The sequence below is a fragment of the Thauera sedimentorum genome (assembly GCF_014489115.1).
In the GTDB taxonomy this organism is placed as follows: Bacteria; Pseudomonadota; Gammaproteobacteria; order Burkholderiales; family Rhodocyclaceae; genus Pseudothauera; species Pseudothauera sedimentorum.
In genome coordinates, this window is the sequence record NZ_JACTAH010000001.1 from 566566 (window position 1) to 623404 (window position 56839).

At 70.2% G+C, this 56839-nt stretch carries 48 protein-coding genes (2 of these 48 running past the window's edge); 20 read left to right on the top strand and 28 right to left on the bottom strand.

Going from position 1 to position 56839, the window contains the following annotated elements; genetic code table 11:
• Nucleotides 1–662 carry the 5' portion of a DegT/DnrJ/EryC1/StrS family aminotransferase gene (locus IAI53_RS02570; protein ID WP_187716587.1) on the bottom strand. Its footprint begins 469 nt before the window's first position, so 662 of the gene's 1131 nt are visible here — the first part of the coding sequence; its start codon is at nt 660–662; the stop codon falls past the left edge of the window.
• A 105-nt stretch (nt 663–767) separates the two neighbouring features.
• Here IAI53_RS02570 and IAI53_RS02575 point away from each other — a divergent pair, with 105 nt between their 5' ends.
• From IAI53_RS02575 to IAI53_RS02615, 9 genes are all read left to right on the top strand, one after another.
• Nucleotides 768–1370: a class I SAM-dependent methyltransferase gene (locus tag IAI53_RS02575; RefSeq protein WP_187716588.1), complete on the top strand. Its 603-nt coding sequence runs from the start codon at nt 768–770 to the stop codon at nt 1368–1370.
• Nucleotides 1367–5125, top strand: a complete 3759-nt coding sequence (locus IAI53_RS02580; protein WP_187716589.1) for a glycosyltransferase 61 family protein — start codon at nt 1367–1369, stop codon at nt 5123–5125. The genes IAI53_RS02575 and IAI53_RS02580 overlap by 4 nt, the downstream gene beginning before the upstream one ends.
• Before the next feature lie 21 nt (nt 5126–5146).
• Nucleotides 5147–5671, top strand: a complete 525-nt coding sequence (locus IAI53_RS02585) for an adenylyl-sulfate kinase (RefSeq protein ID WP_187716590.1) — start codon at nt 5147–5149, stop codon at nt 5669–5671.
• On the top strand, nt 5668–6234 hold the full coding sequence (locus IAI53_RS02590; RefSeq protein WP_187716591.1) for a hypothetical protein: 567 nt from the start codon (nt 5668–5670) through the stop codon (nt 6232–6234). The genes IAI53_RS02585 and IAI53_RS02590 overlap by 4 nt, the downstream gene beginning before the upstream one ends.
• On the top strand, nt 6231–6968 hold the full coding sequence (locus IAI53_RS02595) for a formyl transferase (protein WP_187716592.1): 738 nt from the start codon (nt 6231–6233) through the stop codon (nt 6966–6968). Before IAI53_RS02590 ends, IAI53_RS02595 begins: the two co-directional genes overlap by 4 nt.
• Nucleotides 6965–9346 (top strand): PEP/pyruvate-binding domain-containing protein, encoded by a 2382-nt coding sequence (locus IAI53_RS02600; protein ID WP_187716593.1) that lies wholly within the window; start codon nt 6965–6967, stop codon nt 9344–9346. Before IAI53_RS02595 ends, IAI53_RS02600 begins: the two co-directional genes overlap by 4 nt.
• A 98-nt stretch (nt 9347–9444) precedes the next feature.
• Nucleotides 9445–10011 carry a gamma-glutamyl-gamma-aminobutyrate hydrolase family protein gene (locus IAI53_RS02605; RefSeq protein ID WP_222948139.1) on the top strand — a complete coding sequence of 189 codons (567 nt, stop codon included), beginning with the start codon at nt 9445–9447 and terminating at the stop codon, nt 10009–10011.
• Nucleotides 10012–10018: 7 nt separating this feature from the next.
• Nucleotides 10019–10822: a phosphocholine cytidylyltransferase family protein gene (locus IAI53_RS02610; protein WP_222948140.1), complete on the top strand. Its 804-nt coding sequence runs from the start codon at nt 10019–10021 to the stop codon at nt 10820–10822.
• The gene (locus IAI53_RS02615) at nt 10819–11280 is read left to right on the top strand and encodes a sugar 3,4-ketoisomerase (RefSeq protein ID WP_222948141.1); all 462 of its coding nucleotides are present in this window, start codon (nt 10819–10821) and stop codon (nt 11278–11280) included. The genes IAI53_RS02610 and IAI53_RS02615 overlap by 4 nt, the downstream gene beginning before the upstream one ends.
• On the opposite strand, the gene IAI53_RS02620 is transcribed toward IAI53_RS02615, so the two are convergent.
• The 9 genes from IAI53_RS02620 to IAI53_RS02660 form a co-directional block, all read right to left on the bottom strand.
• On the bottom strand, nt 11277–13079 hold the full coding sequence (locus tag IAI53_RS02620; protein ID WP_187716595.1) for a GGDEF domain-containing protein: 1803 nt from the start codon (nt 13077–13079) through the stop codon (nt 11277–11279). The genes IAI53_RS02615 and IAI53_RS02620 overlap by 4 nt on opposite strands.
• 16 nt (nt 13080–13095) lie before the next feature.
• Nucleotides 13096–14574 (bottom strand): GGDEF domain-containing protein, encoded by a 1479-nt coding sequence (locus IAI53_RS02625; RefSeq protein WP_187716596.1) that lies wholly within the window; start codon nt 14572–14574, stop codon nt 13096–13098.
• Nucleotides 14575–14650: 76 nt separating this feature from the next.
• Nucleotides 14651–15298, bottom strand: a complete 648-nt coding sequence (locus IAI53_RS02630) for a response regulator (protein ID WP_187716597.1) — start codon at nt 15296–15298, stop codon at nt 14651–14653.
• On the bottom strand, nt 15298–16038 hold the full coding sequence (locus tag IAI53_RS02635; RefSeq protein ID WP_187716598.1) for a sensor histidine kinase: 741 nt from the start codon (nt 16036–16038) through the stop codon (nt 15298–15300). The genes IAI53_RS02630 and IAI53_RS02635 overlap by 1 nt, the downstream gene beginning before the upstream one ends.
• Nucleotides 16039–16116: 78 nt before the next feature.
• Complete coding sequence (locus tag IAI53_RS02640; RefSeq protein WP_187716599.1) at nt 16117–17706, bottom strand: methyl-accepting chemotaxis protein; 1590 nt, start codon at nt 17704–17706, stop codon at nt 16117–16119.
• A gap of 152 nt (nt 17707–17858) precedes the next feature.
• Complete coding sequence (locus IAI53_RS02645) at nt 17859–18329, bottom strand: hypothetical protein (protein ID WP_187716600.1); 471 nt, start codon at nt 18327–18329, stop codon at nt 17859–17861.
• Nucleotides 18330–18361: 32 nt separating this feature from the next.
• Nucleotides 18362–20002, bottom strand: a complete 1641-nt coding sequence (locus tag IAI53_RS02650; RefSeq protein WP_187716601.1) for an ATP-binding domain-containing protein — start codon at nt 20000–20002, stop codon at nt 18362–18364.
• 56 nt (nt 20003–20058) lie between these two features.
• Entirely contained in the window at nt 20059–20301 is a 243-nt protein-coding gene (gene infA, locus IAI53_RS02655; protein ID WP_187716602.1) for a translation initiation factor IF-1, read from the bottom strand.
• Nucleotides 20302–20715: 414 nt separating this feature from the next.
• Nucleotides 20716–21906, bottom strand: a complete 1191-nt coding sequence (locus IAI53_RS02660) for an MFS transporter (protein ID WP_187716603.1) — start codon at nt 21904–21906, stop codon at nt 20716–20718.
• A 111-nt stretch (nt 21907–22017) separates the two neighbouring features.
• Here IAI53_RS02660 and IAI53_RS02665 point away from each other — a divergent pair, with 111 nt between their 5' ends.
• The 3 genes from IAI53_RS02665 to IAI53_RS02675 all read left to right on the top strand — a co-directional run bounded on the left by IAI53_RS02665 (nt 22018) and on the right by IAI53_RS02675 (nt 23328).
• Complete coding sequence (locus IAI53_RS02665; RefSeq protein WP_349771880.1) at nt 22018–22590, top strand: redoxin domain-containing protein; 573 nt, start codon at nt 22018–22020, stop codon at nt 22588–22590.
• 61 nt (nt 22591–22651) lie between these two features.
• On the top strand, nt 22652–23086 hold the full coding sequence (locus IAI53_RS02670; protein WP_187716604.1) for a ProQ/FINO family protein: 435 nt from the start codon (nt 22652–22654) through the stop codon (nt 23084–23086).
• A gap of 29 nt (nt 23087–23115) precedes the next feature.
• The gene (locus IAI53_RS02675; RefSeq protein ID WP_187716605.1) at nt 23116–23328 is read left to right on the top strand and encodes a hypothetical protein; all 213 of its coding nucleotides are present in this window, start codon (nt 23116–23118) and stop codon (nt 23326–23328) included.
• A gap of 127 nt (nt 23329–23455) precedes the next feature.
• Here the strand turns inward: IAI53_RS02675 and IAI53_RS02680 are convergent, their stop codons facing one another.
• The 3 genes from IAI53_RS02680 to IAI53_RS02690 form a co-directional block, all read right to left on the bottom strand.
• Nucleotides 23456–26947 carry a bifunctional diguanylate cyclase/phosphodiesterase gene (locus IAI53_RS02680; protein WP_222948142.1) on the bottom strand — a complete coding sequence of 1164 codons (3492 nt, stop codon included), beginning with the start codon at nt 26945–26947 and terminating at the stop codon, nt 23456–23458.
• On the bottom strand, nt 26944–28197 hold the full coding sequence (locus IAI53_RS02685) for an urea ABC transporter substrate-binding protein (protein ID WP_187716606.1): 1254 nt from the start codon (nt 28195–28197) through the stop codon (nt 26944–26946). The genes IAI53_RS02680 and IAI53_RS02685 overlap by 4 nt, the downstream gene beginning before the upstream one ends.
• A 131-nt stretch (nt 28198–28328) precedes the next feature.
• Nucleotides 28329–29627 (bottom strand): D-amino acid dehydrogenase, encoded by a 1299-nt coding sequence (locus IAI53_RS02690; protein ID WP_187716607.1) that lies wholly within the window; start codon nt 29625–29627, stop codon nt 28329–28331.
• A 136-nt stretch (nt 29628–29763) separates the two neighbouring features.
• Here IAI53_RS02690 and IAI53_RS02695 point away from each other — a divergent pair, with 136 nt between their 5' ends.
• Nucleotides 29764–30231, top strand: coding sequence for an Lrp/AsnC ligand binding domain-containing protein (locus IAI53_RS02695; protein ID WP_187716608.1), 468 nt, complete (start codon nt 29764–29766; stop codon nt 30229–30231).
• A 161-nt stretch (nt 30232–30392) separates the two neighbouring features.
• Here the strand turns inward: IAI53_RS02695 and IAI53_RS02700 are convergent, their stop codons facing one another.
• The gene (locus tag IAI53_RS02700) at nt 30393–31376 is read right to left on the bottom strand and encodes a hypothetical protein (protein ID WP_187716609.1); all 984 of its coding nucleotides are present in this window, start codon (nt 31374–31376) and stop codon (nt 30393–30395) included.
• A gap of 86 nt (nt 31377–31462) precedes the next feature.
• Here IAI53_RS02700 and IAI53_RS02705 point away from each other — a divergent pair, with 86 nt between their 5' ends.
• Nucleotides 31463–31774 (top strand): DnaJ family domain-containing protein, encoded by a 312-nt coding sequence (locus IAI53_RS02705; RefSeq protein WP_187716610.1) that lies wholly within the window; start codon nt 31463–31465, stop codon nt 31772–31774.
• Between the two features lie 151 nt (nt 31775–31925).
• On the opposite strand, the gene IAI53_RS02710 is transcribed toward IAI53_RS02705, so the two are convergent.
• Nucleotides 31926–32909, bottom strand: coding sequence for an alpha/beta hydrolase (locus IAI53_RS02710; RefSeq protein ID WP_187716611.1), 984 nt, complete (start codon nt 32907–32909; stop codon nt 31926–31928).
• Nucleotides 32910–33029: 120 nt separating this feature from the next.
• Here IAI53_RS02710 and IAI53_RS02715 point away from each other — a divergent pair, with 120 nt between their 5' ends.
• Nucleotides 33030–34466: a DUF2868 domain-containing protein gene (locus IAI53_RS02715; protein ID WP_225433123.1), complete on the top strand. Its 1437-nt coding sequence runs from the start codon at nt 33030–33032 to the stop codon at nt 34464–34466.
• Nucleotides 34463–35836: a GTPase/DUF3482 domain-containing protein gene (locus tag IAI53_RS02720; protein WP_187716612.1), complete on the top strand. Its 1374-nt coding sequence runs from the start codon at nt 34463–34465 to the stop codon at nt 35834–35836. The genes IAI53_RS02715 and IAI53_RS02720 overlap by 4 nt, the downstream gene beginning before the upstream one ends.
• Nucleotides 35837–35991: 155 nt before the next feature.
• Here IAI53_RS02720 and IAI53_RS02725 read toward each other — a convergent pair whose 3' ends face one another.
• The 8 genes from IAI53_RS02725 to IAI53_RS02760 form a co-directional block, all read right to left on the bottom strand.
• Nucleotides 35992–36654: a dioxygenase family protein gene (locus tag IAI53_RS02725; protein ID WP_187716613.1), complete on the bottom strand. Its 663-nt coding sequence runs from the start codon at nt 36652–36654 to the stop codon at nt 35992–35994.
• 107 nt (nt 36655–36761) lie between these two features.
• Nucleotides 36762–37829: an HD domain-containing phosphohydrolase gene (locus IAI53_RS02730; protein WP_187716614.1), complete on the bottom strand. Its 1068-nt coding sequence runs from the start codon at nt 37827–37829 to the stop codon at nt 36762–36764.
• Between the two features lie 112 nt (nt 37830–37941).
• Nucleotides 37942–39153 carry a chromate efflux transporter gene (chrA, locus tag IAI53_RS02735; RefSeq protein ID WP_187716615.1) on the bottom strand — a complete coding sequence of 404 codons (1212 nt, stop codon included), beginning with the start codon at nt 39151–39153 and terminating at the stop codon, nt 37942–37944.
• A gap of 93 nt (nt 39154–39246) precedes the next feature.
• On the bottom strand, nt 39247–40326 hold the full coding sequence (gene hppD, locus IAI53_RS02740; protein ID WP_187716616.1) for a 4-hydroxyphenylpyruvate dioxygenase: 1080 nt from the start codon (nt 40324–40326) through the stop codon (nt 39247–39249).
• 264 nt (nt 40327–40590) lie between these two features.
• Nucleotides 40591–41028, bottom strand: coding sequence for a YqaA family protein (locus IAI53_RS02745; RefSeq protein ID WP_349771881.1), 438 nt, complete (start codon nt 41026–41028; stop codon nt 40591–40593).
• Nucleotides 41025–41969, bottom strand: a complete 945-nt coding sequence (locus IAI53_RS02750; protein WP_187716618.1) for an alpha/beta hydrolase family protein — start codon at nt 41967–41969, stop codon at nt 41025–41027. The genes IAI53_RS02745 and IAI53_RS02750 overlap by 4 nt, the downstream gene beginning before the upstream one ends.
• The gene (locus IAI53_RS02755) at nt 41966–42805 is read right to left on the bottom strand and encodes a DMT family transporter (protein ID WP_187716619.1); all 840 of its coding nucleotides are present in this window, start codon (nt 42803–42805) and stop codon (nt 41966–41968) included. Before IAI53_RS02755 ends, IAI53_RS02750 begins: the two co-directional genes overlap by 4 nt.
• A 93-nt stretch (nt 42806–42898) precedes the next feature.
• Complete coding sequence (locus IAI53_RS02760; protein WP_187716620.1) at nt 42899–43699, bottom strand: glucose 1-dehydrogenase; 801 nt, start codon at nt 43697–43699, stop codon at nt 42899–42901.
• Between the two features lie 192 nt (nt 43700–43891).
• Between IAI53_RS02760 and glk the strand changes: the two genes are divergently transcribed.
• Together glk and IAI53_RS02770 are read left to right on the top strand one after the other, a co-directional pair.
• Complete coding sequence (gene glk / locus IAI53_RS02765; RefSeq protein ID WP_187716621.1) at nt 43892–44860, top strand: glucokinase; 969 nt, start codon at nt 43892–43894, stop codon at nt 44858–44860.
• Complete coding sequence (locus IAI53_RS02770; protein ID WP_225433124.1) at nt 44857–46635, top strand: ABC transporter ATP-binding protein/permease; 1779 nt, start codon at nt 44857–44859, stop codon at nt 46633–46635. The genes glk and IAI53_RS02770 overlap by 4 nt, the downstream gene beginning before the upstream one ends.
• Here the strand turns inward: IAI53_RS02770 and IAI53_RS02775 are convergent.
• The 5 genes from IAI53_RS02775 to IAI53_RS02795 all read right to left on the bottom strand — a co-directional run bounded on the left by IAI53_RS02775 (nt 46621) and on the right by IAI53_RS02795 (nt 55305).
• Nucleotides 46621–47733: a glycoside hydrolase family 5 protein gene (locus tag IAI53_RS02775; RefSeq protein ID WP_187716622.1), complete on the bottom strand. Its 1113-nt coding sequence runs from the start codon at nt 47731–47733 to the stop codon at nt 46621–46623. The two genes, IAI53_RS02770 and IAI53_RS02775, sit on opposite strands and share 15 nt — an antisense overlap.
• A 146-nt stretch (nt 47734–47879) precedes the next feature.
• Nucleotides 47880–50393, bottom strand: coding sequence for an ABC transporter permease (locus IAI53_RS02780; RefSeq protein ID WP_187716623.1), 2514 nt, complete (start codon nt 50391–50393; stop codon nt 47880–47882).
• Nucleotides 50377–51075 carry an ABC transporter ATP-binding protein gene (locus IAI53_RS02785; protein ID WP_187716624.1) on the bottom strand — a complete coding sequence of 233 codons (699 nt, stop codon included), beginning with the start codon at nt 51073–51075 and terminating at the stop codon, nt 50377–50379. Before IAI53_RS02785 ends, IAI53_RS02780 begins: the two co-directional genes overlap by 17 nt.
• Nucleotides 51072–54212 (bottom strand): efflux RND transporter permease subunit, encoded by a 3141-nt coding sequence (locus IAI53_RS02790; protein WP_187716625.1) that lies wholly within the window; start codon nt 54210–54212, stop codon nt 51072–51074. Before IAI53_RS02790 ends, IAI53_RS02785 begins: the two co-directional genes overlap by 4 nt.
• 4 nt (nt 54213–54216) lie before the next feature.
• A complete protein-coding gene (locus tag IAI53_RS02795) occupies nt 54217–55305 on the bottom strand; it encodes an efflux RND transporter periplasmic adaptor subunit (RefSeq protein WP_187716626.1) in 1089 nt (362 codons plus the stop codon).
• 394 nt (nt 55306–55699) lie between these two features.
• Between IAI53_RS02795 and IAI53_RS02800 the strand changes: the two genes are divergently transcribed.
• Together IAI53_RS02800 and IAI53_RS02805 are read left to right on the top strand one after the other, a co-directional pair.
• Nucleotides 55700–56335 (top strand): nitroreductase family protein, encoded by a 636-nt coding sequence (locus IAI53_RS02800; RefSeq protein WP_222948143.1) that lies wholly within the window; start codon nt 55700–55702, stop codon nt 56333–56335.
• Between the two features lie 12 nt (nt 56336–56347).
• Nucleotides 56348–56839: the 5' portion of a DMT family transporter gene (locus tag IAI53_RS02805; RefSeq protein ID WP_222948144.1), read on the top strand. 483 nt of this gene lie beyond the right edge of the window; the window shows 492 of its 975 coding nt (coding positions 1–492); the start codon lies at nt 56348–56350; its stop codon lies off the right edge, out of view.

Sequence of the window (56839 nt, forward strand, 5' to 3'; positions counted from 1 at the left end):
TAGTTGCGCAGGCGGCGGACCTGTTCGGCCAGTGCCGGGTCGCAGGTCGCCACGCCGCCGGCGTCGCCCAGGGCGCCCAGGTTCTTGGTGGGAAAGAAGCTGTAGGCCGCCGCCAGCCCGAAGCGCCCGGGCTGCAGACCGTCGAGCGAAGCGCCATGCGCCTGCGCGGCATCCTCGAAGAGCAGCAACTCGTGCTGTGCACACCACGCCTGCAGAGCGGGCATCTCGCACAACTGGCCGTAGAGGTGCACCGCGATCGCCGCGCGGGTGTGCGGCGTGCGGCAGGCGTCGAACTCGGCCACCCCGGCCAGCGCGGTATGCGGGTCGCAGTCGGCGAACACCGGCACCAGTCCGCAGTCGCTGACCGCCAGCGCGGTGGCGATGAAGGTGTGTGCGGGCAGGATGACCTCGTCGCCGCGGGCGAGCCGGCCGCCATCGATCGCCGCGCGCAGCGTCAGCCGCAAGGCATCGAGGCCGTTGCCGACGCCGATCACGGCATCGACGCCGCACAGGCGCGCGAAGCGCGTCTCGAACGCGGCGAGGTTTTCGCCCAGCACGAACATGCCGCCGTCGATCACCCGGGTGGCCGCCTCCACCAGCGCATCCCGCTGGAATGACAGGACGCGCTTCAGGTCGAGAAAGGGAATCTGCGGATCGGCCATGGGCGGGTGTCGGATGAATGTTGGCCGATTGTATGGCAGCATTGCCGCAGAGGACAGGTGCGCGCAGCCCGGCGGCATCACCAGCAGGAACTGAGGTCACGGTCGATGAAAACCTTTTTGCATGTGGGTTGCGGTTACAAGCGCAAGAACGAGACGACGTCCGCATTCGATACGCCGGAGTGGCGCGAACTCCGGGTGGACCTGGACCCGGATACCCAGCCCGACGTGGTGGCCGACATCCGCGACATGCAGGGCGTGGCAACCGGGTCGATGGACGCGCTGTACTCCAGCCACAACATCGAGCACTTCTTCGCGCACGAGATCGAGCAGGTGCTCGGCGAGTTTCGCCGCGTACTGAAGCCGGACGGCTTCCTGGTGATCACCTGTCCCGACCTGCAGTCGATCTGCCAGCTGGTTGCCGAGGACAAGCTGCTCGACACCGCCTACGACTCCAATGCCGGCCCGATCACGCCGCTCGACGTGCTCTACGGGCATCGTGCGTCGCTTGCCCAGGGCAAGCACTTCATGGCCCACCGCTGCGGTTTCACGCTGAAGGTGCTGATGGGTACCCTGCAGGCTGCCGGCTTCGACGCGGTGGTCGGCAGCCGGCGCGGCGCGCCGTATTTTGACCTGTGGGTGCTGGCCTGCCCCGGCGGTATCGACGAGGCGAACCTGCGCCGGCTCGCGCTGGCCCACTTCCCGGCATGACGGCGACCGCATCTACGGGGGGCAGCGGGGCGACCGCCGAACGCTGGCTCGCCACGGGCCGGGCGATGCAGCAGGCGGGACGCGGAGCGGATGCCTGTGCGGCGCTGGTCGAGGCCATCGTCGCGGCGCCGGCCTCGGATGCGGCGCGCGAGGCGCTCGTGTTGCTGCGCGACGTGCCCGGCCGGGACCGTACCGCGCTCGACGCCGCGGTGCTCGAGGGCCTGCGTCGCGTCGACGACAAGGTGGCCTTTCTGGCCCGCTACGGCGACTACTTCCTGCTGGACCAGCGCTGCTACGAAGCGGAGGGCGCATATGAGCGTGCCCTGGCAATCCACGAGCAGTCCGCCGACGCCTGGCGCGGCCTGGGCGTCGCGCAGCGCCACCTCGGACGCCTGGACCAGGCCTTGCAGGCGGGTCTGAGGGCGGTCGAGATCGATCCCGGGTTCGTCGCCGGCTACGAGGACCTGGGCGACACCCTGCTGGCGCGTGGCGATCGCAAGGCCGCCGAGGACGCCTTCATCCGCGCGCTCTCCGTCGACCCCCGAGCGCCCGGTGCACGCCTCGGTGTGGGCTTGCTGCTCGAAGGGCAGGGCGCGTTTGCCGATGCCGAGGCCTGCGCCCGGACGGTGCTCTCACGACGCCCGCAGGACACGGACGCCCAGCTGCTGCTGGCGCGCGCCCTGCACGCCCAGCAACGCATCGATGAGGCGCGCGCCGCGTACCGTGAGGCGGCTGCCCTGGGCGGCGGCGCGCTGGCCGTGCTGCAGGGCCTGCTCGCCATGCCCGAAGGCGGCGGCGACGATGCCGGCGCGGCACTCGACCAGTTCCTTGCGGCGGATATCAGGGCGGAAAGCGAAGCCGCGCTGGTACGTGGTGGTTTGAGCCCGATACGCGCCGCACACCTGCGCGGCCTGCCCGCCAGCGTGCGGCGCAAGGCCGCCCAGGCCTATCTCAAGCTCTGTCCATGGCTGGCGTTTGCCGCATCCCATGCGGTCGGCCGGCGCAATGCGGCGGCGGACGGTGCTCCCATCCGTATCGTCCTCGTCGGGCGTTTTACCGAACCGCAGGCATCTTCCGCTGCGCTGACAAGGCTGCTCGACGGGCTGGTCGCGCTGGATGGCGTGCGCGTGACGCTGGTCAGCGTCGGCCTGTCGAACCAGGTCGGCGCCGTGGCCGAACTCGCCGGACGCTGCGAACAGGCCTTGTCGGTGCGTGACGATACGCTCGGCGGGGTACAACGCACGATCGCCGGTCTGGGAGCGGACATTCTCATCTACCCCGAGCTGGCTGCGGACGCCTTCCTGTATTTCCTCGCCTTCGCGCGCCTGGCCCGCCTGCAGTGCGTCCTCGGCGGGGTGGGGGGCGATGGTGGTCTGCCCAACGTGGACCTGCTGCTGCGCGGGCCGCAGTCGACGGACCTCGACGACGGGTCGCCGGTGGCCGCTGCGGGCGACGGTTTACCGGTGCTCGATTGGACCGGCCTGCCGCCACGGATGCTGCTCGACGAACTGAAGCGCCGGGCGCTGGCGGCCAGCCCCGCCCTGCCCGAGCAATACCTGCCGCTGTTGCCGCTCGCCACCGCTTGCGCCCGGCAGGGCGGTGAGTATCGCGAGCTGGCTCCGGCGCAGTATCTGCCCGTGCATGAACCCGAGATGATAGGCGCCGGGGAAGCGGCGCCTGCCTCCGGCATGGTCCGTCTGCCTCCGGTCGCGGCCGGCGTGCTGTCCGACGTGGTGGTTCAGGGGGGCGAGTCTGCCGTGCTGCTGCGCGAACCGCGCGGGATCGTGCATGTTCTCGGGGAGCATGCTTCGCCGCGCCGCGCGATGCTCGAGACCGGCTGGATGTTGTCCCGTGTCGGGGACGAGGTCCTGCTGTGCACCGGTCAACCGCTTTCCAGGGCTGAGCGGGCGATCGTGCTGCTCGGCGAGGGCTCCGCAAACTACTATCACTGGATGCTGGACAACCTGCCGCGGCTGCAGGCGATCCTGGACGATCCGAGGTTCGCCGAATGGCCGGTTCTGATCGAGAGGGGGCTGCATCGCAACCTGATCGATGCCCTGCGCAAGCTCGTTGGCAACCAGCGGACATTGCTCGAGATCGATGGCGGCAGCCAGGTGCAACTGGCGCAGGCCGTCGTGCTGTCGGGCGGGACGACGATTCCGCTTGATCCGCAGGATGGCGTCCGCTTCAAGCCCGAGGATGTGGCCGTATCGCCGCAGGCCGTCGCCTTCCTGCGCGAACGCCTGGGTTGTCCCGAGCGTCCGGCGGGCGGGGGACGCAGGTTATACCTTGCACGGGGGGGGCGATACCGGCGCCTGCTCAATGCCGACGAGGTCGAGCGCTTCTTCGTCAATTGCGGTTTCGAGGTCGTGCATCCGGAGGCCCTCGATCTGCCTGCGCAGATGGCGTTGTTTTCGGAAGCGGAGATCGTCGCCGGTCCTACCGGCGCAGCATTCGCCAACATTGCCTTCATGCCGCAGGGGTCGAAGGCTATCGTGCTGTACTACGACGTCGGATTGCATTACTACTTCTCCAATCTTGCGGAGGCATCCGGCGTCCGGTTGCTGTATGTGTTCGGCGAGCCCCAGGATGTGCAGCACGTCAAACCCCATCAGAGCGATTACGGTGTTCCGCTGGAACGGCTCGACACGGCAGTCCGTGCGTTCGGCTTGGGGCCGAGGCCCGGGTCACGGAAGGCGCCGGCGTCGGTTACCGAATTGCCTCCCCTGGGCTTCGTCATCCATCTTCCGGAGCTGATCAACCATTATGCCGAGGTCTGGAAGCATCTTCCGGGCGATTCCTTTGAGGTGGCCTTGGCCGGCGAGGATGCGGATCGGCGCCTGATCGCGCAGCAGGTCGTGCAAATGGGCTACGCGGTGCGTGATTCGGCCGAGATCCTGCGCAGCGGGCGGCGCTATCGCCATCTCGTCTCGAATCATCCGATCGATTTGAGCGCCCCGCCGCTGATCAAGCAACTCGGCGAGCGCAATGTCCGTTTCATGTACGGACTGGGTAAGTCGAACTGGAACTTTTCCGACTGGAACGCCCTGTACGACGCTGTGTTGTGCTTTGGCCCCTTTCAGGTTGCCGGCCTGGAGCGTTTCGAGAAGGTGCGCAAGCTGCAGATGGGTTACCCACGGTTCGATGGCTTCTTCCGGAGCGACTGGGACCTTGCCGGGCTGGCCGCGCAGTACCGGTGCGATCCGGCGCGCCCGACCGTCGTATGGCTGCCGACCTGGAAGGAACTGTCCTCGGTGCCACACTTCCTCTCCGCGGTGGCTGCACTACGCCCCCATTACAACGTCGTCGTCAAGCTGCACCCACTGCAGTCGCGTGACGAACCTGCGCTGGTCCGTCTTGTGGAGCAGGCGGGGTTGAACAGCGTGATCGCGGATTCACGCGATAACGTTCCGCTGTTCCGCTTGGCCGACTATGTGCTCTGCGACTACGGCGGTTCGGTGTTTGGCGCGCTGTATACCGGACGCAAGGTGGTGTTGCTCGACGTGCCGGGTGCCGAGAACGACGCATTGCTGGGTGCGGCTTCGCCGGAAGTGGAGTTGCGGCGGGTGCTGCCGCACCTCGGACCGGAAGAAGGCGGGCAGCTCGCCGGTCTGCTGGCCGATGAGGCCCTGTGGGCTGCGCAGGCCGGAGTCCGGCCTGCGTTGATCGACCTCTTCGTTGCCCCGTTCAAGGGCTTTGCCGGCAAGGTCGCGGCCCTCTATCTGCAGAACCTGGAGGCAATTCTCGATGACTGACACCGTCCTGGAGCAGGGTACATGGTCATCTGGTTGATCGGTCTGTCGGGCGCGGGCAAAACGACGGTGGGGCGGGAACTTGCAGCGATGTGGCGTACGCGGTCTCCGAACGTGGTTCTGGTGGATGGCGATGAGATGCGTCGTGTCTTCGGGCTCGACCGTGGCCCGCAGGACTACTCGCTGGCGGGACGGAGGGCCAACGCCGAGCGGATTACGGCAGTGTGCGAGTGGCTGGACAGGCAGGGCATGAACGTCGTGTGCTGCATACTCTCGCTGTTTCCGGACATGCGGGCAGGGAATCACGAGCGCTTCTCGCGTTATGGGGAGATCTACCTGCGGTCCGCCATCGACACCCTGCGCGCGCGTGACACCAAGGGCCTGTACCGCGCTGCGGAGGCGGGCACTGCCGCGGGGCCGGTGGCCGGGATCGACATCCCGTTTCCGGAGCCGACCGCCGCCGACCTGGTGATCGACACCGATGCGCCGGACGCGTCCCCGGTTTCGGCTGCCACGCGGATCATGAAGTGGATCGAGGCGGCCGCATGACGGGCTACAGCTACGCGGACGAAGACCGTCTCGAGACACGGAACACCTACTTCTACTCGCCGTATGGAGGCGAGGCCTTCCTGGAGGCCTGGGCCGCGCATCGCCGAAGTCTGCTGGCCGAAGCATCCTTGCCTGCCGATGTGCCTCAAGGGACACCAACCGGCGAGCCGGGTGACGCAGAAGTGCTCGGGTGGCTCGATGCCTGGCGTGCGGGACGGAAACCGCGCGGGGCGCTGCGGGCGAGGCTGGAGGCAAGGTTGCGCCACTTCGAGGTCAGCAAGCGCTTGTTCCCCGAGTACGATGTCGATGGCAGGCCCATGGAGCGAAGCGACTACCGCAAGGCGCAACGCTATGTGAACTTCGCGCTCATGCTGGAGGCCGGTTACGTCGTCGAAGGCGATCTGCGTCTGTTGAACGCGCTGCTAAAGTGCATGGACACCTTGTTCTCGATTGTTGACCTGTGTTCGCTGGATCGCTCCACACTTGCCTGGCTGGGCGAGCGTGAATTGCTTCATGTGGAGGCACTGGCCGGAAGAGTGGGGGCCGCGTGGAGGGCGGCGTGACGCGGCTCGGTGGCGTGGTGCTCCTCGCCGCACCGAATCTGCGTGCACGTGCCTATGCCGATGCGATGCTTCGTGCCGGCCTGGGGCCCGAGCGGGTGGTGCTGTTCGGTCCCGTCGAGGAGCCGGCAGCACCGACTTGGGACGCTGGTACATGGCCGCATGGTCTGCCCCGCCCGTTCCTCGACGAACCGGTCGAGCGAATCGCGAAGCGAGGAGGGTGGCCAGTCACGAAGTTGGCCGCCGCGTCGGTCAACGACCCGTGCGTTGCCCGGGCTCTGCACGAGGCCGAAGCGCGCTTCGTGATCTATGCGGGAATTGGCGGGCAGCTTGTCTCCGCTGAGACCTTGGGCGCCGCGCCATTCCTGCACATACACTCCGGCTGGCTGCCACGTTGGCGGGGCAGTACGACCCTGTACTACTCCCTGCTCGAAACGGGGCGATGCGCAAGCTCGGCGATACTGCTCGATCCGGGCATCGACACCGGCGCCCTGCTCGCGCGGCGGCACTATCCGCCGCCTGTCGGTGGCGAGATCGACCACTACTACGACGGTGCGATTCGGGCCGACCTGCTGCTTCGCGTGCTTCGCCACTATGCCCGCCACGGGAGCCTGCCTGCGCCACGCGCCCAGACCGGCAGGGCACGCACGTATTACGTGATTCATCCGGTTCTGAAACATGTTGCCCGTTTGATGACCGAGCGCCGTGATGCGCTCGCGGGGAGTCCGCGCCCATGAACCGTTTCTGTTTCGGCACCAAGGCCCAGACGCTAGAACGGCTGCGCCCGCTCTTGCAGACGGCCCGAATTCCGGCGGCAGTGTCGTTCTCCGTGACGCAGTGGGCGGACGAGCGTGAGCGCTGCATTGCACGCATTCGTGAGGCACTGGGCCCGGTGCGCCTTGCCGTCAGGAGCAGCGCGCTCGCCGAGGATGGAGGCACTAGCTCGTTCGCAGGTGCTTTCGAGAGCCGTCTCCTGGTTGACGGGTCGTGCGACGACGCCGTAGCTGCGGCCGTGGATTCAGTGGCCGCGTCGATGACGGGTCACCCGCTGGACGAAGTGCTGGTCCAGCCAATGGTCGAAGGCGTCAAGGTCAGCGGCGTGATCATGACCTACGACATATCGCATGGCGCACCGTACTACGTCCTCAACTACGACGATGAGAGCGGCCGCACGGACGGTGTGACCGGAGGAACGGGTCTGAGCAAGGCGCTGCTGGTCTACCGCAAGGCGGATCTTGCTCATCTGCAGTCGCCGCGGGTCGTGCGCTTCCTTGCGCTGGCGCGAGAACTCGAAGCGCTATGCGGATCGTCGGCGCTCGACATCGAGTTCGGCCTCGACGCGCAGGATCAACTGTTTCTCTTCCAGGTCAGACGCATTGCCACCGCCGGTGAATGGCACCCGGTCACGGAGCGCCGCGTTGCGCGGCAACTGGTGTTGATGGGTGACTATCTCAACAGCGCGGTGCGACCGGTGCCGGGCTTGCTGGGAGCACGCACGGCCCTGGCCATAATGCCGGACTGGAATCCGGCCGAGATACTGGGCATCACGCCGCGGCCTCTGGCCGTGTCGCTCTATCGCACCTTGATCACCCGCTCGGTATGGAGAGAAGCGCGCGCTGTCCTGGGGTATCGCCAACTGCCTCCGGTTGAGCTCATGCACGTGCTCAACAACCGGCCTTACATAGACGTGCGTGCCAGTTTCAACAGCTTTCTGCCTGCCGGGCTACCGGACGAGATCGGCGGTCGCCTGGTGGATGCGTGGCTCGATCGACTGGGCGAATTCCCGGAGTTGCACGACAAGGTGGAATTCGAGATCGCTCAGACTGCCTACGACTTCACGTTCGAGAGGGACTGGCAGTCGCGCTACGGTGACCGTTTGCCCGCTGCGGATCTCCCGCCCTTCGTCGAGTCGGCACGTGCGCTGACGCGGCGCATGCTCGACAGGTCGTCCACCGGCAGTCTTGAACTGGCCTGTCGCGCCGCGGAGGAACTCGACAGGGCCGCTCCGCTGCCGGATACGACGGGTGATGCACGAGCCTGTCTGCTTGCTAGTGCCATGGCTCTCGATGAGTGCCGGCGTCTCGGGACCTTCCCTTTCGCGGTTGCTGCGCGCCACGCCTTCGTCGCGGAGGCCTTGCTGCGCTCGGCCGTCCGTCGCGGAGCGCTTGATGCGGATCGGGTGGGGCTGTTCAAGCGCTCCGTGATCACCGTGACCGGCGAAATGCTGCAGCACTATCAGGCGGTTTGCGAAGGTCGGATGGCAATTGCGGATTTCTTTGCCCACTATGGCCATCTGCGACCCGGAACCTATGACATCACCTCGTTGCGCTATGACGAACGGGAGGATTTCTTTGCGGGCGGGGCATTGCCTCAGGACCCGGCTCGATGCGAGTTTGAGCCGACGGAAAAGGAAATTGCTGCGCTCGATGAACTGATGGCGGAGAGCGGGCTGTCGTCCGAGGGCGGCGAGCATCTGCTGGCATACGCCCGCAGAGCGATCGCTGCGCGCGAGGGCATCAAGTTCAGCTTCACCAAACGCCTGTCCGATGTTCTCTCCGCGCTCGTGCGCTGGGGAGAGATACAGGGGCTCAGCCGGGATGATCTGTCCTTTCTGCGCTGGGACGACATCGAACGTACCGTATGGGAACCGCTGACGGATGATGCCGACCGGGCGCTCTTCGCCCTGGTCGACGAAGGGCGTCGACGGATGCGCGATGCCTATGCCTTCCGCCTCAGTCACATCGTTCGCGAGGAGCGCGACGTGTATGTCGCCACGCTGCATCGGAGTGCCGCGAACTTCATCGGTGGCGGGCGGGTCGTCGCCCCGGTGGCGGTGCTCGACGCACATGCCACGGCGGGATCGGATCTTTTTGGCCGCATCGTGTGCATCCAGAACGCCGACCCCGGATTCGACTGGATCTTCACTCGTGGCATCCTGGGGCTGATTACCCAGTTCGGCGGCGCGAATTCGCATATGGCAATCCGTTGCGCCGAGCTGGGCTTGCCGGCGGCGATCGGCTGCGGCGAGCAACTCTTCGGTCGCGTTGCCCGGGCCGGCGTCGTCGAACTCGATGCGGACGGACATGTGCTGCGTCCTGCCGGAGCGATTCAGTGAAGCGGTGCGTATCCCGAATCGGCATCACCATGCGCGAGGCGTCCGCCACGGACTATCACGAGCCGCGGGATGCTCTGGCGCGTGACTGGGGCACCTGGATGACCCGCAACCTGCCGGAGGTGGCCTGGCTACCGGTACCCAATCTGACCGAGGGGATCGTGCGCTTTGCGGAGCAATGGCAGCTCGACGGCCTCATACTGAGCGGCGGAGAGGACCCGGGAGGTGCGCCGGTCCGCGATCGCACCGAAGCCTGCCTGCTCGATGCGGCCGAAGCACGGGGTTGGCCCGTCCTTGGCGTATGCCGCGGCGCCCAACTGCTCTGGCAACGTGGCGGCGGCCAGCTCGTTCCGGTGCCAGGGCACGTCGATTGCCGCAGCGAGGTACGCTGGACGGAGGGAGCGCGGACTGCACTCGATATGGCAGGGGTGGCCGAAGTTCGTTGCTACCATCGCTTCGGACTTGCCGGTAGCAGCGATGCGGGCGAACCGTGGGCCTACGCGAAGGATGGAACCCTGGAAGCCTTCGGTAACATGGCGCTAGGCCGGTTCGGACTTCTCTGGCATCCGGAGCGGGGCGCCGCGGGGTGCTCCGCCGGCGCTGTTCGCCGCTTCTTCGGCCTGTCCGACCGTCCGCTGATTCGCACCGACGAACCCCATTCCGATTGATCCACTCATGTCGCCAGACTTCAAGCGCTCTGCTCCGGATTCACCTTCGATCTCCCTGCCGGCCATCATCCTGGCCGCAGGGCGTGGCTCGCGCATGGGGGGGCTGACCGAAGCGCGCCCGAAGTGCCTTACGCCCTTGGCGGGCCGCCCGCTGCTCGATTGGCAGCTCGATGCGCTGGCCGCTGCGGGGGTAACGCGGATCACAGTCATCGGCGGTTACCGGGCGGATTGTCTGCGGCGTCCCGGGCTTGAAATTCGACTCAACGACCGTTGGGAAGAAACCAACATGGTTGGCAGCCTGCTCTGTGCGGACGACCTGCTCGCTGCCGAGCCATGCCTGGTCGCATACTCCGATATCGTCTATCGGGCCGCCCATGTACGCGAGCTCGCCGCAGCGCCGGGCGAGCTTGCGATTACCTACGATGCTGAATGGAAGGAGCTATGGGAGCTGAGGTTCGCATCTCCGCTGGACGATGCGGAAACGTTCGAGACGAGGTCCGGGCGCCTGGTCGAAATTGGCGGGCGTGCTCATTCCATGGCGGAGATCAAGGGACAGTACATGGGCCTGCTGCGTTTCACGCCGACAGCCTGGGCGTGTGTGCGCGCGCTCGTCGATCGGCTCACCCCGATCGAGCGGGATCGCATCGACATGACGACCTTGCTGCGTCGCCTGTTGTCGCTTGGCGAACCGATCGATTGCGTGCCGGTTTCCGGCGGTTGGTGCGAAGTGGACTCGCCGTCGGATCTGGCCGCCTATGAAGCCCGGCTTGCGTCCGGCGTTCCATGGCTGCACGATTGGCGGCAGAAATGATTGATCACGACCGGACGGAGAGAACCGTGGGGCTGGAGAACGTGCGTTATGTCGAACTGCCGATCATTCACGACCGGCGGGGCAATCTGACCTTCATCGAGGGCAACAAGCATGTGCCGTTCGATATCCGGCGGGTCTATTACCTCTATGATGTGCCGGGCGGCGCGCATCGCGGCGGTCATGCGCACCGGCAACTCGAGCAGTTGATCGTCGCCATGTCGGGCAGCTTCGACGTGGTGCTCGACGACGGGCAGCGCAGTCGGCGCTTCCACATGAACCGGTCCTTCTACGGTCTTTACGTGCCGCGGATGATCTGGCGCGAGATCGACAACTTCTCGTCGGGTTCGGTGTGCATGGTGCTGGCCTCGGAGCACTACGACGAGGCCGACTACTACCGCGATTATCAGGAGTTCCGCGTCGGGCTCGGCCTCCCCGCCGTACCGGAGGACGAAGCCTAGGCGCCCGGAGCCTCCGCGCGCTCCACCCGGTTCTTCCCGCTCTGCTTGGCCCGGTACATCGCCGCATCGGCGCGCGCGACGACCGTGTCCAGCGATTCTCCCGGCACCCAGCCGGTTACCCCGGCGCTGAAGGTGATGAACACCTTCTGGTTGTCGGCCAGGAAGAAGGTGGTGGTCAGGGCGCGCTGCAGCCGGGTCAGCGCGGAGGCCGCTTCGGCCAGTTCCGTATCGGGGTAGAGCAGGATGAATTCCTCGCCGCCGTAGCGCGCCACGCTGTCCTGCGGGCGCAGGTTCTCGCGGACCACGCGGGCGAGGTGCACCAGTGCGTCGTCGCCGCTGCGATGGCCGTAGGTGTCGTTGAGCTTCTTGAAGTTGTCCAGGTCGAGCAGGGCCACGCACAGGGCGCTGTGTCGGCGGGCGGCACGGCCGGCCTCCTTGTCGAACATCTCTTCCAGGCCGCGGCGGTTCAGCGCGCCGGTCAGCGGGTCGTGGCTGACCAGCCGGCTGGCTTCGTCGAGTTCGGCCTGCAGCGCGGCGATGCGCGCTTCGGCCTGTTGCACGCGCTGCTGTGCGGCGAGCAGGTCGTCGCGCGAGCTGGCCGCGCGCTGCTGGATGTTGCGGGTTTCGCGCATCACCTCGTCCAGCACGTGGCCGATCTGGGTGATGTCGCGCGCGGCGGCGATCTTCTGGGCACACTGGCCGATGGTGTCGTGGTAGCTGCCGGTGCTCTCGGCGAACAGCGCGAGCTGGTCGACGAAGCCGGCGATCATCGTCTTGATGGCCTGCTGCGCTTCGGACAGGTTGTGCTTGAGCTGGCTCTGCTTGTAGATCACTTCCTTTAGCCGGCGCTCGGCGTCGTCGATGGCGCGCACGTTGGCGGGTTTGTCGACCACCTGGCGCAGCAGTTCGACCTGCCCGTGCAACCACTGGTCGTCCAGCACCAGCTCGTCGATGTTGGCGAGCAGCAGGCGCAGCAGGTTGAGCAGTCCGCTGCGCACCTCGGCGGCATCGCCCGCGGCCATCTCCAGCTTGAGCGCGAAGCGGCGCAGCAGTTCACCGAACTGGCGCAGCTGGTCGATGCTGGCGGCGGCGTCGATGCGGGCGGACAGGGCGGCCGCCTCCCGCAGCAGTTCCGGCTGTTCGGCGAGCGAGGCGGGCACGACTTCCTTGAGCGTGCGGGAGAGCAGGCCGCGCAGGGTATCGACCAGTTCGCCGGCTTCGCCGGCGGCCAGCATGCGCGGGGCCGATGCCGCGGCCGGTGTGCTGTCGGCTGCGGCGGTCGTGGCGAGCGCGTCGCCGCCTGCGTCAGGTGGCGGGCTCTCGGAAGGAATCTGGCTCCACGAGCGGACCAGGCCCTGCAGGCGGGCGTAGAGGGTATTGGGGTCGGCGGCGGTGAGCACGCGCTCCAGCGATTCGCGCTTGCGGGCGGTGGTCCAGCCCGCGTGGCGCGCTTCCCACTGGCGCAGCAACTGGGTGATCAGTTCGTTCCAGGCCGGCTGGGCCTCCTGCGCCAGGCCCGCGAGGTACTGCGCCAGCGCCTCGCGCGCCGCGCCGTCGTCCTGCGCCGCCACGGCCTGGTCGAAGGCGCGTGCAAGCCGTTGCCGCTCTGCGCTGTCGCGCGGCAGCTGGCGCGCCAACATGCGCAGGAATTTCTCCGGCAGCGGCTCGTCTTCGGCGGCGTTGCCGGCGATCTCGTTGTACAGCGTGCGGTAGTGGTCGGGCGTGGGCGGCACGCGGCGCATGGCCAGTTGGCGCAATGCTTCGCGGGCGATCTCGGATGGGTTGCCGGGAGAATTCATGTGTTGCGAAGCAGGTTCAGCCGGCAGTCAGCACGCGGTTCTTGCCCGCCCGCTTGGCGGCGTACATCGCGCGGTCGGCGCGCTCGATGGCGATGTGGGCGGGTTCCTCGGGGTCGAGCAGCGAGACGCCGGCGCTGAAGGTGATCAGCAGGCGGTTGTTGTCCGCCATGAAGATGCGCCGGGTCAGCTCGCGCTGCAGGCGGGTGAGGATGGCCGAGGCCTCCTCGATGTCGGCTTCCGGCAGCAGGATGAGGAACTCCTCGCCGCCGTAGCGGCACACCGAATCCTGCGGGCGCAGCGATTCGCGCACCACGGTGGACAGATGCTTCAGCGCCTCGTCGCCGGTCTTGTGGCCGTAGGTGTCGTTGAGCTGCTTGAAGTTGTCCACGTCGAGCAGGCCCACGCACAGCAGGGTGCCGCGCCGCCGCGCCATGGCGATCTCGCGCTCCAGCGCCTCGTCCAGGCCCTTGCGGTTGAGCGTGCCGGTGAGCGGGTCGTGGCGCACCAGCTCGCTTGCTTCGTCCAGTTCGCGCTGCAGGCGCAGGATGTGCTGGTTGGCGCTGTCCACTTCGGCGCGCAGCGCGGCGATCTCCTCGGTGGAGCGCTCGGCGGCGGTCTGGGCGTTGCGGGTCTCGGTGAGGATCTCGCCGATCACGTCGGACAGCTCGCCGATGTCGGTGGCTGCGGAGATGCGTTCGGCGCCGCCTTCGAGCACCTTGGCGTAGTCACCGGTGACGTTGCCGAAGCTCGCCAGGCGGTCGACGAAGCCGGCCAGCATGGACTTGAGGCGCTCCTGCGCGTCGGAGAGCTGGCGCTTCAGGTGGCTCTGCTTGTCGATCACGTCGAGCAGGCGGCGCTGCACCTCGTCGAGCACGCGGATGTCGAGCGGGCCGGCAAAGGCCTCCGACAGCACGCTCAGCTGGCCGTGCAGCCAGCGGTCGTCGAGCACCAGTTCGCTGATGTTCTGCAGGATCAGGCGCAGCAGGGCGAGCAGCGATTCGCGCACTGCGTGCTGGTCTTCGCCCGCCCACTCCAGCTTGCGGATGAAGGCGTCCAAGCGCTGGGCGATGACCTCGAGTTCGTCGGCCGTCGCCGATTCCACCGCCAGGGCCAGCGCACGCGCTTCGGCAGACAGTTCCGGCACGTCGGTCAGCAGGGCGCTGACCGCCGGATGCAGCAGGCGGGACATCAGTTGCTCGCTCTCGGCGCGTTCGGCCGCGGCCAGCGCGAGGATGGCGCGGCGCATCATCGGCCAGCTGCCGCTGTTGGTGGCGTGTTCGAACTGCTGGGCGAGCTTGAGCGCTTCCGGGGTGTTGCGCGGCAGGGCCTTGGCGATGGCGCGCAAGGCGGTGCTCGGGAAGTGGTCTTCTTCCTTGCTGCCGGCGATCTGGTGGTAGGTGCTGCGGTAGTGGTCGGGGGTGGGCGCCAGGCGCTGCGCGGCCAGGCGGCGCAGGGTTTCCCGGGCGATCTCGGAAGGCGAGGTGAATTCCGGCATGTTCCTCGACGACTACATGGCTACGAATGTGATGACTTTACCACCGCGAATGTCGTGTGGGTGGGCTTATGGGCGTTCATTCCACCAGTCCGTGGCGTATGCCGTAGTGCGTAAGCTCCGCGTTGTTGCGCATGTTCATCTTCTCCAGCAGACGGGCGCGGTACACGCTGACCGTCTTGACGCTGATGTTGAGCGCCTCAGCGATCTGCGCCGGCGTGCGGCCGCCGGCGATCAGCCGCAGGGTCTGGAACTCGCGGTCGGAGAGCTTCTCGTGCAGCGGGCGGTCGCCGTCTTCCATGACTGCGTTGGCCAGCGCCTCGGCCACCGCCTGGCTGACGTACTTCTTGCCGCTGGCCACCTGGCGGATGGCGGTCACCAGCTGTTCGGGCGCGCTCTGCTTGGACAGGTAGCCCGCGGCGCCGGCACGCAGCGCGCGCACCGCGTACTGGTCCTCGGGGTAGATGCTGAGGATCAGCACCGGCAGGCGGGGCAGTTCCTTGCGGATCATCTTCAGCGCGTCGATGCCGTTGCGGTCGGGCATGGACACGTCCATCAGCACCACGTCCCAGGGTTGGTCGCGCACCATCTGCAGGGCCTGCACGCCGTTCTCGGCCTCGCCGGCCACCTCCATGTCGTCGGTCTCCGACAGGATCTGCCGCAGGCCCTGGCGCACGATGGCGTGGTCGTCGGCGATCAATACGCGCAGTCTCGAACCGGCCTGCATCAGCGTCGTTCTCCATAAGGTGAGGCATCGGCCGCCGTGCCGTCGGCGGGTAGGGGGACGGCGATCAGCAGGCGGGTGCCGCTGGGTTCGTGGGCGTGCAGCTCAAGGCGCCCGCCCAGGCCTTCGAGCCGTTCGCGCATGCCGCGCAGGCCGAAGGAGCGCGGCTTGTCCACATCCGCCGGCGTCATGCCCTGGCCGTTGTCGGCCACCTCCAGCAGGACCTCGTCGCCCTCCTGGGTAAGGCGCACGTCCACCCGGCTGGCGCGCGCGTGCTTGCACACGTTGGTGAGCGCTTCCTGGAAGATGCGGAACAGGGCCACGGCGGTGTGCTGCGGCAGCTGGATGTCGTGGTCGGCGCAGGCGATGCGGCAGGGCATGCCGGTACGCTGGGTGAAGTCCTCGGCCTGGCATTCGATGGCGGCGCCGAGGCCGAAGTCCTTGAGGATGCCGGGGCGCAGTTCGCGGGTCACCCGGCTGACGGTGGCGATGGCGTCGTCGAGCAGCTTCTCGATGCCGCGCACGCGCTTGCGCAGCGGCTCGGCGTCGGCGTCGAGCTTGGCGGCCAGCAGCGCGGTCTCGATCTTGATCGCCACCAGATGGCCGCCGAGCACGTCGTGGATGTCGCGCGCGATGCGCTCGCGCTCTTCCTCGCGCGCCGCTTCCAGATGATTGGACAGGGCGGCCAGTTGCGCGCGCACACTGGGGTTGCGGTCATCGCCGGGCAGCGTTCGGGGGTTCATGCTGGGGGCGCCGTGGCAGGCATTGGGACGACGCGCATGATAGCAGGCGCTGAGCGGCGACGGCCCGCCCGCCGCCGCTCAGCGGGTGAGCTGGAACTCCGCCACCAGCGCCTTGAGCTGCGCGGTCATGGCCTGCAGCGCCTCGGTCTGCGCGGAGGCATCGCGGGCGGTGCGGCTGTTCTGTTCGCTCAGCGCGGCGATGCGTTCGACGTTGCCGGCCACCTCGTTGCTGGCCTGGGCCTGCTGGCTGGCCGCCGCGGCGATCTGCTCGGCACGTTCGGCCACATCCTCGCTGGCCGCGGTGATGCCGTCCAGACCGCCGACGCTGTCGCGCATCATCGCCACGCCGTTCTCCACTTCGCCCACCGCAGCCCCCATGACGCTGACCGCGCGCTGCGTGATGGCCTGGATCTCCTCGACCATGCCGGTGATGTCGCCGGTGCTGTTGCTGGTGCGTTCGGCCAGCTTGCGCACCTCGTCGGCCACCACCGCGAAGCCGCGGCCCTGCTCGCCCGCGCGCGCCGCCTCGATGGCGGCGTTGAGCGCCAGCAGGTTGGTCTGGTCGGCAATCTCGCGGATGCTGCGGGTGATGTCGCCGATGCGCCCGATGGCTGCGTCCAGCTCGTTGATGGTTGCGCTCGAGCGCTGCACCGTGTCGATGACGCCGGCGGTGGCCTGGATGCTGCGCTCGATGCCGCGGTTGCTGGTGGACACGCGCTCGCGCGCGCCCGCGGCCGAGCGGGCGGTGTCGGCGGCGTGATCGGCCACCTCGCGCACCGACTGGCTGAACTGCTCGGTGGCGGCGGCTACCGCCTGCAGGTTCTCCAGCTGGGAGGAAGACTGTTCCGCCACGTCGCGCACGTCGCCGCGCAGGGCGCCGGTGTTGCGTTCGATCTGGCGCGCCGCGGCGTTGATGCGGTCCATCATCTCCTTGATGCGCGTCTGGGTCACCGCCAGGCGGGCGAGCATGCCGCCGATCTCGTCGCGGCCGTCCAGCGGGATGGCGTCGGTCATGATGCCTTCGGCCATGCGGTCGAAGTAGCGGTTGGCGCGGTCCAGGCCGGCGGTCAACCGGCGCAGCACCAGCGCGGCGGGCAGCGCGGCCAGCAGCAGTCCGCCGGCGACGCCGCCCAGCACCGCGCCGGTGCCGGTGTCGCCCAGGTAGGCGGCGGCCAGGGCGCACAGCGCCGCGGGCAGGCCGAGGCCGGCCGTAAGCGCGGGCCAGCTGCGCAGGCTGCGGCGGCGGCCGGGCAGGGAGCCGCCTGCGCGCAGGCGGGCATAGAGCGCTTCGGCGGCGGCGATCGCCGCGCGCTCCGGCTTGGTGCGTACCGACATGTAGCCGGTGGTGCGCCCTTCATGGGTGATCGGCACCACGGTGGCGTCCACCCAGTAGTAGTCGCCGCTCTTGCAGCGGTTCTTCACCAGGCCGCGCCAGGGGCGGCCGGACTTGACCGTGCGCCACAGATCCTCGAAGGCCTGCGGCGGCATGTCCGGGTGGCGGACGATGTTGTGGCTGGCGCCGATCAGTTCCTCGCGCGGGAACCCGGCGATCTGCACGAAGGCGTCGTTGGCCTCGGTGATGAGGCCCTTCAGGTCGGTGCGCGACACTAGGTAGGTGTCGGGCGGGAACGGCACCTCGTTGGCGGTGACCGGCTGGTTGTTCTTCATCTGGCGTCCTCGCTGTGGGCCTGCTGACAAAGCGGCCCCTGGCAACAAGCAATATCCATGCGCATCGTTACGGGCGTGTGAGCGTCGAGAGGGCCTGCTCCTGCAGGCAGCCCTCGTACGCGAGCCGTATGCGCGAAGCGTATGAGCTTGGACTAAGCGGACGTGTTCGGGGTGAAAGAAAACTGCCGACTGAGAGATATTTCATACCGCCAGCCGGAAGGCGTGGCCAGCGGCTGGGCGGCAAGCGCACCGGCAAGGTCTGCCGGGCTGCCGTCGGCCGCGCGCAGCCAGCACAGGCTCACCCATTGTCCCGCGCCCTGCGGATCGGCACGGCCGAAGCCCAGCCAGGTGCAGGCGGTGGTCGGGCCGTGCTGCTGGTCGACGACCGCCAGGTCCACCGCGCAGGTGTCGTCGCCGAGGAAGATCAGCCCGGCGTCCTGCAGCGCGTCGGTGAAGCGGGCGGTTTCCTCGGGTGACAGGAAACCGACACGGTACAGGTCCTGGTCGTCGCACAAGGTACGGTTGGGCACCAGTTCCAGGAAGCGCGCCTCGCCGCCGGGCAGCCTGGCGGCGACCGCATCCTTGCGGACGATCACGGAGATGGCTTCGGCGAGGACGGCCATGGCGGAACGGTCGGTGGAGGGGGTGGCGACGATTATCGCATGTCGTAGCGGCTGCGCAGCTCGGCGGCGGCACGGGTCGAGGCCACCACCACCAGCTTCATCGTGGCGCGGGTGGCGCCGACAAAGAGCTTGCGCAGGGTGGCGTCGTCCAGGCGGTCGAAGTCCACCTCGGCGAGGATCACCGCGGCGGCGGCCTGGCCCTTGAAGCGATAGACCGATTCGAGCAGCACGTCGCCCTCGGTGAACACCGGGTGGCCGAGCAGGTCGTAGCGCCCGGTGAAGTGGCGCAGGCTGTGCGGGCCGATTTCGCTGTGGCCGAACAGGCGCGACTGCTCGCGCCCGCGGAAGGACACGATGGCCAGATCCTCCTTGCGGAAGCCGGCCGCGTAGCAGCGGCGGATGGCTTCCTTGACCCCGGCGAGCAGGCCGGGGGCGTCGGCGTAGTCGATCAGCTCCACCTCGGCGGCGTCCAGCGGCGAGGCGGCCTCGATACGCTGCTCCTCGGGCAGCAGGGCCTGCAGCATGCGCACCACCGCGCGCGGGCTGCGGAAGTTGCTGGTGGCGCGCAGGCCTACCCAGCCGGCCAGTGGCACCGGGTCGCGCGCGTAGAGGTTCTGCAGCGGGTCTTCCAGCCAGATCAGCCGGGCGCCGGGACGGGCATGGGCGAGCACCAGGTCGCGCCAGGCCTCGGGGAAGTCCTGGCCTTCGTCCACGATCACGCTGTCGAAGCGGTAGTCCTCGGGCACCGGCAGCTCGGCCGCTTCCAGGATCATGCGGTCGAAGGCGCCCGCGGCGGAGAAATCCGGGCTGCGCCCGGCCGCGCGCAGGCGCTGGTGGCAGAGCTGGTGGAAGGAGCAGGCGAGCCCGCCGGCCGGGGCGATGGCCGAGAAATGGTCGGCCAGCGGACGGTTGAAGCACACGTACAGCGGGCGGCGGCCGGCCTCGACAGCGGCGCGGTATTCGGCCAGCGCGAGCTGGGTCTTGCCCGAGCCGGCGGTGCCGGTGACCCGCAGGCGGAAGGGCTCGAACTCCAGCTGGCGCGCCCACTGGGCGAGCCCGCCGGCCACCCGGGTGACCATGTCGCGCGCACGCCCGACCAGCGCGCTGACGTCGGCCTCGAGCTGGATCACGTCGCGCAGGAAGCGGTGCACCTCGGGTGCGGCCGGGGCCGGCTCGCCTTCCGGCAGGATGTCCTGGATGGTCTGCGCGAGCGCCTCGCGCCGCGCGCTGTCGACGATGCGCTCGGGGGTGAGCCCCGCGGTGTGCGGCTGGCGCACCTTGTAGTCGGGAGCGTAGAGGAGGAAATCGACCGCTATGGCCGTGCAGCCGGGGCGGGCGGCGAGCTTGCCGCGCAGGGCCTCGGCGCTGCGCGCGAGCTGGGCCGGAATGCTGTGCACCCGGCCCGGGTAGCGCTTGACGATGCCTTCCGGCGTCTCGTCGAGGAAGCCGCACTTCTGCTCGATCAGCAGCAGATCGCCGGCGGCGTTGACTACGACGAAGTCCACTTCGCCGTGCACCGCGTAGCCGCGTTCCAGGTTGGTCCAGTGCACCGCGTGATACACGGTGTAGGCGGCCGGCAGCGCCGCGGCCAGCAGGTTCAGGGTGTCGATTTCGCGCTGGGCGGCGCCGGTGACGGCCAGCTCGCGCCAGCCGTCGGGGATGATGCGGGCCACGGTCTCGGGTCCTTCCGGGAAACGATGCGCCGGATGTTACCCGAAGGCCGTGGGCTTCAGTTCGGGCGCGGGCGGCGCTCGTCCTTGTGGCGGAAACAGATGCGCGCCTTGGACAGGTCGTAGGGCGACATCTCCAGGGTGACGCGGTCGCCGGCGAGGATGCGGATGCGGAACTTGCGCATCTTGCCCGAGGCGTAGGCCGCCACGTCCATGCCGTTCTCCAGCTTCACCATGAAACGTGCGTCGCGCAGCACTTCTTCCACCACGCCTTCGAACTGAATGAGGTCTTCCTTGGCCATGCATACTCCTTCTTGCGCGCCCGGCGGTGCCGCAGCCGGGCGGTATTGCAGGCCACAGATCGCGGCGAGTGCGCCGGCCATGGATGAAATCGTCCGCGCGCGGTGCTTGCCGGGCGCGGAACAAAGACCTGTGAGCCTGATTGACGGGACCCTTGCGAGTCCCGGACGGGTGCATCGTGCGCGGTGGGCGGCAGGACGCGGCCCTGGGCGTGCGATGCGCGGTTTCGTGCTGTCGGCCCGTATGCCCGGACCGAAGATAACGTCACCGGCAGTGGCCGGTGAGTGGGCAGCCAGGAGGTGGAGCAGGGCTCCGGAAGGCGGCTGCCGGATGGCAAGCGCGCATTATACGCTTGTTGCGCTGCAACGTAAAATCGTGCCGGTCGCGTGGGCCGAAGATCAGGCGGTCGGAATGGTTTACTCGGCCGCCAAGCCTGCGTTCCGCCTCCCCAGCCCGCGCCGCCACAGCGGCAGCATGGCCAGCGCGATGAGGATCTCCAGCGCGCCGACGATGAGGAACACCGGCAGATAGGGGTCGATGCCGGCGGCACGGAAGCTGCCGACCAGAGTGCCGCCGAGCAGCGGCCCGAGCGCGAAGCCCAGCGAACCGGCGACGTTGAAGCCGGCCAGCGTGCTGGCGCGCTGCGCCGAACCGGCCAGTTCCGCGGTGAGTACCAGCGACGGCGCGTACATCAGCGCGGCGACCACGCCGCCGGCGGCCATCAGTGCGGCGACCGCGCCGGCCGGGGCGAATCCGAGTGCGATCAGGAACACGCCATAGAGCACGCTGCCGGCGATCATCATGCCCAGGCGGTCCCAGTGGTGGCACAGCCGTCCGGCCGGGTAGGTGAGCAGCGAGAAGGGAATCAGGAAGGCGGCCATCACCAGGCCGATCTGGCGTGCATCGAAGCCGAGCACCGCGCCCAGGTAGAGCGAGAAGGTGGATACGATGAAGCCCACCGTGAGGCGGTCGACGAAGGCGAAGACATAGGGCACCGCCAGCATGCGGTTGGCGGCCAACTCGCGCAGCAGGCGGGCCGGCGAGGGGCGTTCGGTTTCGCGCGGCGCATCGCGCAGCGCAAAGGGTACGGCCACCGCCAGCGCCAGCATCAGCCAGCCGCCCAGCCACGGCACCTGGGTGGCCGAGGCGGCGCCGATCCAGCCGCCCAGCGGTGCGCCGCTGGCCACGCCCAGGCTGACCGCAGCGCCCACCGCGCCCATGGCCGCGCCCATGCCGCGGCTGCGGCCGTGGTCGGCGCCCAGGGTCATCAGCAGGGACAGCGCGGTCATGTGCGCGCAGCCCTCCACGAAGCGCAGCGCCAGCACCGCGGGATAGGACCAGTCGCCGGCGATCAGCAGCAGGGCCAGGCCATTCACCACCAGCGCGGCGGCGATCAGCGGCACCCTGCGCCCCAGGCTGTCCGAAGCCAGGCCGGCCAGCGGCGCGGCGATCAGCGCGCCGATCATGTTGACCGACATGAACAGGTGACGGGCGAGGTCGCCGGTTTCCGGATGCCGTCCTTCGGTCAGGCCGTGAAGTACCGGTACCATACCGGTGACCGGCAGCATGAGCAGATAGATGACACAGACCAGACGCAGGACGGGCATGGACGGAGTACCGGTTGCTGGGGCGGAATCGACCTGTCGTGGAGCTTGCCCGAAGCGGCGGCGGGCAACAACCGTCCGGATCAAGGCGGCGGCCGTTTCCGGGAGCGGCGCGTGAGCGAGCTGCCCGCCGAGGTGCGCGAGGCCGAGGCGGTGACGCCGGCACCGCGGCGCCCCGCGCGTTGGCGGCGCTGGGCGGTGGATCTGCTGCTGATCGTCGCGGTGGTGCTCGGTGTGGGCATGTGGCAGACCCGCCATGTGCCGGCGGGGCCCGCGCCCGAATTCGTGGGCGTGCTGAGCAGCGGCGAAGCGGTCACGCTGGCCGACTGGCGGGCCGCGCATCCGCAGCGCGCGGTGCTGGTCTACTTCTGGGCCGACTGGTGCCCGGTGTGCCGCACGACCCAGGGGACGGTCGAGTCCTTGCGTGGCGACTGGCCGGTGCTGACCGTGGCCATGCAATCGGGCGGCGCGGCGCAGGTGAGCGCCGCCCTGCGCGGGCGCAGCCTGAACTGGCCCGCGGTGGTCGATGGCGACGGGCGCATCGCCGCGCAATACGGCCTGCACGGTGTACCGGCCTTCGTGGTGATCGACCGCGACGGCGACATCCGTTTCGCCGAGATGGGCTACACCACCGCGGCCGGTCTGCGCCTGCGCATGTGGTGGGCGCAGACCTTTCCGGGCCGCTGATCGGCGCCGGGTGGGGTAGAATGCCCGCGCATCGCCCCCTTCCAGCATTCCGCCCCGCACGATGAACACCGAATCGACCCCCGCGCCGCAGGCCGCCGAGCCCCAGCAGACCGCCATCGAACCGCGCGAACTGCTGAAGAAGCTGCAGGCGGTATCGCCGACCTTCAAGGACTGCCGGCCGCTGGCGATCCGCATCGACGCGGCGATCCACGAACGTTTCCCGGAGTTCAGCCGCAAGGCGCTGCGCAGCGCGCTGCGCCTGCACACCGCGTCCACCCGCTACCTGAAGGCGGTGGAGAAGGGCGACACCCGGTTCGACCTGGACGGCAAGCCTGCCGGCGAGGTGACCGAGGAGCAGCGCACCCACGCGGCCACGCTGCTCAAGGAGCGCTTCGCCAAGGCGGCGAAGGAGCAGCGCGCGAAGCGCGAGGCGGACGAGGCCGAGCGCCGCCGCCAGGAGAAGCTGGCCCAGCTGGTCGGCAAGTTCTCGCGCTGAAGCGCGGGCGCGTCGCGGCCGTGCGGCAGATGAGGCTCTCCCGCCTGTTTCAGCCGCGCAACCCCCTGTTCTGGCTGATGATTGCCTTCAACCTGCTGTCTTCGGTGCTGGCCTGGGTGTTGCGCACCTGGCCGCTGACCACCGCAGCCAGCCTGGTGGTCGGCCTCTTCGCGCTGGCCAACGCCCTGGCGGGCATCGTCCTCGCCTTGCGCCTGATGCGCATGCCCGACGGAGAGTCCTAGTAGCGTAGTGCAGGCGACACGGGCATCGGCCGGCAGCGGCTGCCCGCTTCAGGACGACCCGTAGGAGCGGCCTTGGCCGCGATGCTGCGTCCTTACCCCATCGCCCGTATCGCGGCCCAAGCCGCGCCTATGCCGGATGCCGCGGGCGTTCGGCGCCGGGCTGGTTTCCACCCTGCCAGATTTCCAGCCAGTGCTCCGCCGGCTGCGGGCGGCCGAAGAGATAACCCTGCAGCTTGTCGCAGCCGTGCGCGGCGAGGAAATCGCGTTGGGCGGCGGTTTCCACCCCTTCGGCGACCACTTCCAGCCCCAGGCTGTGGGCGAGCGTGAGGGTGGCCGCGCTGATCGCCGCGTCGTTGGGGTCGGTCTCGATGTCGCGCACGAACTCGCGGTCGAGCTTGAGTATCTGGATGGGCAGGCGCTTGAGGTAGGCCAGCGAGGAGTAGCCGGTGCCGAAATCGTCGATCGCCAGGGTCACGCCGAGCCTGCGCAGGGCCTGGAGCTTCTCGATGGCTGCGGCCGGGTCGTCCATGGCCACCGATTCGGTGATCTCCAGTTCCAGCTCGCCGTCCGCCAGGCCGTGGCGGCGCATCACCGCCTCGACGCGTTCGACCAGCGCCGGGCTGCGCAGCTGGTGGGCGGAGAGGTTCACCGCCACCCGGCGCGGGCCGATGCCGGCAGCCTTCCACTGCGCGAAGCTGCGGCAGGCTTCGTCCAGCACCCAGGCGCCTATGGTCTCGATCAGGCCGGTTTCCTCGGCGATCGGGATGAAGCGCGCCGGCGATATCTGCCCGCGCTGCGGGTGGTGCCAGCGCAGCAGGGCTTCGACTGCGCAGGGGCGGGCGTCCGGCGGCGCGCCGGTGGCGACCTGGGGCTGGTAGTGGAGTTCGAACTGCTCCTGCTCGGTGGCCAGGCGGAGTTCGCGCTCCAGCGACATGCGTTCGCCGGCCGCGGCGTTGAGCGCCGCGGTGAAGTACTGCATGTTGTTCCGCCCCTGCTCCTTGGCGTGGTACATGGCGGTGTCGGCGTTCTTCATCAGCGTGGAGGCGTCCCGCCCGTCGCCCGGATACACGCTGATGCCGATGCTCGGGCTGGTGTGCAGGCGGTCGCCTTCGATGTCGTAGGGCTGGCTGAGGGCGTGCAGGATCTTGGCGCCCGCCGATGAGGCGTCCTCCGGGTTGTCCAGGCCGGTGAGCACCACCACGAACTCGTCGCCGCCCAGGCGGGCGACGATGTCGCTCTCGCGCACGCAGTGCTGCAGGCGCTGAGCCACCTCGACCAGCAGCAGGTCGCCGATGTGGTGGCCGAGCGTGTCGTTGATGACCTTGAAGCGGTCGAGGTCGATGAACATCACCGCCAGCTCGTTGCCCTCGCGCCGTGCGGAAGACAGCGCCTGGGAGAGGCGGATCTCCAGGTTGTAGCGGTTGAACAGGCCGGTGAGGCTGTCGTGGTGGGCCAGGTGCTCGATGCGCGCCTCGGCGGCCTTGCGCTCGCTGATGTCGGTGAAGCTGGCGATGTAGTGGGTGATGGCGCCGCCGGCGTCGCGGATGGCGGAGATCGCCGCCCACTTGGGGTAGACGCTGCCGTTGCGGTTGCGGTCCCACAGCTCGCCCTGCCAGTAGCCGCCGTCGTTCAGCGCCGACCACATGCTCTGATAGGTCTCGCGCGGGGTGCGGCCCGAGGACAGCATGTTGGGGTTGGCGCCGCCGATCTCCTCCAGACTGTAGCCGGTCTGGCGGGTGAAGGCGGGGTTGACGGCGATGATGCGGTTGTCGTGGTCGGTGACCATGATCGCCTCGCCACTGTGCTCGAAGATGTTGGCGTAGAGCTGCAGGGCTTCTTCGGCGCGGCGCAGTTCGGTGATGTCCTGCACCGTGCCGCGCGACACCAGGGGCGTGCCGTCTTCGGCGAACAGGCTCTCGCCGTGTTCGTGCACATGCTTGATGCGCCCGTCCGGGAAGCGCAGACGGTGGGAGATCTCGTAGGGCTGGCGGGTTTCCAGCGATTCGCGGTAGGCGCGGTCGACGCTCGCGCGGTCCTCGGGATGGATGGCCGCCAGGAAGGCCTCGTAGCTCGCCGGGAAACGGGTCGGGTCGAGCTCGAAGATGCGGAAGACCTCGTCCGACCACTCCAGCCTGCCGCTGCGCAGGTCCAGCGTCCAGTTGCCCAGGCGGGCGATGCGCTGCGCCTCGCGCAGGTCGGCCAGCGAACGGCCGAGGGCGTCCTCGGCCTGCTTGCGCGCGGTGATGTCCTTGAACACCGAGAGGATCTCGCCGCCCGGCAGGCGGATCACGTCGTTCTCCACCCACAGGTCCACCCGCTCGTCGCGGTAGGCGGTCAGGTTGACCGTCTCGCTGCCCCCGCCGCGGTGCACCCGGCGGAAGGCGGCGAAGATGCCGGCGGCTTCTAGCCCGGGAAAGGCCTCGCGGGACGACCGGCCGAGCACCTCGTCGCGCGACATGCCGGAGATGCGCTCACCCGCGGGGTTGAGGTCGAGCACCACGAACTCCTCGCCATCGCCCACCGGGCGGTAAAGCGCCACCCCGTCGGTCATGCTGCCGAACATCGCGCGGTAGCGCGCTTCCTGCGCGGCGATGATGCTCTCGCTGCGCAGGAAGCGCCGGCCCAGGCCGAGCGCGGCCAGCGCCGAGAGCAGTACGAAGGCGGCGAAGGCGAGCACGGTGTTGCGCTGGCGGCGCTGGAAGGGTTCGAGCGCCTCGGCTGCGTCGATCTTCACCACCATGCCCCAGTCCAGCGCGGGCAGGTACTGCCAGCTTGCCGCTACCTCGGTGCCGGCGTAGTCGCGCGCGATGCCGAAACCTTGCTCCCCGGCCAGGGCATGATGCATCGGGACCGCCACGTCGGTGGACGAGACGGTGACACTGAAGGGTTCTCCTGCCTGCTTGGCGAGCGGCATGCTGAAGCGCACCGCCTCGCCGTCGCGCAGCGCCAGCACGGTTTCCCCGGTGCTGCCCAGCCCGGTGCGGTCGGCGACGACCGGGGCGATGGTGGCCAGGTTGATCTGCAGGGCAAGCGCACCGATCAGCCGGTCGCCGTCGATCACCGGCGCGACCGCGAAGGCGGCGATCTCGCCGCGGGAGGGCTGGTAGGGGGCGAAGTGGGTAAGGTCCACATGCAGGAAGGTCATCGCCTGGCGGAAGCCGGCGGCCAGCGGGGTGTCGCGATAGGGGCCGTCGAGCAGGTTGGTGCCGAGGTCCGCCTCCTGCCGCAGCGAGAAGATGACATTGCCCTCCCGGTCGATCAGCAGCAGGTCGTGGTATTCGCTGCGCTCGCCCAGTGCGTCGAGCTGTGCGCGGTGTTCGCCGGCGATCCCGCGTACCGCGTCCAGTCCGCCGCGTTCATATGCTTCGGACAGCGCTTGCAGCGCTTTTCGCACCGGTTGCTGCAGCGAGCTGACCCGCGCATCGGCCAGACGTTCGTCGATGAAACCGTCGATCTGGCCGGCCTTCTTGTCGGCGATCAGCGAGACGTTCTGCAGCACCGAGGCGGTGAGCGCCTGCTCGAAGGTGTGCAGGTAGTACCAGGCCAGCCCGGCAAGCGGCAGCAGGGCGACGACCAGGAAGCCGAGCGCGAGACGGACGGCCAGGCTGAGCTGCTTCACTGGCGGGCGCTCCGTTCGTCTGCAGGATGGCTGGCGGCCATCCCCGCCACCAGCCTCAGCCAGTAGGCCCGGCTGTGATAGGGCGGGAACGGTGCCGGCCGGATGGCGGTTTCCGATATCTCGGTGGCGTCGAACTGGCCGTCCGGCCGCGCGTGGCCGACGAACACCCGCCGCCAGGCGTGTCGGGTCGTGCTGTCCACCGCGACGATGCCCGCCGGGCCGGAGAGGCTGGTGTGCGCCACGCTGCGGCTCACCTGGCCGGGATCGATCGTGCCGGCCCGGCGCGCGGCGGCGGCCCACAGCATGAGTCCGGTATGGCTGGAGACCACCGGGTCGCTGCTCACCCGGTCCGCACCGAAACGCTGGCGCAGGCGGGCCACGAAGCGGGCGTTGGCCTCGCCGGGAAGACTCTGGAAATAGCCCCACACCGCGTGATGTGCCGGGTGGTGGGCCGCCTCGCCGATCATGCGCAACTCGGGTTCGGCGACGCTGAACGACACCACCGGCAGCTCGCCCAGGCCGGCTCGTGCGAGCGCATTGAAGAAGTGACGGTTGCCGACGCCGTTGATGGTGTTGAGCACCACGTCGGGACGGGCCTCGCGGATATCCCCGACCAGAGCGTCGAAATCGGTGGCGGCGAGTGGCAGGTAGCGTTCGGCGACCACTTCCCCGTCGCCCGCGCGGGCCAGGTCGCGGATCAGGCGGTTGGCGGTGCGTGGGAAGACATAGTCGGAACCGGCCAGGTAGATCCGGCGGCCAAAGCGCTCCATGGCCCAGCGTGCCCCCGGGATGATCTGCTGGTTGGGCGCCGCCCCCAGGTAGACGATGTGTTCGGACTGCTCCATGCCCTCGTACTGCAGGGGGTAGAAGAGCAGCGAGCGGTGGCGCTCGACCACCGGCAGCACCGCCTTGCGGCAGACCGAAGTCCAGCAGCCGAACAGGGCTTGCACGCCCTCCTGGCGGATCAGGCGTTCGGCCTCCTGCGCGGCGTGCGTGGCATCGGAGCGGCTGTCGACCACGACCAGCTCGAGCGGCCGCCCGAGGACGCCGCCCGCGGCGTTGAGCTCCTCCGCCGCCAGCTGCAGGGCCTCGACCAGGCGGCTCTCGCTGTCGGCCATGACCCCGCTGAGCGCATGCACCACGCCCAGGCGCACCGGCTCGGGTGCGGGCTGGCGCAGGCCGAGCCAGATGACTGTGGCGGCCAGCGCGGCGAGCAGCGGCAGGAGTACTCGATAAGGCAGGGACGTCATGGCGGCCGGGGGGATGGAACCCCCGAACTATGCCAGTTCGCGCCGCTGCCGTGGTGCGGCAAACCGGGCGTTTGCGGGAATAATCCGCGTTCAGGTCATGGTTATCGATCTGCCGGCAGGTGCCGGCCGGATCAGGCGCTGGCCGGGCGGCTGCTCGGCTGCGGCGGGCGCGGGCTGCGGGTGTAGCGCGCCATCGCCAGGTCGTCGGCGCGGATCGCCGGATTGCGGCCGGTGACCAGGTCCGCCACCAGGCGCCCGGAGCCGCAGGCCATGGTCCAGCCCAGGGTGCCGTGGCCGGTGTTGAGATACAGGCAGGGGATGGGCGTGGCGCCGACGATCGGCGTGCTGTCCGGGGTCATCGGGCGCAGGCCGGTCCAGAATTCCGCCTTCGGCAGGTCGCCGCCGCCGGGGAAGAGGTCGTGCGCCACCATCTCCAGCGTGGCGCGGCGGCGCGGGTTGAGCGACAGGTCGAAGCCGGCCAGTTCCGCCATGCCGCCCACGCGGATGCGGTCGTCGAAGCGGGTCACCGCCACCTTGTAGGTTTCGTCCAGCACGGTGGACACCGGCGCCGCCTCGGCGTCGACCAGCGGCACGGTGAGCGAGTAGCCCTTGACCGGATACACCGGAATGTCCAGCCCGAGCTGCTGCAGGAAGGGGCGCGAGTAGCTGCCGAAGGCGAGCACGTAGCGGTCGGCGGTGAGGCGCTCGCCGCCCACGCGCAGCGCGGCGATGCGTCCGCCGTCGAGCTCGAAGCCGTCCACCGCCTGGCCGTAGCGGAACTGCACGCCCAGGCCTTCGGCCATTTCGGCCAGCCGGCGGGTGAACAGCGCGCAGTCGCCGGTCTCGTCGTTGGGCAGGCGCAGGCCGCCGGCGAGCCGGTCGCGCACCCGGGCGAGCGCCGGCTCGGCGCCGGCCAGGCCGTCGCGGTCGAGCAGTTCGAAAGGCACGCCGCATTCCTCCAGCACCGCGATGTCGCGCGCGGCGGCCTCCACCTGGGCCTGGGTGCGGAACAGCTGCAGCGTGCCGCGGGTGCGTTCTTCGTACTGGATGCCGGTCTCGGCGCGCAGCTCGCGCAGGCAGTCGCGGCTGTACTCGGACAGCCGCATCATGCGTTCCTTGTTCACCGCGTAGGCGGCCGGCGTGCAGTTGCGCAGCATGGCGGCCATCCAGCGCAGCTGGAACAGGCTGCCGTCGGCGCGCAGGGCGAGCGGGGCGTGGCGCTGGAACAGCCACTTGATCGCCTTCAGCGGAATGCCGGGCGCGGCCCACGGGGTGGAGTAGCCGGGCGACACCTGGCCGGCGTTGGCGTAGCTGGTTTCCAGCCCCGCGCCGGGCTGGCGGTCCAGCACGGTGACTTTTGCGCCCGCGCGGGCGAGGTAGTAGGCGGTGGTGGTACCGATGACGCCGCTGCCGAGAACGATGACGTGCATGTCTGCCTCCGTGGGGCTATGCTTGCCTTGAATGTGCGAAGTCTAGAAGGCAGTTCGCAGCGAAATTCACTTATATCGATCTATCTGATAGTGAATACTTCCATTGCGAGCCTCGTTCTCCCCGGATGGAAGTGAAATGCGCGAACTCGACCGGACCGACCGGAAAATCCTCGACATCCTGCAGAAAAATGCCCGCATCGCGATGACCGAACTGGCCGAGAAAGTGGGCCTGTCGGCCACGCCGTGCACCGAGCGGGTGCGCCGCCTGGAGCGCGAGGGCGTGATCACCGGCTACCACGCCCACGTCAATCCGCACGCGCTCGGCCGCGGCCTGCTGGTATTCGTGGAGATCAAGCTGTCGGCCAAGTCCGGCGAGGTCTTCGAGCGGGTGAAGAACGAGATGCGCTACGTGCCCGAGGTCATGGAATGCCACCTGGTGTCGGGGGATTTCGACTACCTGGTGAAGGCGCGCATCGCCGAGATGGGCGAATACCGCCGCCTGCTCGGCAACATCCTGCTCAAGCTGCCGGCCGCGGCCGAGTCGCGCAGCTACGTGGTCATGGAGGAGATCAAGGAGACGCTGTACCTGCCGGCCGAGGGCTGAAGGAGGGCGCTGTAGGAGCGACCTTGGTCGCGATGCGGCGCTCGTTTCCCCGCAGGCCGCATCGCGGGCAAGCCCGCTCCTACCCGTACACGGCCCACATCACCGGCAGGCGATTGCGCACTTCTTGTAGGAGCGGCCTTGGCCGCAATCGCGGGCTTGGCCTACAGCACCAGCAGGCGGTCGCGCAGTTCGCGGGCGCGGGTGAAGGCCGCGCGGGCCTCGTCGCAACGCAGGCGCACCGGCTGCACCACGTGGCGGCGGCGGTCGCGGCCGATGGCCTCCATGAAGCGGATGCCGACTGCGTCGCTGCCGGCGGCCATGCCGTCGGTGGCCATTGCGCCGCGGCGGTCGACCAGCAGGTCCACCGGGTCGAGGTGCAGGGCCTGCTCGGGCTGCATCAGGAAGTCGGCCAGCGCGCGCAGCAGTTGGGCGGGCAACAGGGCGTCGGCCTTGCGGCGCAGGCAGTCGTCGAGTTCGGCGATGCGCCGGGTCAGGCACTCCGCATCGGGGCGGCCGCGGCGTCCGTACATGCGCGCCTTCTCCATCTCGCGCTCGAGCGTGAGTTGCTTGCGCTCTTCGCGCGCCGCGGCGACGTGGTCGGCAAAGGTCTGCAGCAGGCTGTCGAAGGCCGCTGCGCGTTGCACCGCCTGAGCGGTGGATGCATCCACCGCTGGCAAAACCATGGTGTGTTCGGAAAAGTACAGCAGGCACTGCGGCACGTCGGTGGCGATCATACTGCCCTGGCTGGCGACCCCCAGCACCTGCTTGCCATGCCGGCGCGCGGCCAGCAGCGCGTGGAAGTGTTCGTGTTGCCAGGCGGCCGGTTCGTCGACGAACTCGCGCAGCGCGGCACTGCGTCCGATGGTCGCGGCGATGTCGTCGGCCGAGGCGAACAGGGCGTGCACCAGCGGATCGGCGGAGAAAGCCTGCCGGTCTACATCAATCGCCTGGGGGAGCGTCTCGACCAGACCGCTGCAGTAGGCCTGCGCATGGGCCACCGGCCCCGCCAGGCGGCGTTCGAAGTCGTTCTCCGCGGTAAGCCCGCCACCCACCAGTTCGCCCACCCGCGCCAGCCCGGCGCGCACGGTGGCGTCCGGCTCCGGGGCGGGCGCCAGCCAGGAGGTGAGTGTTGCAAGCAGGTTCATCGCGCGGTACTTGGTGCGGGGCAGCAAAGCCCCGACTTTAGTCCCTGTGCGGCGCAATGCAAGTACCGCTCACTACAATCGAGAGCATGAAGGTCTTCGACATCCTGGCCGAGCAGCGCATCCTCGATGCGCAGCGCCGCGGCGAGTTCGATGGGCTGCCCGGAGCGGGGCGGCCGCTCGATCTCGCCGACGATCTCCTGGTACCGCCCGAACTGCGGATGATGAACCACATCCTCAGGAACGCCGGCGCGGCGCCGGCGGAGATCGGTATGCGCCGCGAGATCGCCGCATTGCGCGCGGAGATCGCCGCAACGCCCTCCGGGACGGTGCGCGACGAACTGCGCCGGCGTCTTGCCTGGCTGATCGTGCAGCTGGGCGAGCGCAGTCGCGACGCCTGAGAATGTGTGAATAAATCTACTGCGCGGGCCGCTGGCGGCGTTGCGCGGTGCTCGCTCCCTCGCCTATCCATCTGATATGTCTCGGTCGCTGTGCGCCGCGCGCCTTGCCACCGACCCGCTCGCTACGATTTCTTCACACATTCTGAGTCGTTCAGCCGCCGCGCAGCTGCAGGATGCTGCTCTTGCGCGTCTCGTCGGCGGGGAAGACCCGGCCGCTCAGCAAGGTCTCGAAGATGTGCTCGAAGACCACGCCGGGCCGGCCCTTCTTCGTGCCGGAGCGGAAGTAGCTGTGCCCCTTGGGCGGATCGTAGGCGGTGTTCACCTCGTCGCAGTCGATCGCGTAGACGTTCTTCGGCGTGAGGTCCATGTCCTCCGGGCCGGTGTGGCCCAGTCGTCGCGAGGCCACCGCGTTGCGCACGTTGGCCACCTTGCTCGCGCGCAGCGCCAGGTCGTCCGAGGCGTAATAGACCACCACGTTGCGCGAGGTGTGGCTGATCAACTCGCCCGCGTGGCCGCGGTGCAGGGCTTCGTTGACGATGTCGGCGGCGACCAGGAAGGTGTTGCGGAACAGCAGGGGCAGGCCCTGCGGCAGGTCGTAGCGGTGCCAGTTGGCCAGCGTCTGGCGCAGCACGCGGTTGCCCATCGAGTGCGCCAGCACGTTGATGCGCTTCAGGCAGGGGTCGTCTTCCGGGTTGTACTCGGGCGAGGCGCGCCACTCCATGAACTTCTGGAACATGCGCGCCAGCGCGAAGGCGCTCTGGTCGGCCGCCTTCTGGTCGTCCCAGTAGTCCTTGACCACGCCCAGGTCGTTGTCGCACGGCCAGATCACCGGCACCACCAGCACTTCGCCCTGCTTTTTCCGGTCGCACAGCCCCTGGAATTCCCCGGCCGCGGCGAACACGTCCTCGGGCAGGTTGGAGAAACCATGGATGTAGAGCAGCACCTGGCGGTGCTTCGCGGCCTTGAGCCCGGAGAGCAGGGCCTTGCTGCCGATCTCCTCGTAGCGCCCCTTCTTCTTGCGCCGGCAACAGAAGAAGGCGCGGTTCGAGGCGTTGTTGCCGAGGTCGAACTCGAAGTCGCGGTTCAGCTCCGGCTCGGTGTTGCGGGTGGGCATGCGGCAGGTGATGAACAGCATGGCGCGTCCTCCGGTTATGCACTGATACTAGATTCCGCCTGCGCCGATGCAAGCCAGCTGCGCGGTTACAATGCCGGCATTCCCGCCGTGTTCGCCCGCCCCCGCCGAGGGGCCGTCAAATTGAGCCGATCCGACCCGTCCTCCGTTCCGTTGTCCCCGCTCGAGGCGCGCTGGCTCGCCGAGCTGGTGCGCCGCCGCGAGGAGCGCGACGGTCCGTTGGAGGACGCGCAGGTCAACGCCGCCGCGCTGGCCGCGGACGGTGACCTGGAAAACCGCATCCTGCGCCGTGCGGAGGCGCTCGGCGCGCGCGAGGGCTGGCGCGACGCGCTGCTGCGCTGGCGGGGCCGCGCGCGGCTGATGCTGCTTGCGGCCGCGGTGCTGGCGCTGCTGGCCGGCTTCGGGGCGGCGGCCGGGGTGCTGGGCGACGGCAGCCGGCCGGTGAACGTGGTGTGGGCGGTGGGCGGGCTGCTCGGCGTGCATCTGGCCAGCCTTGTGCTGTGGCTGTTGTGGACGGCGCTCGCCGGGCGCGGACAGGGGTTGTCCGCTGGCGGCCTGTTCGGCCGCCTGTGGCTGCGGCTGGTGGCGCTGGCCGACCGCAGCGCCGCGGCGGCCGACCTGCCGGGCGCGCTCGGCGGCTTGCTCGGGCGTGGGCGTGCCGCGGCCTGGGGGCTCGGGGCGGTGAGCCACGGCCTGTGGGCCTTGCTGCTCGGCGGCGCGGCGCTCGGCGTGCTGGTGCTGCTCGCCACCCGGCGCTACGGCTTCGTGTGGGAAACCACCATCCTGCCGGCGGATGCCTTCGTCGCCTTCGCCGCCTGGCTGGGCGCGCTGCCCGGCGTGCTCGGCTTCCCGGTGCCGGATGCGGCCACGGTGGCGGCCAGCGGCGAGCAGGCAATGCAGGCCGAAGCCGGGCGGCGCGCCTGGGCGGGCTGGCTGCTCGGCAGCTTGCTGGTCTATGGCGTGTTGCCGCGCGTGGTGCTTGCCGCGGGGTGTGCGCTGCTGTGGCGGCGGGCCACCGCGGCGCTTGAGCTGGATCTTTCCCGTCCGGGCTACGCGCGGCTGCGCTTCCGCCTGCAGCCGGCGAGCGAGCGCCTGGGGGTGAGTGACCCGGCCCCGGCAGGGCTGCCTGCGCCGCAGCGCCACACGGCGCACGCGGTGGTCGATGGCGAAGCGGTGCTGCTCGGCCTGGAACTGGACGCGGCCGAGCCCTGGCCGCCGGCCTGCGACGAAGCCGGCTGGCCGGCCGGGCTTCACGACGGCGGCCGACTCGACAGCCGCGAGCAGCGCCACGCCGCGCTGGCGGCGCTCGCCGGGCGCCCGCCGCAGCGCCTGCTGGTGGTGGTCGATGCGCGCCAGACGCCGGACCGCGGCAGTCTCGGCTTCATTGCCGAGCTGGCCGACCACGCGGGCGAAGCCCGGGTGTGGGCCCCGGGTGGCGGGGCGCGCGCGGCGCAGTGGGCCGCGGGGCTTGAGCGCATCGGCCTGTCCGCCGATCTCTTGAGCGCGGCGCCGGCGAGCGTGCGCGCCTGGCTGGCGGGCGACAGCGGAGCGAGCACATGAACGCCATCCTGCGCGTGGCCGTGGTCGGCCACACCAACACCGGCAAGACCTCGCTGCTGCGCACCCTGGCGCGCGACACCGGCTTCGGCGAGGTGTCGGACGCGCCCGGCACCACCCGCCATGTGGAAGGCCTGCGCCTGTTCGCAGACGGGGTGCCGGTGGTGGAGCTGTTCGACACCCCGGGCATGGAGGACGCCATCGCCCTGCTGGAATTCATCGAGGCGCTGGCCGCGCCCGGCGAGCGCCTCGATGGCCCCGAGCGGGTGGCGCGCTTCCTCGCCACTCCTGAAGCCGGCGCGCGCTTCGAGCAGGAGGCCAAGGTGTTGCGCCAGCTGCTCGCCAGCGACGCCGGGCTGTACGTGGTGGATGCGCGCGACGCGGTGCTGGCCAAGCATCGCGACGAGCTGGCCATCCTCGCCGGCTGTGCGCGCCCGCTGCTGCCGGTGCTGAACTTCGTCGCCGCAGCCGGGGCGCGCACCGAGGAATGGCGCGCTGCGCTCGCCCGCCTGGGCCTGCATGCGGTGGTCAGCTTCGACACCGTGGCGCCGGCGCTGGACGGCGAACGCCTGCTGTTCGACACCCTGGCGACCCTGCTGCACGGCCATCGTCCGGCGCTCGCCGCGCTGGTCGAGGCGCGCGCCCGGGAAGCGGACGAACGCCGTGCCGCGGCGCGCCGGCTGGTGGCGGAACTGCTGGTCGAACTGGCGGCGCGCCGTGACATCGTCGCCGAGGAATCGGAAGCTGCCCTGGGCGCCGCGGTCGAGCGCCTGCGCGCCGCGGTGCGCGCCCGCGAGCAGGCCTGCGTGGACGCCTTGCTGCGTCTCTACCGCTTCCGCCCGGACGACGCGCGCGCGGCCGAACTGCCGCTGGCCGACGGGCGCTGGGACGACGACCTGTTCAACCCGGAGACGTTGCGCCGCATGGGCGTGCAGCTGTCCACCGGGGTGGCGGCCGGCGCGGCGGCCGGGGTGGGCATCGACCTGATGACCGGCGGCCTCACCCTGGGCGCGGCGGCCGCCCTCGGCGCGCTGGCCGGCGGCCTGTGGCAGGCGGTGGGCCACTACGGCGAGCGCATCGCCGCCAAGCTGCGCGGGCACCGCGAGCTCAGCGTTGACGACGCCGTGCTGCGCGTGGTGGCGCTGCGCCAGACCCAGCTGCTCGACGCGCTGGAGGGCCGCGGCCACGCCGCGCTGGCGCCGATCGAAGTGGGCGGCACGCCGGCCGGCAGCGGGGACGAGGTGGTCGAACGCTGGCGCGACGGTCCGCTGCCGCATGCCCTGCAGCGCGCCCGGGCGCACCCGGAGTGGGCCAGCGCAGGCGACGACGCGCGCGAGGCGGCGGTCGAGGACCTGCTCGCCGGGATGCTCTGAAGGGGGCGGCTGCGGCGCGCGTGAGAATCGCGGCCGGAACCGACCCGTAGGAGCGGCCTTGGCCGCGATACGGCGGGTGGAAGAACGAAGGCCGCAATCGCGGGCAAGCCCGCTCCTACACGCGGGAATGGCTCACGGCGCGGCCTCGGCCGCGATCAGGCCAGCGGCTCCAGCACCACGTCGAAGCGCCCCTCCATCGTGCCGTCCGTGCCGCGCGCGAAGGCTACCCAGCGGCAGTCCTCGGTATTGCGGTCGACGAAGTCGCGCGATTCGCGCGCCGTGTGCCGCTCCTCGCGCCAGTAGGACTGGGTGACCAGCGTGCGGTGGCCCGGCGCGCTGATCCGCCAGTGCAGGTGGCGACGCCGGTTGCCGTAGTGGCCGGGGACGATGCTGTCGAAGCGGTACTCGCCCTGAGCGTCGCTGACAGCGGTGCCGCGCAGGTTGATCGCGTCGTCGGGGAAGTCGGCCATGCCGCCCTGGTCGGCCGGGTGGTAGTGGCCTTCGGCGTCGCAATGCCAGAGTTCGACGATGGCGGTGGCCAGCGGCTGGGTGCCGTCGCCGCCGAACACCGTGCCGCGCACCCGCATCGGTGTGCCGGGTGCGCCCAGGCGGTTGATGTCGGCGAGCAGCGGCGTGCCGCTCACGTAGAACGGGCCGGCGGTGGTCGGCGCGGTCGGTCCGCACAGCGAGCTGCCCTGCGCGTAGGCGCGCGAGATGCCGGCGGCCAGCGCGCTCAGTGCCAGGGTGCCGAGCACCCGGCGGCGCGCGGCGCTGTAGGGGACGGGGCGGGGCAGGGCGGTGGCGGGCAGGCGGAGCATGGGGCACCTCGTGAGGCGATGGCCGGTGAGCGGATGGGTTGTCCGTTTCGACCGCCGCTGCCCGCAGCCGTTCGGTCGCCATCGCCCGGCAGTCGGGCGGCGCCCTTTCAGGCCGCTACAGTGGCCGGCGCCTGCAGGTGGGCGAGCAGGGCGTCCACCACGGTGCTGTCGTAGCGCGTGCCGCGCCCGGCGAGCAGTTCGTCCACGCCTTCGGCATGCGAGCGTGCCGCGCGGTAGGGGCGGTGCGAGGTGATGGCGTCGAACACGTCGGCCACGCAGATGATGCGCGCCTCCAGGCAGATCGCCTCGCCCGCCAGCCCCTGCGGGTAGCCGGAGCCGTCCAGCCGCTCGTGGTGCTGGTGCACCATGTCGGCGATCGGCCAGGGAAAGTCGATGCCCTCCAGGATCTCGCAGCCGGTCTGCGGGTGGGCGCGGATGATTTCGTGCTCCGGCCGGCTCAGGCGTCCGGGGCGGGCGAGTATGTCCAGCGGTACCGAGATCTTGCCGATGTCGTGGATGCTGGCGCCCAGCAGCAGGCCCTGCCGGCGCTCGTCCGGCAGTTCCAGGCGGCGGGCGATCGCGTCGCACAGGCGGGCGACCTGCTGCTGGTGGCCGGCGGTGTAGGGGTCGCGCTTCTCGATGAAGCGGGCGATCGCGTTCACCGTGCCGCTGAAGGAGGCGGCCAGCTGGGCACTGTGCTCCAGCGCGCGGTCCTGGGCGCGCTTGAGCGCGGTCAGGTCCTCGTGCGCCACCACGGCGCCGAGTCCGCCGGCGTGCGGCAGCGGGGTGATGGTGAGCAGGAACCAGTGCGCCTCGCCCGGGCCGTCGCAGGGGTACTCCATGCGAAAGCAGTCCGCATCGCCGCTCAGCACCTGCCGCAGTCCGGCCGCGACCCGCCGGGCGATGGCGGCGTCCTCGGCCTCCTTGGCGGTGTGCGGGGAGCACCGGCGCATGCCGTCGAGCAGGGCCAGGTAGTTCTGGCCGATGCCGTGTTCGGGCAGGCAACCGCCGTTGGCATCGGCGAACTGGCGCCAGGCGCGGTTCACCGCGACGATGGTCGCCGAGCGGTCGACCAGCGCCACGTGGGCGGTCAGGGCGTCGATCAGGGCCTGGCTGTTTGTGGCGTTCGCATCGGGGTCGGGAATGGCAGGCGCTGAAGCCGCGGTGGCGTCCATGTTCTTGTCGCCGGTATGGGGGGCGGCTTCATTCTACGACCTATGGCATATGCCGGCTTCTGATCTGGCTCAATTCGGCGGTCGTCGCGCCGCGCCGGTGCAAGAGGCCGCGTCAGGCGAGCAGCCAGCCGCCGGCGGCGCTGGCCAGCACCACCAGCCAGGGCGGCAGCTTCCACACGGTGAGGGCGAGCAGGGCGGCGAGCGCGAGGACGAAGTCCTGCGGGCGGAGGATGGCGCTGGTCCACACCGGGTCGTAGAGCGCCGCGAGCAGCAGGCCGACCACCGCGGCGTTGACCCCGCCCAGTGCGGCGCGGGCGCGCGGTGCGCGGCGCAGCCGCTCCCAGAACGGCAGCGCGCCGAAGACCAGCAGAAAGGCGGGCAGGAAGACCGCCGCCAGGCACAGCGCCGCTCCGCTCCAGCCCGCGGGGCCGACGGAGGCGGATGCGCCGAGGAAGGCGGCAAAGGTGAACAGGGGGCCGGGCACCGCCTGGGCGGCGCCATAGCCGGCGAGGAAGGTGTCGCCATCGACCCAGCCGCTGGGCACCACCTCGGCCTGCAGCAGCGGCAGCACCACGTGGCCGCCGCCGAATACCAGGGAGCCGGCGCGGTAGAAGGCATCGACCTGGGCGAGCGCCGGGGCGTCGCTGAAATCCACCGCCAGCGGCAGGCCGGCGAGCAGGACGAAGAACAGCGCCAGCCAGCCGAGCGCGGCACGCCGGCCGATGTGCAGGGCCAGCGGATCGTGCGCCGCGGGGGGCGGGGCGGAGAACAACAGCAGCCCGGTCAGGGCGGCGGCGCCGATCACCGCGACCTGCATCCCGGCCTGGGGGACGAGCAGCACCGCGGCGGCGGCGGCGGCCATGATGCCGGCGCGCGGCCCATCCGCGCACAGGCTGCGCGCCATGCCCCACACCGCCTGCGCCACCACCGCGACCGCCACCACCTTGAGGCCGTGCAGCGCGCCGGGCGCGAGGGCGTCGCCATGGCTGGCGATGCCCCGCGCGAACAGCACCAGCAGCACGGCCGACGGCAGGGTGAAGCCCGCCCAGGCGGCCAGCGCCCCGGCATGGCCGGCGCGCCCGAGGCCGAGCGCCAGTCCCACCTGGCTGCTCGCCGGGCCGGGGAGGAACTGGCACAGGGCGACCAGGTCGGCATAGGCCTGTTCGCCGAGCCAGCGCCGGCGGGTGACGAACTCCTCGCGGAAGTAGCCCAGGTGGGCGACCGGGCCGCCGAAGGAGGTGAGCCCGAGGCGCAGGAAGATCAGGAAGACCTGCCAGGCAGTGTCGCGATGGCGGGGTGAAGGGGCGGGGGTGGGTGAGCTCATCGAAAGCGAAGCGGGCGGTGCCGTGCGAGGCCTGCATGATAGAGCGGCCCGATGACGGATTCGGGACAGGCAAACCGTCACCGGGCCGCCGGCTCAGCCTCCGGCGCTGATCACGCCGCGGCGCAGCTGGTCGCGCTCCATGGATTCGAACAGCGCCTTGAAGTTGCCTTCGCCGAAGCCGTCGTCGCCCTTCCGCTGGATGAACTCGAAGAACACCGGCCCCAGCAGGCATTCGGAGAAAATCTGCAGCAGCAGGCGCTTGCCGCCATCGGCGGTGGTGCCGTCGAGCAGGATGCCGCGCCGCTGCAGTTCGGCCGGGTTCTCGCCGTGGCCGGGCAGGCGCTCTTCGAGCATCTCGTAGTAGGTCGCCGGCGGCGCGCTCATCAGCGGTACGCCGGCCGCGCGCAGGCGGTCGACCGTATCCACCAGGTCGTCGGTGAGCAGCGCCACGTGCTGGATGCCCTCGCCGTTGAACTTCATCAGGAATTCCTCGATCTGCCCGGTGGTCTTCGAGGCTTCCTCGTTGAGCGGGATGCGGATCTTGCCGTCCGGGGCGGTCATGGCCTTGGAGGTCAGCCCGGTGTATTCGCCCTTGATGTCGAAGTAGCGGATCTCGCGGAAGTTGAACAGGCGCTCGTAGAACGCCGCCCAGTGCGCCATGCGCCCGCGATACACGTTATGGGTCAGGTGGTCGATCTCGCGCAGCCCGTGGCCGGCGGGGTGGCGGTCCACGCCTTCGAGGAAGCGGAAATCGATGTCGTAGATCGAGGTGCCGTCGCCATGGCGGTCGATCAGGTAGAGCGGGGCGCCGCCGATGCCGCGGATGGCCGGCAGGCGCAGCTCCATCGGCCCGGTGGGCATGTCCATCGGCTGGGCGCCCAGCTCCAGGGCGCGGGTGTAGGCCAGGTGCGAGTCGCGCACGCGGAAGGCCATGCCGCAGGCCGAGGGGCCGTGCTCGGCGGCGAAGTAGGTCGCCGCGCTCCGGGGTTCGTTGTTGAGGACGAAGTTGATGTTGCCCTGGCGGTAGAGCGCCACGTCCTTGGAACGATGTTCGGCCACGCGGGTGAAACCCAGCGACTCGAAGATCGGCTCCAGGGTGTTGGGGGTTGGTGAGGCGAATTCGACGAACTCGAAACCCATGAGGCCCATGGGATTGTCGAAAAGGTCAGCCATGTCGGTGCTCCTGAAAGATCGACTAGTGAAGGTTGGACAGTGGATCGATCAGGAATGCGGGGGCGCGCCCGGCTTGCCGCGCACGCTGCGCGCCAGGTGCTGGCCGATGCACAGGGCAAGCCCTGGCGCCAGGGTCTCGCCGCGGGGCCGGATGGTGTGGGACACCGGCTTGTCTCCTCATGTCGCCGGGCATCTGCGGCCCGGTCGGGTGTCGTCGGGGTGTGCCGGCAGTTTAGCCGGGCGGCGGCGACTGCGCGAGCGGATTCAGGCCAGCAGTCCCAGGGTGACCGCGGCCAGCACCAGGTAGCGCCCGGCCTTGGCGATCAGCACGATCAGGGTGAAGCTCCACAGCGGTTCGCGCATCACGCCGGCCACCACGGTGAGCGGGTCGCCGATGATCGGCGCCCAGCTCATCAGCAGCGACCAGCGCCCGTAGCGGTGGTAGGCACGCTGCGCGCGCACCAGCGTGTCGGCGCGCACCGGGAACCAGCGCTTGTCGTGCCAGCGCTCCAGGTAGCGGCCGAACAGCCAGTTGAGCATGGAGCCGAGCACGTTGCCCACGGTGGCCACCAGCACCAGCGCCCACGCCGGCTGCTCGCCGAGCAGCAGCAGGCCGGCGAGCGCGGCTTCCGACTGCAGCGGCAGCAGGGTGGCGGCGCCGAAGGCGGAGAGGAAGAGGCCGAGGTATACCGTTGCGTTCACGCGCTGACCCGGTCGTCGGCGCTCAGCGGGATCACTTCGCCCGGCGCATCGTCCGGCAGCCGGCCGTTGCGCAGCCATTCCAGCGCCAGCGGCCACAGCGTGCGTTCGAAGCGGCTGTGGAAGAAGGCGAAATGGCCGATCGCGCGCTCGCCCGCCGCCTGCGGGCTGAGGTGCACATGGGTGACGGCGCTGTTGCGGTAGTAGCGCAGCAGGCGCTGGATGGCCGGCACGGTGCCGAACTCGTCGTCGCTCAGGCTGAGCGCCAGCGTCGCCCCGCGCACCGCGGCGAAACGCTCCAGCAGGGTCGCGCGCTCCGCCTCGTCCAGGCGCCAGGCGTCCTCGAAGCGCGGGCAGCGCGCGGTCCAGTCGCGCACCACGCCGCGCGGCGTGTCCTCCAGCCAGCCCAGCCACTGGCCGGGAAAGTAGCCGAGCAGGGCGGTCAGCGCCGGCATGAAAACATGCCACTTGAGCAGCAGCGCGCCGCGGCGCTCGGGCATGTAGTCGCGCCAGTAGGCGTACTGCGCGCCCATGCTGAACACCCGGCCGACCCGGTGGCTGGAGGGCGCCAGACCGACCAGAAAGCCGCCCACGCTGTGCGCCACCACCTGTACCGGCTGGCCGGGCAGGGCGCTGTCGACGTACTGCAGCGCGGCTTCGAAGTCGAGCTGCCCCCAGTCCAGCCAGCCGGCGTCCAGGCCGCGCAGTGAAGGCGGGCGGGAGGCGCCGATGCCGCGGTAGTCGTAGCTCAGCACGTCGAAGCCCTGCGCGTGCAGCCAGGTGGCGAAGCGCGAGTAGTAGCGCGCCCGCACCGAGGTGGCGGGGTTGATGAGCACCACCGGGCGCGCGGGCGTGGCCGCCTCTGGATGGCGCCACAGCGTGCCGTGCAGCCGGTAGCCGTCGGCGGCGGTGAAGGCCACCGCGAGGGGTGCTGCGACGCTCAACGCGCCCGCCCGCCGATGACCAGCGCAATACCGCCCAGCACCGCCACCGAGGCCAGCACCAGGCGCAGGGTGATGGCCTCGCCGAGGAAGAGCGCGCCGCCGAGCGCGGCGATCACCGGTACGCTCAGCTGCACGGTCGCCGCGCTGCTGGCGCGCAGGCCGGGCAGGGCGGTGTACCAGATCGCGTAGCCCAGCCCCGAGGCCAGCGCCCCGGAAGCCACCGCATAGCCGACACCGGCCGCATCCAGCGCGGCCTGCGGCAGCATCGCCAGGCTGAGTACGGCGGCAAAGGGCAGCGCGCGCACGAAGTTGCCGGCGGTGCTCTCGGTGGGGTTGCCGCCGCCACGGCCGCGCAGCGAGTACACCCCCCAGGCGATGCCGGCGGCGATCATCAGCAGCGAGCCGCCCAGCGGCGGCGCCGACAGCCCTGGCAGCAGCAGGCCGACGAAGCCGGCGGCGGCGAGCATCAGGCCGGCACTCTGGCGCGCATCGAAGCGTTCGCCGCGGGCAAAGCCGTAGCCGATCATCGTCGCCTGCACCGCGCCGAACAGCAGCAGCGCGCCGACCGCCGCCGGCAGGCTGAGATAGGCGTAGGAGAAGGCCGCCGCGTAGGCGAACAGCGCGAATGCCGAGGGCCAGTTGCCGTGGCCGCCGAGGCCGCCCTCGCGCAGGCGCACGATCAGCCACAGCGCCAGCGCGCCGGAGGCGATGCGGATGCCGGTGAAGCTGGCCGCGTCGATGCCCGTCTCGCGCAGGGCGACGCGGCACAGCAGCGAGTTGGCGGCGAAGGCGAGCATGGCCAGCGCGGTCAGCAGGAGGACGCGGGTCTTGTTCATCGAGTGGAGTACAGGGCTGCGGCGGCAGGGGTGCCGCCGCGCCCATGCTAGGGCGCGGCGCGGGGAAGGTAAAGCGCGGCCGGCGCGTCCGGGTCAGCCGCGCGGCGAGGCGGGCGAGCCGGCAAGCAGGCCGCCGTCCACGGTCAGCTCGCTGCCGGTCATGTAGGCCGCCTCGTCGGAGGCGAGCAGCACCGCCACCGCGGCGACCTCCTCGGGCCTGCCGAAGCGGCGCAGCGGCGTGTCCCAGACGAAGTCCCGCATGCGCGCCTCGCGCTCCGGGCCGTCGCCGAGCAGCGCATCCCACATCGGCGTCAGGATGGCGCCCGGATGGATGGAGTTGCAGCGGATCGCCAGGCCCTGCTCGGCGCAGTACAGCGCCACCGTCTTGCTGTGGTTGCGCACCGCGGCCTTGCTGGAGGCGTAGGCCGCGGCGCCGGCGACGCCGACCTGCCCGGAGCGCGAGGAGAGGTTGATGATCGAGCCGCTGCCTTGCGCGCGCATCGCGCGGATGGCCGCGCGGCAGCCGAGGAAGACCCCGTCCAGGTTGGTGCGATGCACTGCGCGCCAGTCCTCCAGCGTCGCGTGTTCCGGGTCGTGCGCCGCAGCGCCGCCCTCGAAGCCGGTGATGCCGGCGTTGTTCACCAGCACGTCGAGCCGCTGCCAGTCGTTCAGCAGGGCGGCCATGGCGGCGTCCCAGTCGGACGGCTCGCGCACGTCCAGGCGTCGGTAGGCGGCGCGTTCGCCGAGCGCCTGCGCGGTCTGTGCGCCGCGCGCATTGTCGATGTCGGTGAGCAGCACGCGGGCGCCTTCGGCGACGAAGGCACGGGCGATCGCCGCGCCGATGCCACGCGCCGCGCCGGTGACCAGGGCGACCTTGCCGGTCAGACGGTTCATGGTGGAGATCCTCGCTTGGTGACGGCTCGCGCTGCCCGGGAGGCGGGCTTGCCGGGAGGACGAAAAAATACACCAATGCGCCCGCGCATGGCGGCGTGGAAGCAAGGCACAATCCGGTCACAGGCGCCGCGCTGGCGCCGCGGTAAGCTGGATCAGGCCCTGCCCACGGCGGCAGGGGCGGCGAGGGGAGCGATGGTCATACTGGCGGCGGATATCGGCGGCTCACAGGCGCGCCTCTTGCTCGGCGAGTGTGAGGGTGAGGGCGCCCGCTGGCGCGAGCTGCGCCGCGAAACCTTGCCGAGCCGCGAGTTCGCCGGTATCGACGCGCTGCTGCAGCATTTTCTGCGCCCCGGCGAACGGCCGCAGGCCGCCTGCCTGGCGCTGGCCGGGCCGGTGCACGGCCGGCGGGTGCGCATGACCAACCTGCCGTGGACGGTGGATGCCACCGCGCTGGCCGGGCGTTTCGGATTGCGCCGGCTGCGGCTGATCAACGACTTTGCCGCACAGGCCTGCGGGCTGCCGCTGCTCGGCGCCGCCGACCTGCGCACCCTGCAGGCCGGCTCGCCGCTGCCGGGCGCCGCCCGCGCGCTGCTCGGTGCCGGCACCGGCCTGGGCATGGCCCTGCTGGCCGAGACGCCCGCGGGCGAGCCGGTGGCCCTGCCGAGCGAGGGCGGGCATGCCGACTTTGCCCCGCGCGACCCGCAGCAGCTGGCCCTGCTCGAACACCTGCTGCCGCGCCATGGACGGGTCAGCCTGGAACTGCTGCTGTGCGGCCACGGCCTGGAGCGCCTGTACCGCTTCGTCGCCGGCCTGCCGGCCAGCGCGCCGCGCAGCGTCGACGCCGCCGCGGTCACCGCCGCGGCGCTGGCCGGCGATGCACAGGCCGCGGCGGCGGTCGATCTGTTCGCCCGCCTGCTGGCCTCGGCGGCCGGCAACCTCGCGCTCACCGGGCTGGCGCGCGGCGGGGTGTACCTGAGCGGCGGCATCGCCCCGCGCATCCTGCCCTTCCTGCAGCAGGCCTCGGTGATCGAGGCCTTCGTGGACAAGCCGCCGATGCGCGAACTGCTCGAACAGGTGCCGCTCCACGTGGTGAGCAACGATCAGCTCGGCCTGCTCGGCGCCGCGCAGACGGCCGCGCTGCTGGCGCGGGAGCGCGCATGAACGCCATGGCGCCGCGGCGCACGCCCATCGCCAGCGGCGCCGGCCGGCAGTTTGCCGCGATGGCCCGCGACTACTGGAACAGCGAGCGCAGGTGGCTGGTGCGCGGCGCGGTGCTGCTGCTGATCCTGCTCACCCTGGCCCAGGTGGCGCTGGCGATCTGGGTGAGCTACTGGCACCGCGACCTGTTCGATGCGCTGGAGGCGCGCGAGACCGGCGAGCTGCTGCAGCTGACCCTGGTGTTCGTGCTGATCTTCGTGCTCACCATGGCGGTCACCGCCTTGCATCTGCACGTCAAGCGCTGGGTGCAGCTCGACTGGCGGCAGTGGATGACCGCGCTGCTGCTCGACCAGTGGATGACCGGCGCGCACCACTACCGTCTGCAGTTCACCCCGGGCGAGCACGACAACCCGGACGGCCGCATCGCCGAGGACATCCGCATCGCCACCGAGGCGGCGGTGGGCCTGGCGCATTCGCTGCTGTACTCGGTGCTGATCCTCGGCAGCTTCGTGGACATCCTGCTCAGCGTGTCGGGCAGCGCCACCCTGCCGGGCACCGGGCTGGTGGTGCCCGGCTACATGGTGGTGATGGCCTTCCTGTATGCCGGGGCCGGCACCGCGCTCGGCCTGCTGCTCGGCCGCCCGCTGATCCGCAGCACCAACTGGCTGCAGACCGTGGAGGCCAACCTGCGCTTCGGCCTGGCGCGGGCGCGCTCGCATTCGGAGGCGATCGCGCTGATGCACGGCGAAGGCTTCGAGCGGCGCAGCGCGGCGCGGCTGTTCGCCGACGTCGGGCGCGGCTGGAACCGGCAGACCGTGGCCTATCTGGGCATCGTGTCCTTCTCCACCGGCTACGGCACGCTGCTGCCGGTGTTCCCCATCCTGATCGCCGCCCCGCAGTACATGGCCGGGGCGATGAGCCTGGGGCTGCTGATGCAGGCCGCGCAGGCCTTCCAGCGCCTGACCTCGGCCCTGTCCTGGCCGGTGGACAACCTCGGTGAACTGGCGCGCTGCCGGGCGTCGATCGACCGCATCGTCTCGCTCTACCAGGACATGCTGCAGCTCGAACGCGGCGACCACACGCCGGATCAGGCGGACGGACGCATCCGCGTGAGCCACTCGCGCCATCCCGACCTGGAGATCCGCGGCCTGCGCCTGAGCACGCCCACCGGCCAGCTGCTGCTCGACGACTTCGACCTGCACGTGCGCCACGGCGAACGCATCCTGATCACCGGCGACCCGGCGGTGACGGTGGCGCTTTTCAAGGCGGTGGCCGGCCTGTGGCCGTGGGGGCGCGGCGAGATCGCGCTGCCCGAGGGGCGCGAGCTGATGTTCCTGCCGCAGCACCCGTTCATGCCGGAAGGCCCGCTGCGCGCGGCGCTGTGCTACCCCTACGAGCCTGCGCGCTACGACGACGCGGCGCTGCACCGCGCGCTGGAATGCGCCGGCATCGCCTGGCTGGCGCGCCGCCTGGACGACAGCGACGACTGGGGCCGGGTGCTGCCGCTGCGCGCGCAGCAGCGCCTGGGCATGGCGCGGCTCTTCCTGCAGCAGCCCGGCTGGGTGTTCATCGACCAGGCCACCGACGCCTTCGACGCCAAGGACGAGATCTGCACCATGGAGATGCTGCACCACGAGCTGCCCAGCACCACCCTGCTCAACATCAGCCTGCACAACGGCCTGAGCCACTTCTACGACCACAAGCTGGTGCTCAAGCGCCAGCGCCCGGCGCGCATCCAGTCCTACCGCCCGGTGCGCGACCCGCTACCGGAAGCGTGAGGGCAGCCAGCCGCGCGCCACGCACTCGCGCAGGCACCAGGCGGGCGTGGTCTCGGTCTTGTAGCTCCAGAAGAACCAGCCCAGCAGCTTCTCGAAGGCGAGAAGTTGCGCGGCCGCGTAGCCGCGGCTGGCGACGTCCTGCTGGAAGTCGTCCATCCCCTCCAGCGCGTGGTTGTAGGGGCCTTCGGCCCACAGCGAAACCACCTTGAGGTCCAGCCCCAGGCTCCACTCGCCGCAGATCGCCGGCAGGCCGAGCGCGGCGTTGATCGAGTCGGCCTCGTCGCGCCATTCACCGCCGGCCTTGTGCATGTGCTGGTAGATGTCGCTGTCGATGTCGCGGCGCTCGAAGCACTGGTAGCGGTGGTAGTCGAAGATCACGTTCTGCCACGTGGGCGGCTGCATGAAGCCGAGGAACTCGCGGTAGGAGCGGAAGCCGTCGTGGAACACCACCGCCACGCGTTCGGCCGGGCAATGCTGGCGGATGCGCTGGTAGGCCGCCAGGTAGTAGCGCTTGAGGTAGTCGGTGGGCACGTCCCAGCGCGGCTCGTTGAGCACTTCGATGGCGTAAAGCGCCGGATGCGCGCGGTAGCGTTCGGCCAGGCGGCCGAGCACGTCCACCGAATGCTCGAAATACTCCTCTTTGGTGTGCCACTCGCACACGTCCTTGATGCCGCCGTTGTCGAAGCCGTTCTGGCAGCCCGGCGCGGCGTGCAGGTCGAGCATCACCCGCAGGCCGAACTCCGCCGCCCAGTCCATTGCGCGGTCGAGCACGTCTATGCCGCCGGTGACGAAAGGGTGGCGGCTGGCGCCGTACTTGGGGTGAGAGGGGTAGTCCGGGCCGAAGATCCAGTGGCCCACCGGGATGCGCACCGCGTTGAGCCCGTGCTCGGCGATCCACGCGAAATCCTCGCGGGTGACGAAGCTGTTCCAGTGTGCCCGCAGGCGTTCGGGCGCGGCGCTGCCCAGCTCCGCGCACCAGGTGGTCTCGTCGGTGGCCTGCAGCCCTTCGAACAGGCTGGGCACCATCCATTTTTCCAGCAGCAGCCAGCTGCCGAGGTTCACGCCGCGAAGCTTGTTGCCGGCCGTCGTCGCGCTCATCGCCCGTCCTCCCTTCACGCTTCCACGCCTGTGGTCGCCACCGGCGCGCGGGGGCATCCCCGGGCAGCTCCGGTCCTGCCGTCAAGCATACTCCGGGCAGGACAGGCGGGTGAGCGGGAAATCGAAGTGGGCGGAGCAGTCCGGGCTCAGCCGGCGAAGCCGCGCAGCAGCACCGCTGGCGACAGGCGCAGCTGGCGCATCAGATAGTGGGCGCCCAGGCTCAGGGCGCCGCCGCTGACCGCTGCGGCCACTGCGCCGCCGGCCCACCACGCGGCGGCGACGTCGAGCTCCAGCCGGTAGTGCAGCAGCAGGCTGGCCAGCGCCCCGCCCGCTGCGGTGGCAAAGGCGGTGGTCAGCAGCGCGAGCAGCAGGTATTCCAGGTGCAGGGCGAGACGGATGGCGCCGACCCGCGCGCCCAGGGTGTGCAGCAGGGTGGCGAGGTAGATCTGCCGGGCGCGGCTGGCGGCGATCACGCTGACCAGCACCAGCAGGCTGGCGCTGAGCGTCACCACGCCGATGGCGCTCAGCCCGCCGGCCGCGCGGGTGAGGATGGCGCGGGCTTCGTCGAGCAGCAGGTCGGTGCGCACCGTCACCACGTTGGGCTGGGCGGCGGCGATGCGGTTCTGTGTGGCGATGGCGTCGGCACCGTTCAGGTAGGCCATGCCGACGTAGCGGGTGATGAAGGGGTCGAGCACGCCATCGGAGAAGATGGCCTCCAGCCACAGGCGCGACTGGAAACGCTTCTGCGCGTAGATCGCCACCAGCTCGGCGCTGACCCGTTCGCCGAGGATCTCGAAGCTGAGCGTGTCGCCCACCCGCAGGCCGAGCTGGTCGGCTTCGCGGTCCTCCATGGCCACCTGCGCCGGGCCGCGGTAGTCCGCCGGCCACCAGGCGCCGCGGGTCACCACCACCTGGTCGAAGTTGTTCTGCAGGGTGCTCATCTTGTGCTCGTCGCGCGCCTCCAGGCGGCGGCGCGCGTCGGTGCTGTCGCGCAGCTCGGTGCCGTCCACGGCCACCAGGCGGCCGAGTACCAGCGGGGCGAGATCGAGCTGTTCCAGCGAGGGCGCCTGCCGCAGCAGGGCTTCGAAGTCGTCCTTCTGCGTGGCGCCGATGTCGTAGAACACCAGCGCCGGCGCGCGTGCGGGCACGGTCTCCTCGATGGTCTCGAGCAGGGCGAGCAGCACCAGCGTGGAGGCGACCAGCAGGGTGAGCGCGGCGCCCAGCGAGAGCAGGGTGGGGCGCAGCGGGGAGTCCGGCCGGTAGAGCCCGGAGAGCGCCATGCGCAGCGCAAAGCGTCCGACCAGCCGCGGATGGGCGGCCAGCCGCCGGGCCGCCGCGCGCAGCAGGCGTACCAGGCCTTCGAGCAGGGCCAGTACCAGCAGCAGGGCGGCGATGAAGGCGAGGCCGAACAGCGGCTCGGGCATGGCCACCAGCAGCAGTCCGGCGGCCGCGGCGGCGCAGCCGGCGGTCAGCCACCAGGCACCGGCCGGCGTGCGGGTGGCTGCGCCCAGCACCCCGCGGAACAGCGCCGCGGGCTTGACCGTGAGCGCGCGGCCCAGCGCCGGCAGGGCGAAGAGCAGCGCAACCAGCACGCCGAACAGCCAGGCGGTGGCCAGCGGCGGCAGCAGCACCGCCCAGTCGCCGGCCAGGGGCAGGCGCTCGGCCACCAGGCTGCTGCCGATGGCCGCCAGCAGGCCGCCGAGCAGCACGCCGGCCAGGGCGGAGGCGCCGGCCAGGATGAGGATCTGCAACAGGTAGACCGCGGCCAGCCGGCGGTCGCGCAGGCCGACGGCGCGCAGCGTCGCCAGCGTGCCGAGCTTGCCCTGCAGGTAGGCCTGCACGCTGTTGAACACGCCGAGCCCGCCGATGAACAGCGCGCTGAAGCCGATCAGCAGCACGCCGGAGCCGATCTGACCGAGCACTTCGCCGAGGCGGGCGTTGCGCTCGATGAAGGTGCGCACTTCGGCATCGCTGTCCGGGAAGGCGGCCAGGAAGGCGGTGCGCCAGGCGGCCGGGTCGACATCGCTGCGTACCCGGTAGCGGTAGGCCGGGCGGCTGCCGGGCTGCAGCAGCCCGGTCTGCGTCAGGGCGTCGGCGGAGATCAGCACCGGCGGGCCGCTCCAGTCCGCGCGCAGGCTACGGTCGGGCTGGCGGGCGACGATGGCGCGCACCGCCAGCGTGGCCACACCCAGTTCGATGCGGTCGCCGGGCTGCAGGGCCATGCGCCCGGCCAGCACGCGGTCGATGGCCGCGCCGGGCAGGCCGTCGCGCGTGGCCAGGGCCTCGGCCAGCGGCTGCGGCGGCTCGAGTTCCACCGTGCCGTAGAGCGGGTAGGCCTGGTCGGTGCTCTGCAGTTCGACCAGGTGGGCGTCGCCGGCGGCGGTCATCAGCATGGTGCGGAATTCGATCAGGCGCGACACCGTGCCGCGTTCGCGCATCCAGGCGAGCATCTCGTCGGGCAGCGGCGCGCGGGTGCGCACTTCCAGGTCGCCGCCGAACAGCACCCGGGTGTCGGCCAGCAGGCTGGCGCCGATCTGGCGGTACAGTCCGCCGCTGGCGGCGATCAGCGCCACGCCCAGCGCCAGGCAGGCGCAGAACACCCACAGCGTGCGTCCGCTGCCGCGCAGGTCGCGCCAGGCGAGCCTAAGCAGGCCGGACATCGCCCCTCCCGGTGGCATGCTGCGCCTCGCCCAGCCGTCCGTTCGCCAGGCGCAGCACGCGGTCGCAGCGCGCGGCGAAGGCCATGTCGTGGGTCACCAGCACCAGGGTGGTGTTGGTCTCGGCGTTCAGATGCAACAGCAGTTCGCCAATGGCCGCGCCGGTGCGGTCGTCGAGGTTGCCGGTGGGCTCGTCGGCCAGCACCAGCTTGGGTTCATGCACCAGCGCGCGGGCGATGGCCACGCGCTGCTGCTCGCCGCCGGAGAGCTGGCCCGGGTAGTGGTCCAGCCGTGCGCCCAGGCCGACGCGGTCGAGCATGGCCCGGGCGCGCTCGCGCGCGTCGCGCCGGCCGGCGATTTCCAGCGGCAGCGCGGCGTTGTCCAGCGCGCTCAGGCTGGGGACCAGGTGGAAGGACTGGAAGACGATGCCCATGTGGTCGCGGCGCAGGTCGGCGAGCTGGTCGCGGTCCATGGTTTCCAGCGCGCGGCCGTCGAACAGCACCGAGCCGGCCGCCGGCCTTTCCAGCCCGGCGAGCAGGAGCAGCAGCGAGGTCTTGCCGGTGCCCGACGGGCCGGCGATCGCCACCCGTTCGCCGGCGGCGATGTCGAGGTCCACCTCGCGCAGGATGTCGATGCGCGCGGCACCCAGCTGGTAGTGCATGCTGAGGCGGTCGAGCCGGATCATGCGGCCTCCTTGTAGAAACCGAAGCGGCGCGCCAGCTTGAGCACGAACACCAGCATCGCCGGCAGGAAGCTGAGGGTGACGATGGCCGCGCCGAGCAGGCCGAACAGCACGATGGCGCCCACGCCGCGGTACAGCTCGGTGCCTTCGCCGGGGATCAGCACCAGCGGGGCGATGCCGCACAGGGTGGTCAGCGTGGTCATGGCGATCGGGCGCAGGCGGGCTTCGATGGCGGCGGTGACCGCCTGCAGCGGCGGCATGTGCTCGTGCTCCAGGTTGCGGCGGGCCTGGTCGACGATGAGGATGGGGTTGTTCACCACGGTGCCCATCAGGATGAGAAAGCCGAGCATGGTGATCATGTCGAAGGGCTGGGAGATCGGCGCCAGCCCGAGGGCCGGCAGCAGCGCGCCGACGCCGTTCATCAGCGCCAGCCCGACGATGCCGCCGGCGACCCCGAGCGGGATGGTGGTCATGATCAGCAGCGGATAGGCCCAGTGGGTGAAGATGGCCACCAGCAGCAGGTAGACGATGGCCAGCGCAATCAGGAAGTTGCCGCTCAGCGCCGCGCGGGTGCGTTCCAGCGCGTCACTGGCGCCGGAGATGGCGATGGCGATGTCGGCGGGCAGCTCGCCGGAAGCGCGCATCGCGCCGATCAGCGCCTCGCGGACCTGCGCCACCCCGGTTTCAAGTGCCACCTCGTCCGGCGGAATGATGTGCAGCGTGACCGTGCGGCGGCCGTCCACCCGGCGGATCGAGATGGTGTCGGCCAGCTCCTCGATACGCGCGACCGCGGACAGCGGCAGGGTGGCGCCGCCGGGGCTGCGCAGCAGCAGGCCGGGCACCTGTTCCAGGCGCGGTTCGGCGGCCTCGTCGCCGTACACGTAGATGTCGATCTTGTCGTCGCCGAGGAAGAAGTCGTCCACGTAGGCGCCCTGGGTCAGCGCCGCCACGCTGAAGCCGATGGCGTCGGTGGACAGGCCCAGCTCGGCCGCGCGGTCCCAGTCGGGGCGGATCTGCACCAGCGGCTGCGCCAGCGTGAGGCTGGAGGGCTGGCTCTGGATGCGCGGGCCGTCGAACAGTTCGCGCGCGCGCCGGTCGATGGCGCGGGCGGTGTCGAAGATGGCCGCCAGGTCGGGCCCGGAGATGTCCAGGCTGATGCTGCGCGTGCCGCCGTCGTTGCTGGAGATGATGGAACCCTTGGCGGCGAAGGCGCGCATGCCGGGGTAGCTCTCGTAGTGCGCGGTGAGGGCGTCCATCAGCGCCTCGATATGGGCCGGGTCCTCGGTCTCGGAGATGATGCGCAGCCGGGTGGGGTCGTAGCCGAGGTTGATGTAGCGGATCGGCGGCACCGCGGTGTCGCCGCGCAGGAAGGCTTGCGGGTCGGCGCCCACATGGGGCAGGAGATGAGCTTCCACCTGGCGGGCGATCTCGCCCATGGTCTCCAGATTGTAGCCCGGCGGCGGGTTCATCGCGGCGAAGGTCTTGGGCTCCTCGCCCTCCGGCAGGTATTCCGCGGGCGGGGTGAGCAGGGCGATGATCAGGCCGGCGCCCGCCACTGTGCCCACCATCACCGCGCCGCGCCGCGCCGGCGTGTCGAGCAGGCGGCGCAGGAAGCGGTTGAGGCGCGGAAACTGTCCGGCGTCGCCTGCGCGCTGGCCGAATTCCACCCGCGCGCACAGGGTGGGAATCAGCGTGATGGCGACCAGCATGGAGGCGAGGATGGCGCCGGAGATGGCGATGGCGACGTCGGAATAGAGCTGGCCCGCCTCCTCGACGATGAACAGGATGGGCAGGAACACCAGTACCGTGGTCATGGTCGAGGCGAGCACCGCCGGCCACACCTCGCGCACGCCCTGCAGCGCGGATTCGATGCGGTCCAGGCCGCGACGGCGGTAGCGTTCGATGTTCTCCAGCACCACGATGCTGTTGTCTATGGTCATGCCGATGGCAAAGGCCACGCCGGCGAGCGAGATCACGTTGATGGTGCGTCCGCCGGCCAGCAGCGAGATGAAGGCGACCACCGCGCACAGCGGGATGCCGACCACGCCGACCAGGGTGGCGCGGGCCGAGCGCAGGAAGGCGAACATCACCAGCGTGGCGAACACGCCGCCGATGGCGAGGTTGGTCCACACGTTGCGGATGGAGGCTTCGACGTAGCGCACGTCGTCCGAGTTGAGCGCCAGGTTCATGCCGGCGGGGTGGAGGATCTCCGCGTTGATCGCCGCCACCTCGGCGAGCATCGCCCGCTTGATGTCGATGACGTTGGAGCCGGGCTGGCGCCGTACCTGCAGGGACAGCCGCGGGTCGCCGTTGAAGCGGCTGACGAAGCGCGGGCGGGCGTGGCCCTGGCGCACCTGTGCCACGTCGCCCAGGCGCACCACGCTGTCGCCGTCGCGGCGCAGGACGAGGTCGGCCAGGTCGGCCGGGTTCTGGAAGCGCCCCACGGTGCGCAGCAGATAGCGGCGCTTGCCGGCGCTGACCTCGCCGCCGGAGACGTCCTGGTTGCGCGCGCGGATGGCGTCGCGCACGTCGGTCAGGCCCAGGCCGCGCTGGGCCAGCGCCTCGGCGTCGACCAGCACCTGCAGCTGGCGCTCCAGGCCGCCGTTGACGCGTACCTCGGATACCCCGGCGATGCTCTCCATGCGCGGCCGCACGCGGTCCTCGACGAAGTCCCGCATCAGCAGCACGTTGACCCGGCGCGGGTCGCCCTCCAGCGGGGCAAGGCTGAAGTGCATGAAGGCGTTGGCCGAGAACGAACTGGCGACGATGCGCGGCTGGTCGACATTGCGTGGGTAGCCGCTCACCCGGCTGAGCGCGTTGTTCACCTCGATCAGCGCCTGGGTGACATCCACGCCGAAGGGAAACTCCAGCTCGATCTCGGCGAAGCCGTTGCCGGCGGTGGCGGTCATGCGCTGGAGGTTGGGCAGGTTGCGCAGGTAGCGCTCCTGCTCGATCACGATGTCCTTCTCCACGTCCTGCGGCGTGGCGCCCGGCCAGCGCGTCTCCACGCTGACCGTGCGCACTTCCAGGTCGGGGATCATCTGCACCGGGATGCGCGAGGCGGCGACGATGCCGAGCACCAGCACGATGAGCGAGACCACGGCCACCAGGGTGCCATGGCGGATGATGTGGGCGAACATGGCTTCAGCCGCCGGGCGTGCTGACTTCGAGGCCGTCGCGCAGGGCCTCGTTGCCGCGGGTCACGATGCGCTCGCCGCCGTCGAGTCCTTCGGTGACGAAGACCCTGTCGCCGGCCGATCCGCCGACCCGCACGAGCTGCTCGCGCACCCGGTGGCGCCCGTCGTCACCGAGCGCCTCGGCCACCCACACGGTGACGCGGCCGTCGGGGTAGCGGTTGATCGCGTCGCGCACCACCGACAGCGCCTGTCCTTCGCGGATCAGGCGAAGGCTGGCCGACACCGCCATGCCGGGCACGAGCGGCGCGCCTTCCGGCGGCAGGGCGCGCAGCAGGAAGGTGCGCGCCTGTGCGTCGGTGACCGGCAGCCAGGTTTCGATGGCGGCGGACTGCCGCCCGGCGCCCGGCACCTCGATGGCCAGGGTCGTGTCCGCGCCGAGCAGGGCGAAGGCCTGCTGCGGCACCTGGAAGTCCACCAGCAGATCGGCAGTATCCACCAGGGTAAAGACTGCGTCGCCCGGCTCGACCCACTGCCCGGCATCCGCGGCACGTGCGCTGACGACGGCGTCGAAGGGCGCGTGCAGGGCATGGCGGCGCAGGCGGGCGGCCTGCAGGCGCTCGGCCGCGCGGGCGCGCACCAGGGCGGCCTCGGCAATGCCCACCTCGCTGGCCCGGCGCGCCTGCTCGGTGGCCGGGATCACCCGTCCGCCGCCCACGCTGTGGGCCTGCGCCAGCAGGCGCTGGGCCTCGGCCAGGCGCTTCTCCGCTTCACGCACTTCCGCGCTGGTACGGTCGTGCTCCAGGCGCGCAAGCTCGTCATCCAGCCGCAACAGCAGATCGCCGCGCGCCACCCGGCTGCCGACGTCCACCGCGCGCTCGCGCACCAGCCCGCCTATCGACACCGATACGTCGACATTGCGCCGGGCGGTCACCGTGCCGTTCAGGGCGATCTCCTCGACCAGCGGGCCGCGTTCCACTTCTCCCAAGACCACGTGCGGCGACTGCGCGCTGGCGGTTGCGGCGATCAGGGCGAAGGCCCACAAGCTGATGTGCCGGCCGATGGCCAGCGGCCATCGCGCATCCGGTCGCACGGTCATGCATCTCTCCCAGTCTGCCCTGCGGGTGTTATCGAGAATCGTTATTAACATCCGCAGTGAGTACCGGTCAAACGCGGTGGCGCTTTTGCCGGCGGTCTGCGCCTCGAAGACCTGCGGATGTGCTCAGGGTCGGACGGGCACGGCGGTGCCGAGTTCCTGGGCGGTGCCGGCTGCCTGCCGAGGACGAACTGCGTGGGGGAGTGCTGCGGGTGGGCGTTTCGCTGAACAGCCTGCGGTGAGGCCGCCAGCAGAGTTTATTGATTAGTTTGCGCGAACAGTGTGGTTCCCATATCCAAGATTATCTATTTAGTGGTGTTCTATAAGCTGACCTCACTGCCTGATTCGACCCCTGCGGTCGTACCGGGTCCGCCGAATCACGCTTGGAGGACAGCTCATGAACGCACCCGACAGAATCCAGATGCCGATGCCCGAGGCGGCGCAAGTGCGCCAGCCGGGCTACCCGATCGAGCCCTTGTTCGTGAAGCGCTGGTCGCCGCGCGCTTTCGATGCCTCGAGCATGGCGCGGGACGACCTGATGCGCATGCTGGAGGCTGCGCGCTGGGCGGCTTCGGCCTATAACCTTCAGCCCTGGCGATTCGTCTATGCGCTGAGGAGCGATCCGGTTTGGCCGCAGTGGCTGGATCTGCTCGACCCCTTCAATGCCGCCTGGGCCAAGGACGCATCGGCGCTCGTGTTCCTGTTCTCCGACCGCCTCATGCCGGCGCGCGAAGGTAGCGCGCGTCAGCGGTCGAGAAGCCATAGTTTCGATGCCGGGGCGGCGTGGGCGCAGTTGTCGTTGCAGGCGACCGCCATGGGCTATCAGGCGCACGCGATGGGCGGGATCGACGTCGAAGCGGTCCGCCAGGCGCTGGCCGCGCCCGAGCACTTTCATGTCGAGATCGGCATTGCGATCGGCCGCCAGGCGCTGCCGGTGCGCCTGCCCCCGGCGCTGCGCGAGCGCGAGCTGCCCAGTGATCGACTGCCGCTGCCGCAGCTGGCATTCGACACGTCATTTCCGCGCGGCGCTTGAGGGAGGCCGGTCATGCATACGATGTCGGACATCCCGGCCACGGGGCGGTGGACCGCCGTGGCGCAGTCGCCTTCGGCGCTCCTGATCGTCACCGGAACCCTGATCGGCCTGAACTTTCCGCTCGGCAAACTGGGCGGCGAGGCCGGTGTCTCGCCGGCCATGTGGGCCTTGCTGATTTCCTTTGGGGCGGCGGCGGCCCTGCTGCCCGTCATGTGGCTGCGGGGTCACCTGCGCTGGCCATCGCCGCGAATCCTCCGGTACTCGGTGATCTCGTCGCTGGTGTCCTTCGTCGGCCCCAACCTGCTGCTCTTCACCGTGATACCGCACGCAGGTGCCGGCTACACCGGGCTGATGTTTGCGCTCTCACCGGTTGTTACCGTACTGCTCGCCGGCCTGTGCCGCCTGCGCACGCCGGGCGTGCTGGGCTTGCTCGGCATTGCGGTGGGCCTGATTGGCGCGGTGCTGGTCAGTGTCAGCCGGGGTGTCGATCCGGCCGGCCCCCCG

Bases quoted from the DNA above. Each gene is read 5' to 3' on its own strand.
- IAI53_RS02575 (WP_187716588.1), top strand. From the start codon at position 768: ATGAAAACCTTTTTGCATGTGGGTTGCGGTTACAAGCGCAAGAACGAG.
- IAI53_RS02580 (WP_187716589.1), top strand. From the start codon at position 1,367: ATGACGGCGACCGCATCTACGGGGGGCAGCGGGGCGACCGCCGAACGC.
- IAI53_RS02585 (WP_187716590.1), top strand. From the start codon at position 5,147: ATGGTCATCTGGTTGATCGGTCTGTCGGGCGCGGGCAAAACGACGGTG.
- IAI53_RS02590 (WP_187716591.1), top strand. From the start codon at position 5,668: ATGACGGGCTACAGCTACGCGGACGAAGACCGTCTCGAGACACGGAAC.
- IAI53_RS02600 (WP_187716593.1), top strand. From the start codon at position 6,965: ATGAACCGTTTCTGTTTCGGCACCAAGGCCCAGACGCTAGAACGGCTG.
- IAI53_RS02605 (WP_222948139.1), top strand. From the start codon at position 9,445: ATGACCCGCAACCTGCCGGAGGTGGCCTGGCTACCGGTACCCAATCTG.
- IAI53_RS02610 (WP_222948140.1), top strand. From the start codon at position 10,019: ATGTCGCCAGACTTCAAGCGCTCTGCTCCGGATTCACCTTCGATCTCC.
- IAI53_RS02615 (WP_222948141.1), top strand. From the start codon at position 10,819: ATGATTGATCACGACCGGACGGAGAGAACCGTGGGGCTGGAGAACGTG.
- IAI53_RS02620 (WP_187716595.1), bottom strand. From the start codon at position 13,079: ATGAATTCTCCCGGCAACCCATCCGAGATCGCCCGCGAAGCATTGCGC.
- IAI53_RS02625 (WP_187716596.1), bottom strand. From the start codon at position 14,574: ATGCCGGAATTCACCTCGCCTTCCGAGATCGCCCGGGAAACCCTGCGC.
- IAI53_RS02630 (WP_187716597.1), bottom strand. From the start codon at position 15,298: ATGCAGGCCGGTTCGAGACTGCGCGTATTGATCGCCGACGACCACGCC.
- IAI53_RS02635 (WP_187716598.1), bottom strand. From the start codon at position 16,038: ATGAACCCCCGAACGCTGCCCGGCGATGACCGCAACCCCAGTGTGCGC.
- IAI53_RS02640 (WP_187716599.1), bottom strand. From the start codon at position 17,706: ATGAAGAACAACCAGCCGGTCACCGCCAACGAGGTGCCGTTCCCGCCC.
- IAI53_RS02645 (WP_187716600.1), bottom strand. From the start codon at position 18,329: ATGGCCGTCCTCGCCGAAGCCATCTCCGTGATCGTCCGCAAGGATGCG.
- infA (WP_187716602.1), bottom strand. From the start codon at position 20,301: ATGGCCAAGGAAGACCTCATTCAGTTCGAAGGCGTGGTGGAAGAAGTG.
- IAI53_RS02660 (WP_187716603.1), bottom strand. From the start codon at position 21,906: ATGCCCGTCCTGCGTCTGGTCTGTGTCATCTATCTGCTCATGCTGCCG.
- IAI53_RS02670 (WP_187716604.1), top strand. From the start codon at position 22,652: ATGAACACCGAATCGACCCCCGCGCCGCAGGCCGCCGAGCCCCAGCAG.
- IAI53_RS02675 (WP_187716605.1), top strand. From the start codon at position 23,116: ATGAGGCTCTCCCGCCTGTTTCAGCCGCGCAACCCCCTGTTCTGGCTG.
- IAI53_RS02685 (WP_187716606.1), bottom strand. From the start codon at position 28,197: ATGACGTCCCTGCCTTATCGAGTACTCCTGCCGCTGCTCGCCGCGCTG.
- IAI53_RS02690 (WP_187716607.1), bottom strand. From the start codon at position 29,627: ATGCACGTCATCGTTCTCGGCAGCGGCGTCATCGGTACCACCACCGCC.
- IAI53_RS02695 (WP_187716608.1), top strand. From the start codon at position 29,764: ATGCGCGAACTCGACCGGACCGACCGGAAAATCCTCGACATCCTGCAG.
- IAI53_RS02700 (WP_187716609.1), bottom strand. From the start codon at position 31,376: ATGAACCTGCTTGCAACACTCACCTCCTGGCTGGCGCCCGCCCCGGAG.
- IAI53_RS02705 (WP_187716610.1), top strand. From the start codon at position 31,463: ATGAAGGTCTTCGACATCCTGGCCGAGCAGCGCATCCTCGATGCGCAG.
- IAI53_RS02710 (WP_187716611.1), bottom strand. From the start codon at position 32,909: ATGCTGTTCATCACCTGCCGCATGCCCACCCGCAACACCGAGCCGGAG.
- IAI53_RS02720 (WP_187716612.1), top strand. From the start codon at position 34,463: ATGAACGCCATCCTGCGCGTGGCCGTGGTCGGCCACACCAACACCGGC.
- IAI53_RS02725 (WP_187716613.1), bottom strand. From the start codon at position 36,654: ATGCTCCGCCTGCCCGCCACCGCCCTGCCCCGCCCCGTCCCCTACAGC.
- IAI53_RS02730 (WP_187716614.1), bottom strand. From the start codon at position 37,829: ATGGACGCCACCGCGGCTTCAGCGCCTGCCATTCCCGACCCCGATGCG.
- chrA (WP_187716615.1), bottom strand. From the start codon at position 39,153: ATGAGCTCACCCACCCCCGCCCCTTCACCCCGCCATCGCGACACTGCC.
- hppD (WP_187716616.1), bottom strand. From the start codon at position 40,326: ATGGCTGACCTTTTCGACAATCCCATGGGCCTCATGGGTTTCGAGTTC.
- IAI53_RS02755 (WP_187716619.1), bottom strand. From the start codon at position 42,805: ATGAACAAGACCCGCGTCCTCCTGCTGACCGCGCTGGCCATGCTCGCC.
- IAI53_RS02760 (WP_187716620.1), bottom strand. From the start codon at position 43,699: ATGAACCGTCTGACCGGCAAGGTCGCCCTGGTCACCGGCGCGGCGCGT.
- glk (WP_187716621.1), top strand. From the start codon at position 43,892: ATGGTCATACTGGCGGCGGATATCGGCGGCTCACAGGCGCGCCTCTTG.
- IAI53_RS02770 (WP_225433124.1), top strand. From the start codon at position 44,857: ATGAACGCCATGGCGCCGCGGCGCACGCCCATCGCCAGCGGCGCCGGC.
- IAI53_RS02775 (WP_187716622.1), bottom strand. From the start codon at position 47,733: ATGAGCGCGACGACGGCCGGCAACAAGCTTCGCGGCGTGAACCTCGGC.
- IAI53_RS02780 (WP_187716623.1), bottom strand. From the start codon at position 50,393: ATGTCCGGCCTGCTTAGGCTCGCCTGGCGCGACCTGCGCGGCAGCGGA.
- IAI53_RS02785 (WP_187716624.1), bottom strand. From the start codon at position 51,075: ATGATCCGGCTCGACCGCCTCAGCATGCACTACCAGCTGGGTGCCGCG.
- IAI53_RS02790 (WP_187716625.1), bottom strand. From the start codon at position 54,212: ATGTTCGCCCACATCATCCGCCATGGCACCCTGGTGGCCGTGGTCTCG.
- IAI53_RS02795 (WP_187716626.1), bottom strand. From the start codon at position 55,305: ATGACCGTGCGACCGGATGCGCGATGGCCGCTGGCCATCGGCCGGCAC.
- IAI53_RS02800 (WP_222948143.1), top strand. From the start codon at position 55,700: ATGAACGCACCCGACAGAATCCAGATGCCGATGCCCGAGGCGGCGCAA.